The sequence below is a fragment of the Vibrio sp. 11986-1-5 genome, from assembly GCF_963878025.1.
In the GTDB taxonomy this organism is placed as follows: Bacteria; Pseudomonadota; Gammaproteobacteria; order Enterobacterales; family Vibrionaceae; genus Vibrio; species Vibrio injensis.
This window is the reverse complement of sequence record NZ_CAWNVW010000005.1, coordinates 1-57,671: the sequence shown is the minus strand read 5'-3', so window position 1 is coordinate 57,671 and position 57,671 is coordinate 1. Positions and strand designations below refer to the sequence as shown.

The window sequence follows — 57,671 nt, the reverse complement described above, 5'->3', positions numbered from 1 at the left end:
GTGTTGTAGTGCGATGTTATTGATAAGCTCCATCATGTTAACGGTCTTACCTACACCAGCACCACCAAAGAGACCGATTTTACCGCCTTTAGCAAACGGACAAATCAAATCAATTACTTTTACACCAGTTTCAAGTAGCTCTGTCGAGTTAGATTGCTCTTCATAGCTTGGCGCTAAACGGTGAATAGAGTAAGTCTCTTCTGCACCAATTTCTCCGCGCTCGTCAATCGCATCACCGAGTACGTTCATGATACGACCAAGGGTTTTCATCCCTACTGGTACTGATATTGGACCGCCAGTATTTTCAACTGTCATTCCACGACGTAAACCATCTGAGCTGCCCATTACAATACAGCGAATGATACCACCGCCTAACTGTTGTTGAACCTCAAGAACAAGACGCTCTTTTGAGTCTTGAACGTTAAGTGCATCATAAACGCTAGGCACTGAGCTCTGTGGAAACTCTACGTCGACTACCGCACCGATGATCTGTACGATCTTACCTGTAGCCATCGTTAATCCTCTAGTCTGTTAATTACCTTTGTTAAACCGCTGCTGCGCCGCTAACAATCTCTGACAATTCTTGGGTGATGGCTGCTTGGCGAGCCTTGTTATACACCAGTTGTAAATCATCAATCAGATTACCTGCGTTATCCGATGCTGCTCTCATCGCAACCATTCGGGCAGACATTTCACACGCTAAGTTTTCCACTACGGATTGATATACTTGTGCTTCGATATAACGAGTCATCAAAGTATTCAGTAGTTTGTTCTGATCAGATTCAAACATGTAACTCCAAGCATGCTTGCGACCTGAATCATCCTCTTGCGTTTTCGGCAAAGGTAACAATTGTTCCATCTTTGGTTGTTGAGTCATCGAGTTAACAAACTCGTTGTACACTAGGAACAAACGATCGATTTCACCTTCTTTGTACTTAGTCAGCATAACGCTGATAGAACCGATCAAATCATCTAACTGTGGCTCATCACCGATACCGGTTTTCTGAGCGACAATTTTTGCTCCTATGCCTCGGAAATAAGAACTACCTTTACTTCCAATCATCGCGATTTCAATCGCACTGCCACGGCTTGAATATTCATTCATATGCGCAACGGCTTTTTTAAACATATTGATGTTTAAACCACCACACAAACCGCGATCGGTGGATACGACGATATACCCAACACGTTTAGCTTCACGTTCTTCTAAGTAAGGATGAGTAAACTCCAAAGTACCGTTTGCTAAATGACCAATGACTTTACGAATTGTTTTTGAATATGGACGAGGCCCTTCCATCGCATCTTGAGTTCGACGCATTTTAGAAGCCGCAACCATTTCCATTGCTTTAGTAATTTTTTGAGTGCTTTTAACACTCCCAATCTTACTGCGAATCTCTTTTGTATTGGCCATCGTTACTCTCCGTTAATTACAATGTGGCTTGTAATTACCAAGTCTGAGTTGCTTTAAAATCTTCCACTAACTTTTTCAACTTAGCTTCAATTTCATCGTTGTAAGCACCCGTCTTGTCAATTTCCGTTTTAAAATCGGCATATTGAGAATGAGCATACGACAGAAGTGCAGATTCAAAATCCAACACTTTATTCAATTCGACATCGCTTAAGTAACCGCGCTCAGCAGCAAAAATAACCAACGCCTGATCAAAAACTGACATCGGCGCATATTGCTTTTGCTTCATCAATTCAGTCACTTTTTGACCATGATTAAGCTGACGTTTCGTCGCTTCATCCAGATCAGAAGCAAACTGAGCAAACGCTGCAAGTTCACGGTAGGCCGCTAGAGCAGTACGAATACCGCCAGAGAGCTTTTTGATAATTTTTGTCTGTGCAGCACCACCTACCCGAGAAACCGAGATACCGGGATCGACCGCAGGACGAACACCAGCATTAAACAACTCAGTTTGTAGGAAGATCTGACCATCGGTAATCGAGATTACGTTGGTTGGTACGAAAGCTGAAACGTCACCCGCTTGAGTTTCAATGATCGGTAATGCCGTTAAAGAACCAGTTTTACCTTTCACTTCACCATTAGTGAAACGTTCTACATAGACTTCACTCACTCGAGCAGCACGCTCTAGGAGACGAGAGTGGAGGTAAAAAACGTCACCAGGGAAAGCTTCACGACCCGGTGGACGACGTAACAATAGCGAGATTTGACGATAAGCCACCGCTTGCTTTGATAAGTCATCATAAACAATCAGGGCATCTTCACCACGGTCACGGAAGTATTCACCCATAGCACAGCCAGAATAAGGCGCTAGATATTGTAGTGCTGCTGATTCAGAAGCAGAAGCAACCACAACGATGGTGTTTTTCAATGCACCATGCTCTTCCAATTTACGCACCACGTTCGCGATAGTTGACGCTTTTTGGCCAATCGCTACGTAGATAGAATAGATACCTGAATCTTTCTGGTTAATGATCGCATCAATCGCCAACGCAGTTTTACCTGTCTGACGGTCACCGATAATTAGCTCACGCTGACCACGACCGATAGGAATCATCGCATCAACCGATTTATAGCCTGTTTGTACTGGTTGATCGACCGACTTACGATCGATAACTCCAGGAGCAATCACTTCTACTGGAGAAGTTAATTTTGCTTCAATCGGACCTTTACCATCAATTGGCACACCTAACGTGTTCACCACACGACCCAAAAGCTCAGGGCCGACTGGGACTTCAAGAATACGCCCAGTACTGGTCACTTTCATACCCTCACTGAGATCAGTGTAAGGGCCCATGACAACAGCACCTACCGAATCACGTTCGAGGTTAAGTGCGAGAGCAAAATTGCCGCCCGGCAGTTCAATCATTTCACCTTGCATCACGTCCGCTAGGCCGTGAATACGGATGATACCATCGCTTACTGATACGATAGTACCTTCATTGCGAGCATCAGAAACAACGTTGAAACCTTCAATTCGCTTTCTGATGATTTCGCTGATTTCCGTGGAATTAAGTTGCATTGCTCCAATTCCCCTAATTAAGACTTCATCACGTCTTTCAGACGATTAATACGACCCAGTAACGAGTTATCAAGGATATTATCCTCTACTCGAATAACGGCTCCGCCAATAAGATTGCTGTCAATTTGGCAATTCAGCTTTACTTTACAGTCATAGCGTTTTTCTAAGTTACTGGTTAAAGTTTCAACCTGTTCATCGCTTAACTCATAAGAGCTCACCACTTGAACTTCTTTAGTACCAGAAGATTCCGTAGCAAACTTTTGAAACTGCTGACATATATCACCGAGCGCCGCTATGCGACGATTTTCCATCAACACCAATAAAAAATTAAGCATGGGTTGATCAAACTGCTCACCCGCAACATCAGCGTACACCTGCAACAATTGTTGCGATTGTAAGCTAAAAGCGGCCGATGATAATTCAGGCACCAACGACATTGTTTTTGCCAATTCGAGCATAGTTGACCACTGTTCAACCATACTGTGTTCACTGGCGTAACTGAATGCAGCCTTAGCGTATGGACGAGCAATCGTTGTCAAATCCGACATACAAATGCACTCCTTTATAGCTTCGCAGAAATACTATCAAGTATGTCTTGGTTAGCTGCCTTATCGACAGTTCGTTGAACAATTTTCTCAGCAGCAAGTAAAGCAAGAGTAGAAACTTCTTTTTGCAGCTCATTACGAGCACGCAAAATTTGCGCTTCTAGCTCTGCTTGGCCTTGAGCCAAGATATGCTCACGCTCGTGCGCTGCTTCTTGACGAGCTTCGTCTAAAATTTGAGCTTTGCGTTTGTTCGCTTGCTCAATAATGACTAGCGCCTCTTTTTTAGCAATTTTAAGCTGGTCTGCAGCATTGCTTTTAGCCAGATTAAGGGCTTTATCAGCACGCTCAGCAGAAGCTAAACCATCAGCGATCGTTTTCTGACGCTCTTCTATGGCACTCATCAAAGGAGGCCATACATACTTCATGCAGAACCAAACAAAGATTAAAAATGCGATGGTTTGGCCCAACAGAGTTGCATTGATATTCACACTAACTCTCCTTTATTTTGCTTCTGTTTACCCAATCATCTGTGCGTTTGGGTGACACAAAAAGGACAAGTTATGCAAACAGCATGTACATAGAGATACCAACACCAATCATAGGAACCGCATCAAGCAGACCAGCAATAATGAACATGTTAGTTTGTAGTACAGGGGCCATTTCTGGTTGACGAGCAACAGATTCAAGGAATTTACCACCAAGGATAGCAAAGCCAAAAGCAGTCGCTAGAGCACACATACCTAGTAGTAGAGCAACAACGAAATAAGTTTCCATAATAAAAGTCTCCAGTTTTCTTGGGTTGTTTAAATTAAGAGTTTAATGAGAGTCATTACTTGCCATGCTGAGATAAACTATCGTCAACATCATAAAAATAAAGGCTTGCAGAGTAATAACCAGTACATGGAAGATGGCCCAAATGACATGCGCGACAACGCCTAAGCCACCGAGTACGAAACCAGCACCGTAGGTGATTGCGATCAAAACAAAGATCAGCTCACCCGCGTACATGTTACCGTACAGACGTAGCGAAAGGGATACCGGTTTTGCCAAAAATGACACCGTCTCAAGAACTAAGTTGAAAGGAATCAACGCCCAATGGTTAATTGGATGTAGGGTAAATGCCTTAACAAACCCCTTAAATCCTTGGTATTTGATGTAATAAGCAATTACCAATATCATGACCCCAATAGCCATTGCCAAGGTGATATTCAAGTTAACCGTAGGGAGAATCTTGAAATATTCGACACCAGCCAATGTCATTGCTGTAGGGACATAATCCACTGGCACTAAGTCCATTAAGTTCATCAAGAAAATCCAGACGAAAATGGTTAATGCTAATGGTGCGACCAACTTATCCTTGCCATGAAAAGTTCCTTTGACTAAGCCGTCAACCTGCTCAACGAGCATTTCAACAAAGCATTGCCATTTACCAGGAACTCCCGTGGTTGCATTTTTCCCAACACGATAAAACAACCACAAAAACAGCACGCCTAGACCCACTGAGAACAATAACGCATCCCAGTTTAACGTCCAAAATCCAGCATCCGCACAGCCGTAGTTTGTGGTGATGTTGCCATCAACCAAACAAACTTGAGCGCTTGTGAGGTGGTGCTGAATATATTCCTTCGGAGTATCAGCCATGGTGGTTCCCATTTTTTGCGGTAAGTAGTATAGGTGCAAACCAAAACATCAAGATGGTCAGTTTATAACCTGACATCATGGCACCAGGGTGATGCACATCAGTGAGATTAAAAATTAGCACAAACATGATAACGGTTAACACCAGCTTTAAAGCCCACCCCATCATAATAAACCCGAGCATAACCGTACCGTCAGCATCTGGCCTTGGGAGAAAGGCAAACAGTGTATAGACATAGTTACCGATGAGGGCAATCGCTCCACCTTTTAAGATAAAACGCGCTTCATCGGGTCCCCAGTACATATACGTCACGCCCCCGATCAGCAACAAAAAAACCAGCTGAAGGTGAACAACTCGAAATGCCGCCTTAGCTTGCTGACTCTGTGTTGCTATAAACATCAAAAGCACCTGTTTTCTGTATTATTCGCCAAGTTACAGTACGTTAATAAAACATTGCAACTCGGTGAAAAAAGCTTCGAAATTATATATAGGTATCGTAAAAACTCAACTGAAAGCGGGTGAGCCAAGCCGCAGAAAATATATTCTATAACCGATTTTTATGATGCAATCGTATCTAATTGTTTCAATAGCTCGATCAATTGTTCTTGATTTGTAAAATCAATAGTTAAACGCCCTTTACCATTGACTTGTAACTTTACTGCCATCTTTTTTTGTAATCGTTCAGCCAGTGCAGATAATTGCTGCTCAACCTCCGTCGCTAAGACGGGTGAAACGGGAGCTGTAGGAGTGTCACTAGACCAACGTTTAACTAAAGATTCAGCCTGACGTACCGTTAGTTGCTTGTCGACCATCACTTGTGCACAAGGCTGCTGTTGCTCTATAGGCAAAACCAGTAAACTGCGAGCATGACCCATTTCCAGTTGTTTACTTTCAACAAAACGCTTAACAGCATCATCCAACTGATTTAAACGCAATAAGTTACTTACTGTGGTGCGCGATTTGCCGATCACATCTGCCACTTGCTGATGGGTTAACTTAAATTCATCTTGTAACCGTTCTAACGCTTGAGCTTCTTCGATCGCGTTAAGATCTTCACGTTGAATATTTTCGATCAACGCCATGGCGATCGCGGCACGATCATCGACCCGTTTGATCAAACAGGGGACTTGCTTTAATCCCGCCTGTTTAGCCGCACGCCAACGACGCTCACCAGCGATGATCTCAAAGCCACCAAATTCAAGTGGCCTCACCACGATAGGTTGAATAATACCTTGCGACTGGATAGAAAGAGCAAGTTCTTCCAGTGCTTCAGATGACATATCTTTACGAGGCTGATAAATGCCAGGTTTCAGACTGGTAATCGATAACTCGATTAACTCGCCATCGCTTGACATCGCTTGGCTGTGTGAAGCGGTTTGTTGCTTTTCTCGCGCCATAGAGCTGGTTGCGAGTAAAGCGTCTAAGCCTTTTCCTAAACCACGTTTCGACATCTCAGAGCGTTCCTTTTCGGTATTATGCAGGGATTTCTTCACGACGCAGCATTTCGCCCGCTAAAGCAAGATAAGCCTTAGAGCCCGCAGAATGCTTATCATAATACATGGCAGGTTTACCATGACTGGGCGCTTCAGCAAGCCGAACGTTGCGCGGAATAACAGTACGGTACACTTTATTACCAAAATGCTTTTTCAGTTGATCAGAGACTTCATTCGCGAGTCGATTACGTGGATCATACATGGTGCGTAATAAGCCTTCGATCTTCAGATTCTCATTAACTACAGCGGCAAGTTTACTGATGGTATCCATCAGAGCTGTTAACCCTTCTAACGCAAAATACTCACACTGCATGGGCACTAACACCGAATCGGCGGCAGCCATCGCATTGATTGTAAGTAGGTTTAAAGAAGGGGGGCAATCAATAAAGATGAAATCATAGTTATCGCGAACTAATGCCAATGCATTTTTTAAACGCACTTCTCGAGCGAATACTTCCATCAGCTTAATTTCGGCCGCGGTGACATCGCCATTAGCGGCAATCAAGTCATAGTAACCCGATGTTTTTTTGCATACCACTTGTTCAAATGGCGCTTCTTCGACAAGTAATTCATAGGCGGTAGCATCGACTTGGTATTTATCCACGCCACTGGCCATCGTTGCGTTGCCTTGCGGGTCAAGATCAACCACCAAAACCTTACGTTTTGTAGCTGCCATTGAAGCCGCTAAATTAATGCACGTTGTTGTTTTACCTACGCCACCTTTCTGGTTGGCGATCGCTACGATTTTGCCCACGGTATGCCTCGCTATTATCCCTTGCGCGATAAGATTACAAGATGACGCTCACCTTCCAACTCAGGAACCTTCAAAGCTTTGATGTCGATCACACTGCACCATTCAGGAAGTGAGTTTAGCTCCTCTTGCGGACGTTGGCCCTTTAAAGCTAAAAACACCCCTTGTTTAGCACAAGGTAGGTGATGACACCACTCTACCATATCTAACATGGAAGCAAAGGCACGACTGAGTACGCCATCAAAACCGTGCTCTGGCTTAAACTCTTCTACTCGACTTTGCAGTGCGGTGACATTATCGATTCTCAGCTCATGCAAAACTTGCTTAATAAAGCGGATTCGCTTACCTAAACTATCGAGTAAAACAAACTCTCTATCCGGATTCATGATCGCCAGAGGAATACCGGGTAATCCAGGGCCTGTCCCGACATCAATAAAGCGTTGCCCCTGTAAATATGGGCTGACCACAATACTATCGAGAATATGCTTAACCAACATTTCCTGTGGATCGCGTACAGAAGTTAGATTATACGCTTTATTCCACTTATTGAGTAACTCTACGTAACCGACCAGTTGCTCACGCTGCTGATCGGTAACGACCAAATCCGTTTGTGCAATCAATGCATCGAGTTTACTTCGTAATGGGTTCATTACGCAGCCTCTCCTTTTTTCAAGAGACCTTGTTTTTTCAGATGCACTAATAAAATTGAGATCGCGGCAGGAGTTATTCCTGAAATACGCGATGCAATCCCCAATGTTTCAGGCTTCGCTGCGTTCAATTTGAGTACAACTTCATTCGATAAGCCTTTGACTTGCTTATAATCTAAATCTGCAGGCAATTTGGTGTGCTCATAGCGCAGTGATTTTTCGATCTCATCTCGCTGACGCTGGATATAACCTTCGTATTTAACTTGAATCTCAACTTGTTCCGCCGCTTCACTATCTTCAATCGCTGGCGAAAACGTCGCGATAGACGTCACCTGTTGATAGCTCATTTCTGGACGACGCAACAAGTCTTCTCCGTTAGCTTCACGGGAAATAGGGGTTTTCAATAATGCATTCAACGCCTCAGCATCTGCAGAGGTTGGATTAATCCAAGTCTCTTTTAGACGCTGGCGTTCCTGCTGCATATGCTCGACTTTTTGATTAAAACGAGCCCAACGTTGTTCGCAAACTAACCCAAGTTGATAAGCTTTTTCTGTCAAGCGGAGATCGGCGTTATCTTCACGTAGCAACAAACGGTATTCAGCACGCGAAGTAAACATACGATACGGCTCTTTAGTGCCCATTGTCGAAAGATCATCAATCAATACGCCCATGTAAGCTTGATCACGGCGCGGACTCCAACCTTCTTTGCCTTGACTGTACAAGCTGGCATTTAAACCAGCCATCAAGCCTTGAGCGGCCGCTTCTTCATAACCGGTAGTACCATTAATTTGTCCAGCAAAAAACAAGCCGTTGATAAACTTAGTTTCGTAAGTTTGTTTTAAATCCCGTGGATCAAAGAAATCGTATTCAATCGCATAGCCAGGTCGAACAATATGCGCATTTTCGAAGCCCTGCATTGAGCGGACTATTTGCACCTGAACATCAAACGGCAAACTGGTCGATATACCGTTAGGATAGAGCTCGGTTGTCGTCAATCCTTCAGGCTCAATAAAAATCTGATGGCTATTTTTGTCTGCAAAACGCATCACTTTATCTTCGATGGATGGGCAGTAACGCGGCCCAATCCCTTCGATCACTCCGGCATACATCGGACTGCGATCTAAGTTATTGCGAATCACATCATGAGTTTTTTCATTGGTATGGGTAATAAAACAAGGAATTTGACGCGGATGTTGCTCACGTTTACCCATAAATGAGAAAACAGGCGTTGGATTATCGCCGTGTTGTGCTTCTAACTGAGAAAAATCGACACTACGTGCATCAATGCGTGGAGGAGTGCCCGTTTTTAAACGATCCACCCGAAATGGCAGTTCACGTAAACGATGGGCTAAAGCGATCGACGGAGGATCCCCAGCTCGACCACCTGAAAAGTTCTCTAATCCTATGTGGATCTTACCACCAAGGAAAGTCCCTACCGTCAATACCACCGATTTGGCATGAAACTTTAGGCCCATTTGCGTGACCACACCACGCACATGATCTTGCTCAACGATCAAGTCGTCGGCTGCTTGCTGAAATAAGGCTAAATTCGGCGTATTTTCTAGTGCATGACGAACATAAGCTTTATAAAGCGCACGATCCGCCTGCGCCCGAGTAGCTCGAACTGCTGGGCCTTTAGAAGCGTTTAATGTTCTAAATTGAATACCTGCATGGTCAATAGCTTGTGCCATTAAACCACCCATCGCATCCACTTCTTTGACTAAGTGACCTTTACCTATTCCACCAATGGCGGGATTGCAAGACATCTGGCCTAAAGTATCGATATTATGCGTCAGAAGTAACGTACGCTGTCCTGTACGAGCGGCTGCGAGTGCGGCTTCCGTTCCTGCGTGACCGCCACCAACCACAATGACGTCAAATGTTTCGTGATAAAGCATGAACGACCTCAGGTATTTATTGAGATAGGGATAAACAAAAGAGACGTATTCTACCTTCTTTCCTAAGCAGAGAAAATCGCTTTTCTACTTTTTTAGCTTACGTGTTAATTAATAATATAAAGAAGATCTATAAAGAGATCTTTTATTAGATCTATTATTACGCAAGAGGATCTCTGTGGATAAGCAGGAAATGATCAACAAGATCATGATCATGTAAGCGATCGGATCATGTGTTCAGACACTGATCAAATCGCGTATTAGCTGGGATCAAAAAATAAACTTATGCACAGGCATAAAAAAGATCTTCGTTTATTAAATAATAACTACCGGTTAATCACCGTATAACGATTAACTTATCCACAGATGTTCGATGGAAAAACAGGGGTAAAATGAATAAGAGTCGATAGGATAAATGAGGAGAAACTAAAAAAGCGGCCGAAGCCGCTTTTTTATCATGTCTACGAACGAAAATCAGAGTTATTGATTTTCTAATAAATGAGGTTTATTGATGGCAATTTTACGTGGTTGCATTGCTTGAGGTATTTCTCGTTCTAAGTCGATGTGCAACAAACCGTTTTCAAGCCCAGCACCAATGACTTTTACATAATCAGCCAGTTGGAATTTTCGTTCAAAATTACGTTCAGCAATGCCTTGATAGATATAATTACGGCTCTCTTCTGGCTGACGTTCACCACGGACAATTAAGGTATTTTCTTGTTGAGTGATATCGAGTTCTTGCTCTGCGAAGCCAGCGACCGCCATTGTGATACGGTACTTATTGTCTTCTTGTTGCTCGATATTATAAGGAGGGTAACCCCCTTGAGTATTTTTATTGTTGTTAGCTTCCATCATATTCAATAGACGATCAAAGCCAATCGCGTTGCGGTATAAAGGAGTAAAATCGACAGTTCTCATAATGCTATCCTCTTAGTAAGCAATAGTCTTAACGAGTTTCGTTAAGGATGAAGCTTATTGTTAACAACTAAGCTCATCAAGGTTGATATTGAGTGACGGGCTTACCTCAGTCAGTGAGCATAACGCCAGTCCAAGTCGAGGTCCTTACGGCATCCTCTTCACTATTTTATATAAGGTCGGTGGTTGAACTTTCAAGTGTAGAAAATCAATTTTTTAAAAAAGCCTAATCAGGTGATTAGGCTTCTTGATAATCAATAAGTTAGAAAAAGGTTATCTGGCGCGACTTTTACGTGCTTTTTCTACTCCGTTCTCAGAGGCTTTTTCTTGTTTCAATTTACGCTTTTCCTTTAAGCTTAATTGAGGTTTTTTCAGGTCTTTTTTACTCATGAGTGAGATCTCCTTCATTTACTGACAAAGTAAGCAACCACATGGCACGGATGTGCGCTGAGGTTGGTATGACTGACGGGTAACTTGAGTGATAACAAAAGAGCGTCGTTGGCCGAGCAGTAGCAGATCAATGACTTCTTGCTCGGTTCGACCAAACAGTGCGGCACCTAAGTAAGAATCGACCGCAATATAGCCTACGGTATGATCACAACGATGATCAGCAACCAGCTTGATTTTAAAGGGACTATTGGTTTCTATATCCAATAGGTGCACGGTATCACCTAAACGAATGCTGGTGGTTCGCGGGCAGCATGGGACATTTTGTTGAGCTTGTCGCTCGAACAATTGAATAAGTAGCAAAGGGGATTGATAGGTGATAAACCCACTGGTTAACCACCACATACGCAACGTTTGTAACCATGATCGGTAAAAGCGGTAAAGCATAGTGATTTTCCTCACTCCTGATAACAAGACAGCCGTTAAGTGCCTCCCGAGAGCAAGTTTGCTCTCGGTCTAAACCAGAAATGCCATCACTATTCCTCCTGCAAACGTTATGTGATTCCCTGTCACCGCTAGTGGCGATTGGGCTATATCGATGAAGTCAGTTGACTATAGCGGGTTAAAAAAAGAAAGCAAAAGCGGTTAGCCAGAGAAAATGGCGTTTTTAAGCAGTAAAGGACAGAAAATGGTAAAGGTAAGATTAATACTAGGACTAAAGGCCAGTTTTATCGAAATAAGAGAATAAAATGGTTATTTTCGCTGTTTATATAAACAAAAACGCAGTGCCAAAGCACTGCGTTAGAGAACTAGGATGTTATGAAAAACTACACATCTAAGTTTGCTACTCTTAATGCGTTGTTCTCAATAAAGGCCCGACGAGGCTCAACTTGATCGCCCATCAATGTAGTAAATAACTCATCAGCCCCAACCGCATCTTCAATGGTGACTTGCATCATGCGGCGCGATTCAGGATCCATTGTGGTTTCCCAAAGTTGATCCGGGTTCATTTCTCCTAGACCTTTATAGCGCTGAATGGCTAAACCACGACGCGATTCTTTGATTAACCAGTCGAGGGCGGCGGTGAAACTGGAAACCATTTGTGTGCGTTCACCACGTTGAATGTATGCCCCTTCTTCTAGAAGCCCGTCGAGCGCCTCAAAAAGATCCGCCAACCGGTTGTATTCTTTAGAATTAAGCAAATCAACACTGAGTAGATAATCGTACGTTACCCCATGGGTACGGACGATTATTTTTGGAGAATAAACACCAAGAGCAGGATTATGTTCGATTGCAAAGTGATACTGACTTGCACCGACCTCTTTCGCGTTTAATTGAGCAACTAAACGTTCTGTCCACGCCTCTACTGCGTCGCTATCTTGGCATTGTTGCTCAGTTAAGCGTGGCATGTAGGTAAACTCATTGAGCATCGCCAGTGGATAACGACGACTCATGCGTTCAACCAGTTTCATGGCGGCATTATATTGAACGACAAGTTTCTCTAGTTGTTCACCTGCGAGAGCGGGAGCACTGGTGTTGACGTGTAAAGAGGCATTATCTAATGCTAAAGCGATTTGATACTGCATCATCGCTTCTTCATCTTTGATGTATTGCTCTTGTTTGCCTTTTTTGACTTTATACAATGGAGGCTGAGCAATATAGATGTAGCCACGTTCGATCAATTCTGGCATTTGACGATAGAAGAAGGTCAATAATAGCGTTCGGATGTGCGAACCATCGACGTCAGCATCGGTCATGATGATGATATTGTGATAACGCAGTTTGTCTGGGTTGTATTCATCGCGGCCAATACCACAGCCCAGTGCGGTGATCAGCGTGGCCACTTCCTGTGAAGAGAGCATTTTATCAAAACGCGCTTTCTCAACGTTAAGGATTTTGCCTTTTAGCGGTAAAATAGCTTGATTCTTACGGTTACGCCCTTGTTTAGCAGAGCCTCCGGCTGAATCACCCTCAACAATATACAGTTCAGACAGCGCTGGATCTTTCTCTTGGCAATCGGCTAGCTTACCTGGTAAGCCTGCTAGATCGAGTGCGCCTTTACGGCGCGTCATTTCACGCGCTTTACGTGCCGCTTCGCGAGCTCGAGCAGCATCAATAATTTTACTGCACACCATTTTTGCTTCAGAAGGATGCTCGGCTAAAAACTCATTAAGCTTTTCACCCATCGCCGATTCAACCGCCGATTTCACTTCAGAAGAGACCAATTTGTCTTTGGTTTGGCTGGAGAACTTAGGATCGGGAACTTTAACAGAAACAACCGCCGTTAAGCCTTCACGAGCATCATCGCCTGAGGTCGCGGTTTTGGCTTTCTTGCTGTAGCCTTCTTTTTCCATATAGGTGTTAAGCGTTCGAGTCAGTGCAGCGCGGAATCCGGCTAAGTGAGTCCCGCCATCACGCTGTGGGATGTTATTGGTAAAGCAGTAGATGTTTTCTTGGAAGCCATCATTCCACTGCATTGCTACTTCAACGCTGATCCCATCGTCACGTTCTTGGTTAAAATGGAAAACCTTTTCATGAATGGGGGTTTTGTTTCGATTCAAATGGGTAACAAATGCTTGAATTCCCCCTTCGTACATAAAGTGATCGTGTTTATCCGCTTCACGTTCATCTTGTAGACGAATAGAGACGCCAGAGTTTAAAAAAGACAGTTCACGCAGGCGTTTGGCTAGAATTTCATAATGAAATTCAATATTGGTAAATGTCTCAGCACTTGGCCAAAAACGCAGTGTAGTACCTGTACGTTCGGTATCACCAACCACCGCTAACGGGGCTTGAGGTACACCATGACGATAAGTTTGGGTATGAACTTTGCCACCACGATAGATGGTTAACACGACTTTTTCAGACAACGCGTTGACGACAGAAACCCCAACGCCGTGCAAGCCGCCAGATACTTTATAAGAGTTATCATCAAACTTGCCCCCAGCATGCAAGACGGTCATGATGACTTCCGCAGCAGAGACGTTTTCTTCAGAATGCAGTTCCGTTGGGATACCACGGCCATCATCGCTGACCGATACCGAGTTATCTTCATGAATTGTCACGACGATATCTTTACAGTGACCCGCTAACGCTTCATCTATTGAGTTATCCACCACCTCAAAAACCATGTGGTGAAGACCGGTGCCATCATCGGTGTCGCCGATGTACATTCCTGGACGCTTACGTACCGCGTCTAGACCCTTCAGTACCTTAATACTCGATGAATCGTAATTATTCGACATGAGTGACTCTCTCAGTAGTTATCCTTGCTCTATTGTGCCATGTTCGACATGAAACATCTTGCTATTCGGCTCGATCATGTCGGTGACTTGACTTTCAGTAATAGAACTTACAAAAACTTGAGCCCCCGTCGTTTTTAAGCAGTCTGCAAGACGCTGACGACGTTGGCTATCGAGTTCGGAAGCAAAATCATCAATCAGATAAATGCATTGCTTCCCGGTCAGCTCGGTTAAATGTTGACCTTGTGCTACGCGCAGGGCGCAAACCATCAACTTAAGCTGGCCGCGAGATAGAACATCTTCTACAGGTGTCCCATTAACTTTTATTTTCAAATCCGCTTTGTTTGGACCACTGAAGGTGTAACCTAACAATTGGTCACGGACAAAGTTGTTTTGTAATATCTCTTTATAAGGCGTTTGTTTATCCCAACCTCGATAATAGGTTAAGCTTATCGAAAATTCGGGTAAGAAGCTTTGACACAATGCTTCAGCCACTTTTTTCATTTGTTCAACATAGATCTGACGCCACTGATCTATCTGCTCGGCAAGTTGAGCTAACTCTTGATCCCAGTAGCTGATCTCACGATAGCTTTTGGCGGTTTTAAGTAATGCGTTGCGTTGTTTATTTAAGCGTTTAAATCGCCCCCAAGCATCAAAAAAAGCCGGTTGAGAATGAAAAACTCCCCAATCAATAAAGGCTCGACGTTGTTTCGGTCCATCGGTTAACAGTTCAAATCCTTCCGGATGAATTAACTGTAATGGTAAGACCTGCGCCAGTTGAGCTAACTTCTGTCCTGATTGACCGCCTATTTTAACCTCTGTAGAGCCATCTCGCTGCTTATTAATGCCAATCGGTAGCTCAAATTGATCCGAGTTCAAAAAACGGCCATGAACAAATAGCTCTGAGCACTCATTTTGAATCACTCTTCCAGTTAATGAGCTCTTAAATGAGCGACCATGGCCCAATAAATAGATAGCTTCTAGTACACTGGTTTTACCGCTGCCATTGGGCCCAATGAGAAAGTTAAAGCCTGATGACAGGGTTATATCACAGGCTTTAATGTTACGAAATTGCTGAACGACTAAGCGAGTCAATGGCATGATATGCTCTTTATCGGTCAATTAAAGACGGATAGGCATGACCACGTACATAGCACTGTCGTCCTCAACGTTTTCGATGAGCGCACTGGCATTGGCATCTGACATTGAGATGCGAACCTGGTCACAGCGTAAGGTATTGAGCACATCAATCACATAACTGACGTTAAAACCAATTTCTATCGCTTCACCGCTAAAGTTCACATCGAGCATCTCTTCTGCTTCTTCTTGCTCTGGGTTATTAGCGGTAATGCGCATCGTACCTTGAGCAAGATTCACGCGCACACCACGAAATTTTTCATTGGATAAGATAGCCGCACGTGAGAAAGCTTGACGTAATTCATCACAGCCGGTGAGCAATATTTTATTGGTATTTTGTGGTAAAACTCGGCGATAATCTGGAAAACGGCCATCAACGAGCTTCGATGTGAAGACAAAATTATTGACTTCAGCACGGAGGTTGGAGGCACCAATTTGCAACACAACGGGTTGTTCTGGCGCATCAAGCAATTTTACGAGCTCTAAAATACCCTTACGAGGAACGATGATTTGTTTGTTTGCCAACGCCTGAGTGATGGTTGTTTGAGCGACAGCCATACGGTGACCATCTGTCGCTACGGCACGTAAGGTTGTCCCATCGATTTCAAACAGCATACCATTGAGATAATAACGTACGTCTTGGTTGGCCATAGAAAACTGAGTCTTCTCAATCAGCCCACGCAATTCAGCTTGGGTGACAGTAATATCGATATCGCTCTGCCAGTCTTCAATGTTTGGGAAATCATTGGCTGGTAAGGTGGCTAAAGAAAAACGGCTACGACCAGAGCGAATCGAAATGCGGTCCCCTTCAAGTAGTACGGTAATCACCGCACTGTCTGGTAAACCACGGCAGATATCCAAAAACTTACGCGCTGGAACGGTAATACTACCGGCTTCAAAATCGCCTTCCAACGTCACTCGACTGATTAACTCTACTTCTAAGTCGGTTGCGGTGATCGAGAGTTGGTCATTCTCAATTTTTAATAATAAATTACTTAAAATGGGTAATGTTGCTCGCCCACCTAATGTACCGGAGACCTGTTGCAGGGGTTTAATAAAGTGACTACGTTCAATGGTAAATTTCATAGTGAGATCTTAACCTAACGATATGGAATAAAACGGTACCAAGTGAGCCTTCAATATAGCGCAAAAACTTATGAAGAAAGGGTACGAATTAAATTGGAATAATCTTCTTTTATGTCGTGACTTTCTTCACGCAATTGTTCGATTTTTCGGCAAGCATGCAGGACCGTCGTATGATCTCTACCACCGAACGCATCGCCGATTTCTGGTAGGCTATGGTTGGTCAGTTCCTTCGACAGTGCCATCGCCAGTTGGCGAGGACGAGCCACAGAGCGAGAGCGACGCTTAGATAACAAATCAGCGACTTTGATTTTGTAGTATTCAGCGACGGTCTTTTGAATGTTATCAATAGTGACCAGTTTCTCTTGTAAAGCGAGCAGATCGCGCAACGCTTCACGGACAAAATCAATGGTGATCGGTCGACCGGTAAAATTGGCATTGGCGATCACTCGGTTAAGTGCCCCTTCCAATTCACGAACATTAGAACGTAAGCGTTTGGCAATAAAGAACGCGACTTCATCAGGAAGATGAATTTGATGATCTTCCGCTTTGGTCATTAATATGGCTACGCGAGTTTCTAATTCCGGAGGCTCAATCGCAACGGTTAATCCCCAGCCAAAACGAGATTTCAGGCGATCTTCTACCCCATTGATCTCTTTAGGATAACGATCCGATGTTAAAATGATCTGTTGATTACCTTCAAGTAATGCGTTGAAGGTATGGAAAAACTCTTCTTGTGAACGTTCTTTGTTGGCAAAAAATTGAATGTCATCGATCAATAAAGCATCGACGCTACGATAGTAACGTTTAAATTCTTCAATCGCGTTATTTTGTAGTGCTTTAACCATATCTTGCACAAAACGCTCAGAGTGCATGTAGACCACTTTCGCATTGGGTTTGTTATCGACAATCGCATTGCCCACCGCGTGCAGTAGGTGAGTTTTACCCAAGCCAGTTCCCCCATATAAAAACAATGGGTTATAAGCTGCACCTGGGTTATCGGCCACTTGACGCGCGGCAGCAAGGCCGAGTTGGTTCGACTTACCTTCAACAAAATTATTAAACTTATGTTTAGGGTTTACGTTAGAGCGATGATTAATATCGCTAGCGGCAGAATCGTCGTCCCATGTTTTATTTACTGGTCTGCGCTGAGCTAATTGCGCTGGTGCTGAGGATTCAGCCGCGACATCTGCCGCGGTTCTCACTGGCGTGGCAGCGACTGGCACCGAGGCTGTTACTCGTCGGCTACCGACTTCAAAGCGTAAACTCGGCGCATTGTGACCACAATGCTCTCTAAGCAACCGGTTGATGTTATTTATGTATTTATCACGTACCCAATCGAGAACAAAGCGGTTTGGGGCGAACAAAGTGAGAGTATTGTCATTGAGCTCCGCTTGTAACGGACGAACCCACATGCTGAATTCTGTGGCTGGTAGCTCTTCTTGAAGCTGTTGCAAACACTGCAACCAAAGCGAAGATGACACGGTTCCCTCACTCTAAAATTAATGGCTGATAAAGAAGGTGATTCTACCTGTTGATAACTTAGATCGCCAGTGATTGATCGATAAACTCTTGAATAAGATCGAAGTTATACACAAGCTTCTGGGGGTATTTACGAGGATCCTCACAGGGATCGGGGTAATTACCCCCATTATGATCCACATATACTAAGATCTTGTTAAGTTATCCCCAATAGCGATTTTTACTATCTTACTTTGTATTAATCGCCAATAAGCTATGGCTAACTCGGTATAAGATGTGCATCAGATGCAGTGGGATCCGTAAATTAAGAGTATGGAGAAAAAGTAGATTGAGTAAAAAAGCGTGAAGATCTACCGAGGATCCTTGAGATTTCATCGATACTCCGTATAATCGCCCGACCGGAAAGAATGGGGAGGTAAAGGACTTATTGAAAAATGAGTAACACTTCGCCACCCCAAGTCATTGACACTTTTTGTGACTGTGATTACAATTCCGCCTCTTTGTTGAGAGGCGTCGGCGTCTTTACGAAGACACATATCCCACGCCGGGTTAACTTAAGAACCTAACACTACTGATCAGTAAAGGTAATAATAATGTCTAAACGCACTTTTCAACCTTCAGTTCTAAAGCGCAAGCGTACTCACGGCTTCCGTGCACGCATGGCGACTGCGAACGGTCGTAAAGTAATCAATGCACGTCGTGCAAAAGGCCGTAAGCGCCTGTCAAAATAATCACTGAATTATTTTGAATACGTACGCGTTCAATCGGGAGTTACGTCTGTTAACTCCCGAGCATTATCAAAAAGTCTTCCAGCAAGCGCATCGTGCTGGCTCTCCTCACTTTACCATCATTGCTCGCGATAATAACCTTTCTCATCCTCGTTTAGGATTAGCTGTCCCAAAGAAGCAAATTAAAACGGCTGTGGGTCGTAATCGCTTTAAACGCATTGCTCGTGAAAGTTTTCGTCTCCATCAACATAAACTTGCTAACAAAGATTTTGTTGTGATCGCGAAGAAAACCGCGCAAGATTTAAGCAATGAAGAACTGTTTACTTTATTCGACAAGTTATGGCATCGCCTATCTCGCCCTTCACGTGGTTGACTATTGGTTTAGTTAAACTTTACCAATGGATCATCAGTCCGCTCATCGGCCCTCGTTGCCGGTTTACGCCGACTTGCTCAAATTATGCGATAGAAGCATTGAGAGCTCACGGTTTTATAAAAGGGTGTTGGTTATCTGGCAAACGTCTATTAAAATGCCACCCTTTGAACGAAGGGGGATATGACCCCATTCCACCAGTCAAAAAACCAGACAGAGACAAATAACGATGGATTCTCAACGTAATATCCTGTTAATTGCTTTGGCGCTTGTTTCTTTTTTACTTTTCCAGCAATGGCAAGCAGCAAAGAACCCAGCCCCACAAGTGATTGAGCAGGCTCAAACCAGCACCACGGCCCCAGCACCTTCATTTGCAGATGAATTTGATCCTGCTCCTGAGCAACATCGTGCTGCTGCACAAACCGTGACGGTCACCACGGATGTTTTGACTCTGTCAATTGATACCGTTGGTGGGGATATTATTCATGCTCAGCTCAATCAGTACGCTGATGAACTTAATTCATCAACCCCATTTACTTTGCTAAGAAATGACCCGAATCACTTGTTTATCGCTCAAAGTGGTTTGATTGGTCCGCAAGGTATCGATTTGAGTAGTAATCATCGTCCGGTTTATCACGTTGATAGTGATCATTTTGTTTTGGCGGATGGTGAGCAGGAACTGCGTATTCCGATGACCTATCAAGCGAATGGCATTGAGTACGTGAAAACCTTTATTGTCAAACGCGGTGATTATGCAATTGATGTTACTTTTGATGTGATCAACCGTTCTGGTAATAACGCGACACTGGGCATGTATGCGCATTTACGCCAAACCTTGCTTGATTCAGGCGGCAGTTTAGCGATGCCTACTTATCGTGGTGGCGCTTACTCTACCGAAGATACGCGTTATAAAAAATTTAGCTTCAAAGATATGCAAGATCGTAACTTGTCACTTCCTTTACCCAATGGTCAGGGATGGGCAGCGATGATCCAGCATTACTTTGCTAGCGCATGGATCCCTCGCAATGAACCTGGTACTAATCTGTATTCTCGCGTGATTGGTAACGTTGGTGATATTGGGGTTCGCATGCCGAACAAAACTATTGCTGATGGTGATGCGACTCAGTTTACCGCGACCTTATGGGTTGGCCCTAAATTGCAAAATGAAATGGCCGCTACCGCTCCGAATCTAGATTTGGTGGTCGACTATGGTTGGTTATGGTTTATTGCTAAACCGCTGCATACTTTGCTGTCATTTATTCAGAGCTTTGTCGGCAACTGGGGTGTCGCGATCATCTGTTTGACCTTTATCGTCCGTGGCGCCATGTACCCACTGACCAAAGCGCAATACACTTCGATGGCTAAAATGCGTATGCTGCAGCCTAAGTTGCAAGCTATGCGTGAGCGTATTGGTGATGATCGCCAGCGCATGAGTCAAGAAATGATGGAATTGTACAAGAAAGAGAAAGTGAACCCTCTGGGTGGCTGTCTGCCTATCTTGTTACAGATGCCAATCTTCATTGCGCTTTACTGGGCACTGATGGAATCGGTTGAATTACGTCATTCACCGTTCTTTGGTTGGATTCATGACTTATCGGCGCAAGACCCATACTACATCTTGCCACTCTTGATGGGTGCCAGTATGTTCCTGATTCAGAAAATGAGTCCGAACACCATTACTGACCCTATGCAGCAGAAGATCATGACCTTCATGCCGGTGATGTTTACCTTCTTCTTCCTGTTCTTCCCATCAGGCTTAGTGCTTTACTGGTTGGTATCGAACATCGTAACGTTAATTCAACAAACGTTGATTTACCGTTCACTTGAGAAGCGCGGTTTGCATTCTAAGTAAGGCTAAATCTCGTGAATGAAGGCGACCTTTTGGTCGCCTTTTTGTTCGCCGCTGATTACAATAATCACTCATCGATCGTTAAGTAGGTAATAGTATGACCACCGATACCATTGTCGCGCAAGCTACCGCTCCTGGGCGAGGCGGCGTTGGCATCATTCGTGTTTCTGGCCCACAAGCCGCTTTTGTGGCCAAACAAGTAACTGGGATGGACCTTAAGCCTCGTTATGCGCAGTATCTGTCTTTCAAGGATACTGATGGTACTGAACTAGACCAAGGCATCGCGCTGTATTTTCCAAACCCCCACTCCTTTACTGGTGAAGATGTACTAGAACTACAAGGTCATGGCGGACCTGTGGTGATGGACATGTTGATCAAGTGTATCTTAGCGATTCCAGGTCTTCGTCCAGCACGCCCTGGAGAGTTTTCCGAGCGCGCGTTTTTAAACGATAAGTTAGATTTAACTCAAGCCGAAGCGATAGCGGACTTAATTGACGCCAGTTCAGAGCAGGCGGCAAAATCCGCTCTTCAATCGCTGCAAGGACAGTTTTCTAAACGCATTAATACTCTAGTCGAGTCGTTGATTCATTTACGCATTTACGTCGAAGCAGCGATCGATTTCCCGGAAGAAGAAATTGATTTTCTGGCGGATGGTAAAGTTTCTGCCGATTTACAAGCCATCATTGATAATCTGGCCGCGGTTCGCCAAGAAGCCAACCAAGGCGCGATTATGCGTGAAGGGATGAAAGTGGTGATAGCTGGGCGTCCTAATGCCGGTAAATCGAGTCTGTTAAATGCGTTATCAGGTAAAGACTCGGCAATTGTCACCGATATTGCTGGTACCACGCGTGATGTATTGCGTGAACACATTCATATTGATGGTATGCCGCTGCATATTATTGATACTGCCGGTTTACGTGAAGCATCGGACGAAGTGGAAAAAATTGGTATTGAACGCGCGTGGGAAGAAATTAAACAAGCCGATCGCGTTTTATTTATGGTTGATGGCACAACGACTGAGGCAACCGATCCGAAAGAGATTTGGCCTGATTTTGTCGACCGTTTACCGGATCATATGGGTATGACAGTGATCCGTAATAAAGTCGATCAGACCGGTGAAACTCTTGGTGTATGTCAGACAAGCCAACCAACCTTGATCCGTCTTTCGGCCAAAACAGGTCAAGGTGTCGAAGCGCTACGCACGCATTTGAAACAGTGCATGGGCTTTACCGGTAATCAAGAAGGTGGTTTTATGGCTCGTCGTCGCCATCTTGATGCGTTAGAGCGTGCTGCTGAACACTTAGCGATTGGCCAGCAGCAACTGGAAGGTTACATGGCTGGTGAGATTCTTGCCGAAGAGTTACGCATTGCTCAGCAGCACTTAAATGAGATCACCGGCGAGTTCAGTTCTGATGATCTCCTTGGTCGTATTTTTTCTTCGTTTTGTATCGGTAAATAGATTAGTCAGTTGTTGTCTGCCATTATGAACTGTAGGGGTATTCGTCCTAATTCAGACCATCTTAAGGCAAACAACCTCTTTTTATATTCGTTAATCGAGTAATGCACATGATTCATATTATTACCGGAAGTACCTTGGGTGGGGCTGAGTATGTAGGCGACCACATTAGTGACGTACTGCAGCAAGCGGGGTTGGATACTCAGATTCATAACCAGCCCGTGTTGGCGGATATTCCAGCACAAGGCACATGGCTGATTGTGACCTCAACCCACGGTGCTGGGGATTATCCTGATAATATTCAGCCTTTTATTCATGATCTGCAGCAAACGCCACCGAATACTCAGCTGTTATCTTACGCGGTGGTTGCGATTGGTGATTCAAGTTATGACACCTTTTGTGCGGCGGGAAAACACGCTGATGATTTATTGGAAGACATTGGCGCAACACCGATTGTAGATTGCTTAACCATTGATATTCAGCACCATCCTGTCCCTGAAGATGCGGTTGAAGAGTGGTTAAGTGAATTTATTCAGCGTGTGGAGAAGTAACTTGAATATGATGCAGTAAGTTAGTCGGCGGATTGAACCTGGGCGCATTTACGATTCGCGCATAAGTGTTTAGTGCCGCTGGCAAATTTTTTCTCTACCAGTAATGGGAATCCACAAACTTGGCATTGTCCTGCTAGTGGCGGCTGATTGACGGCAAATTTGCATTTTGGGAAGGCATCACAAGCATAAAAGGTTTTACCAAAGCGTGATTGACGCTCCACTAGATGGCCTTGATGACATTCAGGACAAACTAGGTTCGTCGTATGGTTTTCGTTCGGTGTTGTCGCGGTTGGTGACTCGATATGGTGACAGATTGGGTAGTGACTACAACCGATAAACATGCCGTAGCGACCTTGGCGTAGCACCAGTTCATGTTGACATTCAGGGCAAGCGACTCCGAGTTGTTTGACAATTTGTCCATCGTTGTGATGTAAGGGTTTAATATAGTCACAGTCGGGGTAGTGCTCACAGCCTAAAAATGGACCAAGCTTAGCACGACGAAGCTGCAACGCTCCGCCGCACTTAGGGCATGGTTGATGGCTGAGTGCCTGTTCATGAGCCGAAAACAGCGCAGGATCTATAGAGTTACTCATAGCTGTCTAATGCAAAATACCTTGTTCTTTGCTGTATAGCAGCTCTTCCATCATGGTATAGGCATTTTCATTGCCTGGAACATTAAACAGCACCATTAAGATAATCCATTTCAAGTCATCGAGTTCGAATTCATTGGTTTCTAAGCCCATGACTCGATCAATAACCATTTCTCTAGTATCAGAGGTTAATACTTTGATTTGTTCTAAAAACAATAAGAATCCACGCGCTTCAATATCCAAACGTTCCATTTCTTGGCCAGTGAATATTCGCATTGACGTGGTTGCACTGCTGGCAATGGCGGAGTGAGTATCGGTTTGTTGCAACGCCGCCAGCTCTTCGAGCCAATGTAGTGCCTTGTATATGTCTGGTTGATGAAAGCCTGCTCTTAACAATTCATCTTCGAGTTCGTCTTGATCCACTTGCAATTCAGCATCGCTATGGATATACGTCTCAAATAGATACATCAAAATATCCATCATCATAGCTTGCCTCTCCCCTTACGAATATAGCCACCGGAAACGGCAACAACATGGCCTAAAAGCTCTAACTCTAGTAGCTGCATCATGACTTCTTGCACGGGGATATGGGTCCGTTGTGCCAAAATATCAACTGGTGTCGCTTCTACTCCTACGTTAGCTAACAGCTCGGGAAATGGCAATTGTTCTTCATCATTTGGGCAAGAAAAAAGTTCACCTTGTGTAGTCGAGGATGAATCTTTGCACCAATTGAGCACGTTTTCTACTTCTGCCAAAATATCTTTAACATTTTGTACGAGGCAGGCTCCTTGACGGATCAGTTGATTACTGCCTTGGCTATTGGCGCTGGTGATTGGACCGGGAATCACAAAAACGTCTCGCCCTTGCTCTATTGCATAGCGGGCGGTGATTAATGAGCCACTTTTTTCAGCCGCCTCTACGATCAACACCCCAAGTGATAAGCCACTGATAATGCGATTACGCCGAGGAAAATGCTCGGCGCGCGGTGGCGTATTCGGGCGAAATTCGGAGATTAATGCTCCATTGGCTTTGATCCGCTCAGCAAGAGTCTTATGTCGGGCAGGATAAAGATAATCAAGCCCTGAGCCTAATACGGCTAAGGTTGCGCCCCCCGCTTTCAGGGCTCCATCATGCGCATAACCATCAATACCTAAAGCCAGTCCACTGGTGATCACGACATCGTGTGCGACTAATTCACCAGCAAATTGTTGGGCGATGTGTTGATTATCAATCGTCGCATTGCGGCTGCCAACAATGGCGATTTGAGGTTGTTTTAACCAGTGTCGTTGCCCTTCAACAAACAATACTTTGGGGGGCGAGGGAATTTCACGCAATAAGGGAGGATAATTGACCTCATCATAGAGAGGGATGATATGACGCTGTGTGGCTTGTTGCTGCCAGATTAAACACTGTTCAACGTCCTTCTTACTTTGGTTAAGCAGATAATCCACTTGTTGAGCGGTTAATCCCAAGGCTAGCCATTGTTCGGCACTGTAACCAGCAAGGTTGGTCAGTCCATCACGACTCAGTAATCGGCTTAAGTTTTTTTGGCTTAACTTAGGCGTAAAACAGAGCGCGAGCCACATGGCTAAATCGCGTTGGTCGGTTGGCATCATGGCTCTATTGGAGAAGTGAACTGAATGTCGATGTTGCGGTATCCGATACTTCGGGAGACAGGAGCAATGTCTGATTATCAATCGCAGCTTGGCTACTGGTGATCAGCGCTAGACTCATGGTTGGATAAGGACGAATGACCATGAGAGTACCGATTTTTTTCGCTGGTAACGTAATTGCTTTGCTAGCACGCTGTGCTATATCGCTATATTGCCCTCCTTTTTGGTAAACCGTTCGGCCGACTTGATAAAGTTCAAACATACTGCCTTGCTCTAGACCTTCTTGCTGTCCATGGTCGATGACCACCACATGGTGTTTTGCTGCATATTGACTGCCTTCCAACGTGCCGAGTAATCTAGGGCGTGCATCATGTGGTGCTGGGTGAGGGGAAAAAGTCGTGCTTAGTAACGACGCTAGATTGATTTCTGGCAAAGCGATATCGTTGGTTCGGATCTCTTGGTTCATTTCGTCAATGGTTAAGGCTGTGATTGAGTCCGTACTGCTAACTCGATGTGCAGTTGCCAAGCGCCGTAGAGCCCACATCGAGTGATCAGCGTGATGAAACTCATTCATCGCTCGATAGATACCCCAATGTTGCGCCTCATGTTGACCTTCAAGGTATAGCGTATCTTGTTGACTCAGGTATTGTTTGCCTTGATTCGATCCAAGAATGCGTAACTGGTCGTTCAACTCTTGGGAGGGAATCAGTCTATCAACCTGTAAATAAGGCAATAGTAATTGTTCTTTGATGGTGGTGACGGGGGACTTTTCGAGTATCCGAGCCTGTGGGCTGAGTTTGATCATCGGCTTGAGAGTTAGAGCCGGTTGACCGCCGCGCCAGATTAACGTCAGTTGATCGCCAGGGTAAATTAAATGTGGATTTTTGATCTCAGGGTTTGCTTGCCACAGGCGTGGCCAGAGCCACGGACTGTCTAAATACAGTGCAGAAATATCCCACAGTGTGTCGCCTTTGACCACGGTATAAGTTCGTGGTGCAGAGTCTTTAATGGTTAAGGGGGATGCATAAGCTAACGTATTGATGGATAAACTGAGAACAACGAAACCGAGCGATCTGAACAATAACCACAGAGAGCGATGTCGAGTCATTAATACGGCCATCATCTGACTTCCTTGCTGGATGAATGAGAAAAAGGTTTGTGAGAAATATGGCAGGATGCTGTCATTTAGGTCATAAAATGTCTAGAATTGACCCAACCAGCATTAAGCTGTTTCGGCACAGTTCAATTTTTCGAGTGTATATGTCTGTATTACAAGTATTAACATTCCCTGATGATCGTCTTCGCACCGTTGCCAAGCCGGTTGAAAAGGTCACGCCTGAGATCCAAAAAATCGTTGATGACATGTTAGAAACCATGTACGACGAAGAGGGCATCGGGCTTGCAGCGACTCAAGTCGATATTCATCAACGTATCGTAGTGATTGATGTCTCGGATAGCCGAGATCAACCTATGGTGTTGATTAACCCGCAAATTATTGAAAAGCGTGGTGAAGATGGTATCGAAGAAGGTTGTTTATCGGTACCGGGTTCGCGAGCTTTAGTGCCTCGTGCTGCTGAAGTGACCGTAAAAGCGCTTAATCGCGATGGCGAAGAATATACCTTTGAGGCTGATGAACTATTGGCTATCTGTGTTCAGCATGAGTTGGATCACTTAGAAGGTAAGCTATTTGTCGATTACCTATCGCCATTAAAGCGTAAGCGTATCAAAGAGAAGTTAGAAAAGATTAAGCGTTTCAACGAGAAACGCGCTTAATACAAGAGAGGTCAGCGTGAACCAATCATTACGTATTGTGTTTGCAGGAACTCCGGACTTCGCCGCCCGTCACTTGGCGGCGTTGTTGTCTTCGGAGCATGAGGTTATCGCGGTGTATACTCAGCCCGATCGACCAGCCGGGCGCGGTAAAAAACTCACTGCCAGCCCAGTTAAACAGATGGCGCTTGAGCACTCCATTCCTGTGTATCAGCCTGAGAATTTCAAAAGTGATGAAGCCAAACAAACCTTAGCCGATCTTAATGCCGATGTGATGGTGGTGGTGGCTTACGGTTTGTTATTACCGAAAGCTGTGCTCGATATCCCTAAATGGGGTTGTATTAATGTCCATGGCTCAATTTTACCTCGCTGGCGTGGTGCAGCGCCAATTCAGCGCTCGATTTGGGCCGGTGACAGTGAAACGGGCGTGACCATCATGCAGATGGACGTTGGTCTTGATACCGGTGATATGCTGAGTATTGTTCGCTTGCCAATATTAGCCAGTGACACCAGCGCCTCAATGTATGACAAATTGGCTGAGCTTGGCCCGCAGGCCTTGGTTGCTTGCCTTGATAAGTTAGCTTTAGGCCAACTTAGCCCAGAAAAGCAAGACGATGCTTTGGCAAATTACGCCCAAAAGCTGAGTAAAGAAGAAGCGAAAATCGATTGGACCCAAGAGGCAACGTTCATTGAGCGCTGCGTGCGAGCCTTTAACCCTTGGCCAATCAGCCATTTTGATGTCGCTGATAACACGATTAAAGTGTGGCAAAGCCGTGTCGATGAGCGCGAGTCTACTCATGCGCCCGGTACTATTATTCAAGCAGATAAATCGGGTATTTATGTGGCGACAGGCCGTGGTGTGTTAGTACTAGAGCAGATCCAAGTGCCAGGTAAAAAAGCCATGCCAGTACAAGATATTCTTAATGCTCGTGCCAGTTGGTTTACGGTGGGTACCCAACTTAGCTAAACCTTTACGAGGGCAGAGATGCCCTAATTGATTTTCTTTTTAATGTGGTATTACTCATGAATGTTCGCGCAGCTGCGGCCAATGTTTTATTCCAAGTGGTAGATAAAGGCCACTCTCTGTCACACGCTTTGCCTGCGGCGCAAAAAACCATCCGTCCCCGCGATCATGCTTTATTACAAGAGATTTGCTACGGAGCATTACGTTATTTGCCTCGTTTAGAGTCGATAGCCGGCCAGTTAATGGATAATCCATTAAAAGGTAAAAAACGCGTCTTTCATCATCTGATCTTAGTCGGTTTGTATCAGTTGAGCTTTATGCGTATTCCTTCGCATGCCGCGGTGGCGGAAACGGTAGAAGGCACCAAAACCTTGCGTGGCCCAAGTTTAAGCGGTCTGATTAATGCCGTATTGCGTAGCTACTTGCGCGATCAAGAAGCCCTTGATGCTTTTGCGGTTAGCCATAATGCAGGATTATATGCCCATCCAAGTTGGTTATTGAAACTACTGCAAGAGGCTTATCCTCAACAATGGCAAGCGATCATTGAAGCCAACAACAGTAAAGCTCCGATGTGGCTACGGGTTAATCGCCAGCATCATAGTCGTGAAGCATACCTTGCGCTGCTTGATAATGAGCAGATCGAATATACTGTACATCCACAGGCGGCAGATGCGATTAAATTGGCAACTCCTTGTGATGTGACGCTATTGCCCGGTTTTGAGCGTGGCTGGGTATCAGTACAAGATGCCGCTGCTCAGTTGGCGGTGGATTACTTACAACCGCAAGATGGTGAGCTGATTTTAGATTGCTGCGCGGCACCTGGTGGTAAAACCGCGCATATTTTAGAGCATACCCAAGATACTGAAGTGGTGGCGATTGACAGCGATGCGACACGTTTGGAGCGAGTCTACGATAATTTAGAGCGTCTACAACTGCGCGCAGATGTGATTTGCGGCGATGCGCGTTACCCCGAAGAGTGGTGGCAAGGTGAGCAGTTTGATCGTATTTTGCTGGATGCGCCATGTTCAGCCACGGGAGTGATTCGTCGTCATCCTGATATAAAATGGCTACGTCGCGCCAGTGATATTGAGGCTTTGGCTGAGCTACAGAGTGAAATTCTCGATGCGATGTGGAAGCAACTCAAAGTCGGTGGCACTTTAGTCTACGCAACGTGCTCGATTACTCCGCAAGAAAACAGCGAGCAAATCAAAGCCTTTTTGGCGCGCACGTCTAAGGCACAGCTGATCGACTCTGATCCCGAGCAGCCGGGGAGACAAATTTTGCCGGGTGAGCAAGATATGGATGGCTTCTACTACGCCGTTTTACGCAAACAAGCCTGATCACAGAAGACTGTTTTTAGTGAAGGCTCAAGGTAATCAGAGCGCAAGGTACATCCGTTGGATTACGTGAAGACAAGAGAGTAAGGTATGAAAATCATCATTCTTGGTGCTGGGCAGGTCGGTGGCACGCTAGCAGAAAACTTGGTCGGCGAAAATAATGATATTACCGTTGTTGATCGTAATCCTGAACGGCTGCGTGAGCTACAAGATAAATACGATCTACGAGTCATCAATGGTCATGCTAGTCATCCGAGTGTGCTACGTGAAGCGGGTGCACAAGATGCTGACATGTTAGTGGCCGTGACCAATACTGATGAAACCAATATGGCTGCTTGCCAAGTGGCGTTCACTTTGTTTAATACCCCAAATCGAGTGGCGCGCATTCGTTCACCTGAGTACTTGTTGGAGAAAGAGGCACTGTTTCAATCGGGCGCGGTGCCCGTTGACCATTTGATTGCTCCAGAAGAGCTGGTAACCAGTTATATTGAGCGTTTGGTTCAGTATCCGGGGGCATTGCAGGTGGTGAGTTTTGCCGAAGAAAAAGTCAGCTTAGTGGCGGTAAAAGCCTATTATGGCGGCCCGTTAGTGGGCAATGCATTATCGGCATTACGTGAGCATATGCCGCATATCGATACGCGCGTGGCGGCGATTTTTCGACAAGGTAGACCGATTCGACCGCAAGGTACGACGATCATTGAAGCTGACGATGAGGTCTTTTTCGTCGCGGCAAGCAATCACATTCGTGCCGTCATGAGTGAGCTACAACGGTTAGAAAAGCCTTATCGACGGATCATGATCGTTGGCGGCGGTAATATCGGCGCGAGCTTAGCCAAACGTTTAGAGCATACCTATAGCGTGAAACTTATCGAGCGTAATTATCAACGGGCGGAGCAGTTGTCGGAAGAGCTCGAAAACACCATTGTATTTTGTGGTGATGCAGCGGACCAAGAGCTATTGTCGGAAGAAAACATCGATCAAGTGGATGTATTTATTGCTCTGACCAACGAAGATGAAACCAATATTATGTCCGCCATGCTAGCAAAACGTATGGGCGCGAAAAAAGTCATGGTGTTGATTCAGCGTGGCGCTTACGTTGATTTAGTGCAAGGTGGGGTGATTGATGTGGCCATCTCTCCTCAACAAGCGACCATCTCGGCGTTATTGACCCATGTGCGTCGTGCCGACATTGTTAACGTTTCATCTTTACGACGCGGTGCCGCGGAAGCGATTGAAGCGATTGCTCACGGTGATGAAACCACCTCTAAAGTGGTTGGACGCACTGTGGGAGAAATACGCTTGCCACCGGGAACGACCATTGGAGCGATTGTCCGTGGTGAAGAGGTGCTGATCGCTCATGATCGCACCGTAATTGAGCAAGATGATCACGTCGTCATGTTCTTAGTCGATAAAAAATACGTGCCTGACGTGGAAAGCTTATTCCAGCCAAGCCCTTTCTTCTTATAGTTATAGGTAATTGGCGTTATGTTGAATATACGCCCGATTTTATTCGTGGTAGGGCTGGTGCTGTCAAAGCTAGCGCTATTTATGTATGTCCCGACATTGGTGGCCTTTTTTACTGGCACTGAAGGGTTTATCGATTTTGCGCAAGCGTTAGTGATCACCCATCTTGTGGCATTTGTTTGCTTGAGTGTAGGTCGCACAGCCGTATTTCGTCTTAATGTCCGGGATATGTTTTTGATCACCAGCTTGGTTTGGACGATTGCCAGTGCCTTTGCGGCATTACCGTTTGTGTTCATCAACCACATCAGTTTTACCGATGCTTATTTTGAAACCATGTCCGGTTTGACCACCACAGGCTCTACTGTGCTCAGTGGCTTGGATTCCATGGCTCCGAGCATTCTACTCTGGCGCTCCATTTTACAATGGCTAGGCGGCGTTGGGTTTATCGTTATGGCGGTGGCGGTGTTGCCGATGTTGAACGTTGGTGGGATGCGTCTGTTCCAGACTGAATCATCGGATTGGTCTGATAAAAGTAGTCCGCGCGCTAAAACGGTAGCAAAAAATATTGTCGGGGTTTACTTGGTATTAACTGGCCTGTGTATCCTCGGTTACTTATTGACGGGCATGGGATGGTTTGATGCGGTTAACCATGCGTTTACCACCTTATCCACCGGAGGTTATTCAACCTCTGATGGCTCAATGAACCATTTTTCCTATGGCGCTCATTGGGTGGCGATTTTGTTTATGTTTTTGGGTGGTTTACCTTTCCTATTATTTATTGCCGCTCTGCGTAAACGCAGCCTACAAACCATCATTCAAGACGCTCAAGTTCGCGGTTTTTTCCTATTATTCATCATTACCAGTTTGGTGATTGCACTGTGGCTAACCATACATAATGGTTACTCGTTATTAGATGCACTGCGTGTGGCGATGTTCAATATTGTCTCGGTGGTGACTACCACAGGGTTTGGACTGGATGACTTCACCGCATGGGGGGCCTTGCCTGCAACGTTGTTTGCTTTTTTGATGGTGTCAGGGGCATGCTCGGGATCCACCTCCGGTGGGATCAAAGTCTTTCGTTTTCAAATCGGTTTTGCTTTGCTCAATAAACAAATGTTGAAACTGGTTCATCCGTCGGGTGTGTTTGTGCAGCGCTATAATCAGCGACCAGTTAACGAAGATATTGTGCGTTCCGTTGTCGCCTTTGGTTTGGCATTTTTCATTACCATTATCTTGCTTGCTGGTGCTTTATCGGCCATGGGGTTGGATACCGTAACCAGTATTTCTGGAGCGATCACGGCCGTTGCGAATGTGGGTCCAGGCATGGGCAATGTGATTGGCCCAAGTGGCAATTTTGCCCCGTTACCCGATGCGGCGAAGTGGCTGCTCAGTATTGGTATGCTGATGGGGCGATTGGAAATATTGACGATTTTAGTGCTATTTTTTCCGGCTTTTTGGCGACGGTAGAGGGTTGAGTCTATCCTTCGCTGTGTTTTTATGATGCTGGCACATAAAAATAAATCGCTAAAAAGTGGCAAGCGCAGCCGACCAAAACAAACACATGCCAAATCGCATGATGATAAGGGATGCGCTTAGCAACATAAAAAATAACGCCCAATGAATAAATCAACCCGCCTAATGCCAATAGCAATAAGCCCCCGAAAGGTAAATTAGCGGTTAGTTGATAAATCACGATCAACGATAACCAGCCCATACTTAAATAACTAAACAATGAAAAGCGTTTAAAGCGCTGCATAAACGCGACCTTCATGATGATTCCTACCACAGCAATCGACCAAATGATCACCATTAAGCCTATCGCTAAAGGCGTACGTAAGCTGACCAATAAAAAAGGCGTATAGCTGCCAGCGATCAACAGATAAATCGCGCAGTGGTCAAATACTTTCAAGCCTTGTTTGATTTTTTGATCAGAAACCGCATGGTACAAGGTCGAGGCAAGAAACAGCACTATCATGCTACTGCCATACAGCGCCATACTGGTAATAGTGAGTGGATCAGCCTCATAAGCGAGAGCTTTATTGATCAGCAAAATCAAACCAATAATTCCCATCAATAGGCCAATCGCGTGACTGATGGTGTTGGCGATCTCTTCTTTATAAGGATAAGTGTGTGTGGCCATGCTCTTTTTACCGATGAGTGTATTTGTTTTTTGAGTATCGCACATTAAGCTTACACGTGTAAGTTGATTTTTTGTTAGCAAAAATGTTGGTTAACTATCGATCAATGGTTGAGTTGGTGCTAATCTATTATTGATATGCAAACATATCGTCATTCCTAAATAGTTATTTGGATTGGCACTGCCAGAATGAGCCACTTTTTAGCCATAATTGGATAAAAATTAACTCATAATTATTTAGGCTATACCATTGGCAATGGATATGCCTGACCGTTAGGTAAGTTAATGCGCCCAACAGCTGTCAGGTTTTCGCACACTAACCGTAGTGCAATGCGCCGCCGTAGTGGTTTTACTACTGCATTGGTTGCAAAAAAAATCGCGTCTGCACCGACTCTTGTCGAACAACGTGCGTTTATCGCATCGAATGAAACAAAAGTGGTTCAGGCCGCTTAAGTTAAAAAGCGCAGCTTATTTTCTGCGCTTTTTTTTGTCTTTTGCTCTCGACTTTCGAGTTTTCCACTCTGGCTATCTCCATAGATAGGACTATGGCTGATTGATTTTGCGTTGATGGCGCTTTATCTCTCTAGTTAACTCGCTTACGCTTCCCTTGCTGATTGTTTGCTCGAAAGCAATTTGCTACTTTAGTGAAAAACCATCACAACCATGTGGAGACGAGCATGAAATGCCATCGTGTTGAAGAGCTATTGGCCTTATTGGAGCCAGAGTGGCATAAGCAATCAGAGCTAAATTTAGTCCAGTTTATTGGTGTGTTAGCTCAAGAAGCTGGCTATCAAGGTGAGCTGAGTGAGTTAACTGATGATGTACTGATTTATCATTTAAAAATGCGCAATAGCAGTAAAGATGAAGTGATCCCTGGCCTTAAAAAAGACTACGAAGATGATTTTAAAACAGCGATCTTACGTGCGCGTGGGATTTTGTCAGAATAAAAATAAATGAATGATGAGCAATGGTTACCTTGAGTTTTCCTTGGTATAAGCTGACCAATATGTTTTCACTATGGCAAGGGGCTCAGTAATGATCCCTTTTATGCAATGACGCAAGCGACTTTCCATTTTGATGCTCTGACACCGGATTTAATTTGGTATGCGCTAGAAAGTATCGGTATTCGTGCTGAATCAGGCTTTTTAGCCCTTAATAGTTATGAAAACCGAGTCTATCAATTTACCGATGAAGAGAACCGACGCTTTGTCGTTAAGTTCTATCGGCCCCAACGTTGGACGGAGCAACAAATCCAAGAAGAGCACGATTTCGCTTTAGAACTCGCTGCGGCAGAAATTCCATTAGCTCCCCCTTTGGTGATCAATGGCAGTAGTTTACATCGCTATCAAGGTTACTACTTTGCATTGTTTACTAGCATGGGTGGACGTCAGTTTGAAGTAGATAATCCGCAGCAATTAGAGTGGGTGGGGCGTTTTTTAGGGCGAATTCATAAAATAGGGGAGAGTAAAACTTTTATTCATCGCCCAAACTTAGGATTAGATGAGTATTTATATCAACCGAAACGGATCTTAGAGCAAGCGTCGTTTATTCCATCACATTTACAAAATACTTTTTTTAATGATCTCAATTTGTTAATAGAGCGCATTGAACAGTATTGGCAACCAACGCAGAGCGCTATTCGCTTGCATGGTGACTGTCATCCCGGCAATATTTTATGGCGAGATGGGCCAATGTTTGTTGATTTAGATGATGCGCGTAATGGGCCTGCGGTGCAAGATTTATGGATGTTGCTCAGTGGCGACCGCCAAGAGAAGCTCGTTCAACTGGATATTTTATTGGAAGGTTATCAAGAGTTTTGTGATTTTAATCCACAGCAATTGAAACTTATTGAGCCATTACGTGGTCTACGCATGGTGCATTATATGGCTTGGTTGGCTAAACGCTGGCATGATCCAGCGTTTCCACTCGCCTTCCCGTGGTTCAATGATCCAAAATATTGGGAAGGTCAAGTGCTTGCGTTTAAAGAGCAGCTAGCTGCCTTAGAAGAACCTTCTCTATCACTGATGCCAAATTGGTAACTTGCCTCATCAAAGGAATAATGGAGTTTAATCATGAAAAAGCTGTTTGCACTGGTTGCAACCCTAATATTAAGCCTTTCAGTTCACGCTGCTCAGTTTAAAGAGGGAGTGCACTACAAAGTGCTTGATTTACCCAAGGCTAGCCAGCCTAGTGTCAGTGAATATTTTTCGTTTTACTGCCCGCATTGCTATTCGTTTGAGCCGATAATTAAACAGCTTAAAGAACAATTACCTGCAGAAGTACGTCTACAAAAGAATCATGTATCTTTTATGGGCGGTAATATGGGTAAGTCGATGAGTAAAGCGTATGCGACGATGCTGGCTTTAAACGTTGAAGAGCAAATGTTGCCAGTGATGTTTAATCGTATTCATAATCAACGTAAAGCACCGAAAAACGATCAAGAGTTGCGTCAAATATTCACCGATGAAGGGATCGATGGCGCAAAATTTGATGCGGCGTTTAATGGTTTTGCGGTCGATTCTATGGTACGCCGTTTTGATAAACAGTTCCAAGATAGCGGTTTAACTGGTGTACCTGCTGTGGTGGTGAACAACCGTTACCTAGTGCAAGCTCAGGGTATCAAAACCGTTGATGAGTATTTTGAGCTAGTCAATTATTTGTTAACACAGTAATTATTTATTAACGCAATAGTTTTTCAGGCATCTCACATTGTCGTTGGTTAATCGAATCATGCATTGCTGAGTAGAGCAATGCATGATTTTTTATACACAACTCCACGGTGTCATTTAGCCATATTTTCCGATTATTGAGTGATGCTTACACGGCCTGCGCAACCAATTGTTTGAGCAGCCTATCCATTGCACGGTAACCGAGCGCTTCCGCCAGATGTGATCGCTGAATATCGGCTACGCCCTCTAAATCTGCGATAGTCCGTGCCACTTTAATGATCCGGTGATAAGCGCGGACGGATAAGCCTAAGCGATGCAATGCGGCTTCTAAGAACTCTGCATCCGAACGAGCTAATGGGCAAAAAATATCAATCTCACGACTTTGTAGCAGCCCGTTAACCTTGCCGCTGCGTGCCAGCATCCGCTCGCGCGCTATCTGTACTCGTTGCCGTACGACTTCTGTTGTTTCTCCTCGATCACCGCCTTGAGATAGCGTCCCTTTTGGTAGCGCGGGAATTTCAATCGACATATCAAATCGGTCTAGCAAAGGGCCAGAAAGTCGACTTAAATAGCGCAGGATCACTTGCGGGTTGACCCTTGCTTGATTGCCTTCATAGTAGCCGGTAGGACTGGGATTGAGTGCGCCCACCAGTTGAAAGCGGGCCGGAAAGCGAGTCTTACCTTGGGCGCGTGAAATAATGATCTCTCCTGATTCAAGGGGCTCACGGAGTGAATCAAGCACTTTTCGTTCAAATTCAGGCATCTCGTCGAGAAATAATAGGCCGTTATGGGCTAAGGAGATTTCTCCTGGCCGTGGAATCGTACCGCCGCCCACCAAGGCCGCCATCGAGCTTGAGTGGTGTGGTGATCGAAAAGGACGACGTTTCCAGTTGTACTGATTGATCTCCTGTTGGGTCAGTGAGGCGACAGAGGCGGTTTCCATCGCTTCCTCTTCACTCATTTCTGGTAGTAAATCACACAGCCGCGAAGCAAGCATGGTTTTGCCTGTACCGGGAGGACCTAAAAACAGTAGGTTATGATTACCTGCTGCGGCAATTTCCAGCGCTCGCTTGCCTTGTTGCTGACCAATAATATCTTGTAGATCTCGAGAGTGATCGGGTGGTTGTACAATCGGTTCGCTTTGAAACAGGATTAAACTTTTTTGGCCACATAAATCCGCGCAAACTTCTAACAGGGTTTGTGCTGATTTATGGTTGCTTTCACCGACCAACGCCGCTTGATCGCCGTTATCTTGTGGTACCACCAAACTGCGTTGAGCATGATTCGCTGCCAATGCCGCGGGCAAAACTCCCTTCACGCGCCGTATTTCTCCCGACAATGCCAACTCACCAATAAACTCATAACTGGCTAAATGGGTGTGAGGTATTTGTTCTGAAGCCGCTAAAATTCCCAGTGCGATGGGTAAATCAAACCGCCCCCCTTCTTTGGGGAGATCGGCAGGTGCCAAGTTAACCGTGATTCGTTTAGCGGGAAACTCGAAGCGTGAGTTAATAATCGCACTGCGTACTCGGTCTTTGGATTCTTTGACCGTGGTTTCGGGGAGACCGACTAAGGTGAAGCCTGGCATGCCGTTACTGATGTGCACTTCCACCGTAACTTCTGGTGCTTGGACGCCAATGCTGGCTCGGCTATGAATAATCGCAAGGCCCATTTTTTCTCTTTATCGTTAGGTTGACTTCTAGTGGCAATGTGCCTGAAAAACGTTTGAATAATCAGCATGCTGAGGATAAAAATGGTGATATTTCGATAGAAGCCGCACAAATAAGCTTAAGAGAATGTGAAAAAATAATCAGTTTTTGCTTGTCATGTAACAGATATGTGTGTTACCACTAGAACCGCAAACAATTACGTACTCAGTACGGCAACATATAGAACGATTATTATGAATTTTAACGCTCGCATTAACGCACTAATTAACCTGCTGATCGTGGTCATTATTATGACGGCGCGGGGGCTTGTGGGCGCAAAATAACACACAAATTTAAAAAGACCCCCGCACTGAAAAGTTCGGGGGTTTTTTTTCAACTATCTAACGACATCGTGCAATCTGATCGGTGATTATCCAACCAGATATGGACAGGAAGAATGGGAGCGGCACATGAAGTGCAAACACAACAACGTTAATGGCGCAACGCGCGCTTCAGGAGGGGTACAATGACGGGAGCACAACTTGTCGTTGCCGCCTTACAGCAACAGGGCATCAAAACCGTTTTTGGTTACCCTGGTGGTGCCATCATGCCTATTTATGATGCACTCTATGATGGTGGGGTAGAACATATCCTTTGTCGCCATGAACAAGGAGCGGCGATGGCGGCCATTGGTATGGCTCGCTCAACCCAAAGCGTGGCGGTCTGTATGGCAACCTCGGGACCTGGAGCGACCAATTTAGTCACCGGCCTTGCGGATGCTTTTCTTGACTCGGTGCCTCTAGTGGCGATTACTGGCCAAGTGGCGAGCTCGCACATTGGTACGGATGCTTTCCAAGAGATGGATGTGATAGGGATGTCGCTTTCTTGTACCAAACACAGTTATCTGGTGACCGATATTGGTGAATTGGCGGCGACATTGGCGGAAGCGTTTGAGGTGGCAAAAACCGGTCGTCCGGGGCCGGTTATCGTTGATATCGCGAAAGATGTTCAGTTAGCCCAAGCGCCAAGTTTTACCTTGCCTGTATTTACACCACCAGCGATGCCTGAAGCTTGCCCTGAGCAATTGCACACGGCGCAGCAGCTATTGTCTGCCAGTCAGCGTCCAGTGTTGTATGTGGGTGGTGGTGTGCAATTGGCGAAAGCGACTGCTACGGTGCGCGAGTTCTTGCGTTTAAATCCCATGCCTTCAGTGAGTACCTTAAAAGGGCTCGGTACGATAGAACGGCATGACCCGCATTATCTGGGTATGTTGGGTATGCATGGTACCAAAGCCGCTAATTTAGTGGTGCAAGAGAGTGATTTATTGATTGTGGTGGGCGCGCGTTTTGATGACCGAGTCACTGGCAAGCTGGATACTTTTGCACCGCATGCGAAAGTGATTCATATCGATATTGATGCCGCTGAATTTAATAAATTACGCCGAGCCAACGCCGCTTTGCGTGGCGATATTAATCGCATTCTTCCACAACTGGAGTTAAACCATGATATTTCCTCATGGGCCGATTACAGTGAGAACTTACGCCGTGATTTCACTTGGCGTTACGATCATCCCGGAGAGCTGATTTTTGCGCCACTGCTACTTAAACAACTCTCCGATATGATGCCCGACAGTGCGATGGTTTCCACCGATGTTGGTCAGCACCAAATGTGGGCCGCGCAGCATATTCAGCCCCGAGCGCCAGAAAACTTTATTACCTCTGCGGGTCTTGGCACCATGGGCTTTGGTTTACCTGCTGCCATGGGTGCCGCGGTTGCTCGTCCAGAAGACCAATCAATCCTAATCTCAGGCGATGGCTCTTTTATGATGAATGTTCAGGAGCTAGGCACACTTAAGCGGCGTCAGATCCCAGTAAAAATGGTGTTACTTGATAACCAGCGCTTAGGCATGGTTCGCCAATGGCAATCGTTGTTTTTTGATGGCCGTCATAGTGAAACGATTTTGGATGATAATCCCGACTTCGTGATGCTAGCCCAAGCCTTCGGTATCCCGGGTAAGACCATCACTAAAAAAGAGCAAGTGGAGCCGGCATTGCAAGAGATGCTTGCCAGTAAAACCGCTTATCTATTGCATGTTTTGATCGATGAAGAAGAAAATGTTTGGCCGTTGGTACCACCCGGCGCCTCAAATAGTGATATGTTGGAGAACACCTAATGGAAAGATATTTATTAGACATCAAAGCCGATGATAAACCGGTTCTATTAGAACGTGTTCTGCGGGTAGTGCGTCATCGCGGCTTCATTATCAGACAAGTGGCGGCAACGCAAAACCATATTAGTCAAGTCGCCAGTGTTGAAATCATTGTCGATAGCGATCGGCCGATCAGTACCTTGGTTAACCAAATTGAAAAATTATGGGATATTCGTAGTGTCGACGTTACCCCTTTAAATCTCGATGAACTCCCCAACAACAATTTACAACAAAAGATTTGTGCATAAGGAAGGCAAGCAATGGCAACAAAAACAGCAGATTACATTTGGTTCAACGGTGAAATGGTGCCATGGGCCAATGCCAATGTCCATGTACTGACTCACGCAATGCATTACGGTACCTCAGTCTTTGAAGGCGTGCGTTGCTATAACACCCCGAAAGGTCCAATCGTTTTCCGTCATCGCGAGCATGCTCAGCGTCTGAAAGATTCGGCAAAAATTTATCGTTTTCCAATTCCCTATACAATTGACGAAATCATGGAAGCAACACGGGAAACGTTGCGAATTAATAAGCTCGACTCCGCTTATATTCGCCCGTTGGGCTTTGTGGGCAATGTCGGCCTTGGGGTTTGCCCGCCGGTGAATACTGAGATGGAGTTGATCATCGCCGCTTTCCCTTGGGGCGCTTATTTAGGTGATGAAGCATTAGAAAATGGTGTCGATGCGATGATTTCTAGCTGGCACCGCGCTGCGCCGAATACTATCCCAACCGCTGCCAAAGCGGGGGGTAACTATTTATCCTCTCTGCTTGTTGGTGGTGAAGCCCGCCGTCATGGTTATGCTGAGGGGATTGCACTGAGTGTGGATGGTTACCTGTCTGAAGGGGCCGGCGAAAATATTTTTGTGATTAAAGATGGCGTATTACTCACACCACCAACCACCAGTTCTATTTTGCCGGGCATTACCCGCGATTCGATCATGACCCTGGCTAAAGACATGGGCTATTCGGTGCGTGAAGTGAATATTGCCCGTGAAGCGCTGTATTTGGCGGATGAAATATTCATGACCGGAACGGCGGCGGAAATCGTTCCGGTACGCAGTGTCGATCAAATCACGGTTGGCGAAGGCAAGCGCGGGCCGATCACCAAAGTGATGCAAGAGGCGTACTTTGGCCTATTCAACGGCACCACAGAAGATAAGTGGAGTTGGTTGGATTATGTCTACCCAGAGAAGCAATCATAGAGGATAACGGACAATGGCAAAGTATCGTTCAGCAACGACCACTCATGGTCGTAATATGGCCGGAGCACGCGCCCTATGGCGTGCAACCGGTGTTAAAGAAGAAGATTTTGGAAAACCGATCATTGCGGTGGTCAACTCATTTACCCAGTTTGTACCGGGTCATGTGCATCTTAAAGACATGGGACAATTGGTGGCGGGGGAAATAGAGAAAGCTGGCGGCATCGCCAAAGAATTTAATACCATTGCGGTGGATGATGGTATTGCCATGGGCCACGGTGGCATGCTGTATTCCTTGCCATCACGGGAGCTGATTGCCGATTCGGTGGAGTATATGGTTAATGCGCATTGTGCTGATGCCATGGTCTGTATCTCGAACTGTGACAAAATCACTCCAGGAATGATGATGGCGGCGCTGCGCTTAAATATTCCGGTGATTTTTGTCTCTGGCGGTCCGATGGAAGCGGGCAAAACCAAATTGTCCGATCAAATTATCAAGCTTGATTTGGTTGATGCCATGATTCAAGGAGCCGATCCTACGGTTTCTGATCAGCAAAGCCAGCAAATTGAGCGCTCGGCTTGTCCGACTTGCGGCTCTTGCTCGGGGATGTTTACCGCTAACTCAATGAACTGTTTAACTGAAGCATTAGGGCTTTCCCAGCCTGGTAATGGTTCGATGCTGGCGACTCATGCCGATCGCGAAGGGTTATTTATCAATGCCGGTAAACGGATTGTTGAATTGACCAAGCGTTACTATGAGCAAGACGATCACTCGGCGCTGCCACGTAATATCGCCAATAAAGCGGCGTTTGAAAATGCCATGGCGCTGGATATCGCTATGGGCGGCTCCACCAATACGGTTTTGCATCTCTTAGCGGCGGCGCAAGAGGGAGAGATTGATTTCGATATGACGGATATTGACCGCATGTCACGTCAAGTGCCGCATCTCTGTAAAGTGGCGCCATCGACCCAGAAATATCACATGGAAGATGTCCATCGCGCTGGAGGCGTTATGGCAATTTTGGGCGAGTTAGATCGCGCAGGATTGATCAATAACCAAACCCATACTGTGTTGGGGATGACCTTGCAACAGCAATTGGCCCAATACGACATCATGCAAACGGACGATCAAGCGGTGCTCGACTTTTTCCGTGCTGGTCCGGCTGGCATTCGTACCACCAAAGCATTTTCACAATCTTGCCGTTGGGATCGATTAGACGATGATCGCGCCTCAGGTTGCATTCGCAGTAAAGCCCATGCCTTTAGTCAAGATGGTGGTTTGGCGGTGCTTCGTGGCAACATTGCCCTTGACGGTTGTATTGTTAAAACTGCGGGCGTCGATGAAGACAATCTCACTTTCACGGGACCAGCGATTGTGTTTGAAAGCCAAGATACGGCGGTAGAAGGTATTTTAGGTGGCCAAGTTAAAGCTGGGGATGTAGTCGTGATTCGCTACGAAGGCCCTAAAGGCGGCCCGGGTATGCAAGAGATGCTTTACCCAACCACTTATCTTAAATCAATGGGGCTTGGTAAGGCTTGTGCCTTATTAACCGATGGCCGTTTTTCTGGTGGTACTTCTGGCTTATCGATTGGTCATGTCTCTCCTGAAGCCGCTAATGGTGGCACGATAGGTTTGGTCAATAATGGCGATAAGATCGCGATTGATATTCCTAATCGTTCGATTCGCCTACTGGTTTCAGAAGATGAGTTGGCTGAGCGTCGAGCCGCGCAAGATAAGCAAGGCTGGAAACCGGTTAATCGTCAGCGTGAAGTCTCTTTAGCGCTCAAAGCTTACGCGAGTCTGGCAACCAGTGCTGATAAAGGCGCAGTGCGAGATAAATCGAAACTTGAGGGGTAGTGGATGAGTGCAAGCAAGCAAACCGGCGCGGAGTATTTACGGCAAATTTTGCGTGCACCTGTTTACGACGTGGCGTTAGTGACGCCACTGCAAGCAATGCCGCGCCTATCAGCGCGCATTCAAAACCGAGTGCAATTAAAACGAGAAGATCGCCAGCCAGTACATTCTTTCAAATTACGTGGTGCTTACACCATGTTATCCAGTCTATCTGATGCGCAGAAACAAGCCGGGGTGATTGCCGCCTCCGCCGGTAATCATGCGCAAGGAATGGCATTATCCGGTACCAAGCTAGGCATCAAAACCACCATCGTCATGCCCAAAACTACCCCTGATATTAAAGTGGAGGCGGTTCGTGGATTTGGCGGTGTCGTGATGTTACATGGCAATAATTTTGATGAAGCGAAAGCAGAAGCTGAACGTTTGGCAGCGCAGCATGGCTATACTTTTGTGCCGCCCTTTGATCATCCATTAGTCATTGCTGGGCAAGGAACCATAGGCATGGAGATGCTGCAGCAAAATGGTCATCTCGATTATATTTTTCTGCCCGTGGGCGGCGGCGGACTTGCGGCCGGAGTGGCGGTGCTGATCAAGCAATTGATGCCGGATATCAAAGTCATTGCCGTTGAACCAGAGGATTCAGCATGTCTGAAAGCTGCGTTAGATGCTGGTGAACCTGTGGTACTTGAACAAGTGAGTTTGTTTGCTGATGGGGTAGCAGTGAAGCGGATTGGTGATGAAACCTTCCGTTTGTGCCAACAATACCTCGATGGCCATATCACCGTTTCTAGCGATGAAATTTGCTCGGCAGTGAAAGATATTTTTGAAGACACGCGCGCGATTGCCGAGCCTTCAGGGGCACTGGCTTTAGCTGGGTTGAAGAAATTTGCCGAGCGTCACCAACTGGTGGATAAACAACTGGCTACGGTGTTATCTGGTGCCAATACCAACTTCCATGGTTTACGCTATGTCTCTGAACGGTGTGAACTCGGTGAGAAGCGTGAAGGTTTGCTGGCGGTGACCATTCCTGAACGTCCTGGGGCATTTTTTGAGTTTTGCCATATTATCGGTGGTCGAGCGGTTACTGAGTTCAACTATCGCTATAACGATGACCAACTGGCTAATATCTTTGTTGGTGTTCGTTTATTAGGAGGGCAAGAAGAATTACAGCATATCGTCCATGATTTGCGACAGGGTGGTTATCCGGTGGTCGATCTGTCTGACGATGAAATGGCTAAGCTGCATGTGCGTTACATGATAGGCGGTAAACCTTCGAAGCCACTCAAAGAGCGTTTATATAGCTTTGAATTTCCAGAGTATCCGGGAGCCTTACTCAAGTTTTTGAGTACCTTAGGCACTCATTGGAACATTAGCTTATTTAATTATCGTAACCATGGTGCGGATTACGGACGAGTATTGTGTGGCTTCGAGTTAGCAGAAAGTGATTTAGTGCGATTTTCTGCTCATCTCTATGAGCTTGGCTATCAGTATAAGGATGAGACTAATAATCCGGCTTATCAATTCTTCTTATCCTAAGTCCATTTTACTTTCACATGCCAGTCATACGACTGGCATTTTTTATCCGTTCGCTTTGTGATCATGGTAGCGGTAATCTAATTGTACATAACAACATTTCATTATGGGTTTGCGTATACTGAAGCCATTGTGTGGTGATTATCCCCTTTATACTTGAAGCTGCAGGATGTTGGCTAGGTTCGTTTATGCCAATCACAGGCTATTGCACTTTCACTCGTTATATTCAGCCCGGAGACCAATATGTTTAAAGCGCTAATCCTCAACCAGCAAGAAAAAAACACAACCGCGACCATCGAATCACTCGATGAGATTCAATTGCCTGATGGCGACGTTTTGGTTGCCGTGGAGTACTCTTCACTCAATTATAAAGACGGTTTAGCCATTACTGGTAAAGGTAAGATCATTCGTCACTTTCCCATGGTGCCTGGGATCGACCTCGCGGGCCAAGTGATTGAGTCTAAGGATGCTCGTTACCAAAGCGGCGACCAAGTGGTATTAACCGGATGGGGAGTCGGCGAAAACCATTGGGGGGGGATGGCTGAAAAGGCTCGTCTGCAAGCTGATTGGTTGGTGCCTTTAGTGTCTGGATTGGACAGCAAACAAGCGATGATGATTGGTACTGCTGGCTTTACCGCGATGCTCTGTGTTCAAGCTCTGTTAGATGCAGGCATTAAAGCAGAACAAGGTGAAATCCTAGTGACTGGTGCCAGCGGCGGCGTTGGTTCCGTTGCGGTAACACTATTAGCTAACCTAGGTTATAAAGTTGCGGCGGTAACCGGTCGTGTTGAACAAAATGGTCCACTACTAGAAAAACTCGGTGCCAGCCGAATTATTGATCGCAGCGAGTTTGAACAGCCCGCTCGGCCATTAGAAAAGCAGCTTTGGGCTGGGGCGATTGATACCGTAGGCAGCAAAATATTAGCTAAAGTGCTCGCTCAAATGGACTATAACAGTACCGTTGCGGCATGCGGTTTAGCCGGCGGCTTTGATTTACCGACGACAGTGATGCCATTTATTTTACGTAATGTACGTTTGCAAGGGGTCGATTCAGTCTCTTGCCCAGCAGAAAAGCGCCTTGCGGCATGGCAAAGTCTCGCGCAATATTTACCTGCCAGTTATTTTGAGCAAGCGTGTCACGAGATCTCTCTTGAGCAGGTACCTGAATTTGCACAAGCGATTACGCAAGGCCAAGTGACAGGCCGCGTAGTGATTAAACTCTAACAGAAAGGAGACGTGGTTAATGACAACCAAGACGCTGCACGGTTTGCTGCGTCTTCGTTTTGCGCTTAGGGTCTGTTTATCTTTCACGGTTAAATTTTGTTCGAGATAAAAGTGTTTTAATCGCGGCGAGAGGGTTTTGCCTAGCTATTCTAGGCAAAACCCTAAATAAATAGCAAAAAAAAATCCCGCCATACAGCGGGGAAGCCCAAGAAAAATGGAGAGTTATTATATTGGAGCGCTTGTTAAATGTATGTTAATAAAGGTAGTGGTTAAAATGAGTTTTGCCAAGTGATTATTGAATATTTTTCTTTCAGTCGTATTATCTACGCCTTATTTTGCTACTCGATTAGGTTTTTGCATGACATTTGACTCAACATTAGCGACCCATTCCCTTGATGCGCAAGGACTGCGTTGCCCTGAACCAGTAATGATGGTGCGCAAGACCATTCGTACCATGCAAGCTGGCGATGTGTTATTGGTGATGGCGGATGATCCTTCCACGACTCGAGATATCCCCAGTTTTTGCCGCTTTATGGATCATCAATTGTTGGCGCAGCAAACCGAGCAACTACCTTATCAGTATTTGATCAAAAAAGGCTTAGCTTAATCTTGCAGTCTTTGGCAGCCATGGTTGATTGCTGGGGATTTAGCCGATGAAAGAAAGTAAGGCTAGATAATTCGCCTTACTTTATTATCTTTAGAGTAATCAGCATGCATATTGATGATATGTGCTGATTGCGGGTTAAGTTTATTCTTGGTACTCAATCGCTCGGATTTCTGCTTGTAGTTTATTCACTTGTTGTTGCAGTGCTCTTAACTCATTGTGCATTGGAATAATGTAAGCGACTCGGATCCAAGCCTCGACCGTTAAGGCCGCCATAATAATCGCTCCTGCCACCATAGGTAGCCACATGTTAGTCAGCATCATCCCCAATAATGTGAGTATAAATCCGAAAGTAAATAGGTAGCTTTGGCTTTTGGCGGTCATTCCCGTATAACGTGTTAGCATAAGCAAATCCTCTTGCAACGCTACGATATTGTTAACCTAGCACGGCAATCATGACACGAATATGGCCGATATCACGCTCTTGGTGGCTTTTGGCCAAGAGCGTGATCCAGTACTAACAATTTTTATCGAAAGATAGCCATTCGTTTAAAACAGTGCAGCAGTAATTGCTAAACCGATAAATAAAATGGCGGTGATTTTACGGATCAAACCAAGTGGCAGTTTATTAGCTGACAACTTGCCGATCATCACCACAGGAACATTAGCCAGCAGCATACCAATCGTGGTACCTAAAATGACCCACAATAAGGCATCGGCAAATTGAGCCGCGAGAATTGAGGTAGCAATTTGGGTTTTATCACCAATTTCGGCAATAAAAAAGGCAATAAAGCTGGCAATAAAAGGCCCACGGGTAGAGATAGATTCCTTTTCATCCAATTTATCAGGGATCAATACCCATCCGGCCATGATTAAAAAGCTCACCACTAAAACCCACTTTAAAATGTCGGGTGACAAATAGTCGGCCACCACCACACCAAGCCAAGCGGCTAAGGCATGATTCGCTAAGGTGGCAAGAAATATTGCCGCGATAATAGGGACAGGTTTTCGGTATCGACTGGCTAACAATAAAGAAAGCAGCTGGGTTTTATCACCAATTTCAGCTAAGGCGACGGTAGTAATTGAAATAGCTAATGCGCTCACGACAGGCTCACAGTGGGGCGGGATAATTATAATAACCATAGACAAACGCCACGCCCCACCCCGGTTCGCTTTGTTTGTCTAAGGTCTTGCTAAGCTAAAAAGATTTTTAGCCTCGAACGCCATGGTGGTTGGGCCACCAATTATGTTGACGAACGAATCGTTAAGATCAGGTCTCTTACGATAAGCTACTCCCCAAAGACGGCGCAATTCTAATCAGGCTGTCAATAAATCTCAAGTCACAAATGACCTCAAGGTTTAGTTTTGGGATAATTTGCCATAATCGATGGGCAAAATTGCTTTAAAAGGGATTTTTGACCATTAATTAAGCAAGATTACCCCTACTCGCTGAGCGAATATCTCGGTATACTTGTGCGCTATTTCTTATCAATTCAGACAGAAGAATCGCGCGAACCTGACTATGCAAAAATACGACATCAAAACCTTTCAGGGTATGATCCTCGCGCTGCAGGATTATTGGGCCCAACAAGGCTGTACCATTGTTCAACCATTAGATATGGAAGTTGGTGCAGGTACCTCTCACCCAATGACATGCCTGCGAGCTATCGGCCCAGAGCCTATCGCTACGGCGTATGTTCAACCTTCTCGTCGTCCAACCGACGGCCGTTATGGTGAAAACCCGAACCGCCTACAGCACTACTATCAATTTCAAGTCATCATCAAACCATCGCCGGATAACATTCAAGAGTTATACCTTGGATCACTGGAGGTATTAGGTGTTGACCCGCTGGTTCACGACATTCGTTTTGTTGAAGACAACTGGGAAAACCCAACCTTAGGTGCATGGGGATTGGGCTGGGAAGTGTGGCTGAACGGCATGGAAGTGACTCAGTTCACTTACTTCCAACAAGTCGGTGGTCTTGAATGTAAACCCGTAACCGGTGAAATCACTTACGGTATCGAGCGTTTGGCGATGTACATTCAAGGTGTTGATTCTGTTTATGATTTAGTCTGGACAGATGGCCCATTAGGTAAAGTAACCTATGGCGATATTTTCCACCAAAATGAAGTAGAGCAGTCAACCTACAACTTTGAACATGCGGATGTGGATTTTCTTTTCACCTTCTTCGATCAGTGTGAGAAAGAGTGCCAGTATCTGCTTGAACTCGAAAAACCATTACCATTACCGGCCTATGAGCGGATTTTAAAAGCGGGTCATGCCTTTAACCTGCTTGATGCTCGTAAGGCGATTTCGGTGACTGAGCGCCAACGTTATATCCTGCGTATCCGCAACCTCACTAAAGCGGTTGCTGAAGCGTATTACGCCTCTCGCGAAGCGCTAGGCTTCCCAATGTGTAAAAAGGGTGAGGAGCAATAACATGGCCAAAGAATTTTTAATTGAACTGGGTACGGAAGAGTTACCACCAAAGCAGCTTCGCACTTTAGCTGAAGCGTTTGCCGCCAATTTTAGTACAGAACTTGCCGCGGCAGAGCTAACTCATGACGGCGTAAAATGGTTTGCCACTCCCCGTCGTTTGGCGCTGAAAGTCGCTAATCTTGCCGAAAAACAAGCGGATAAGGTACTTGAAAAGCGTGGCCCTGCGGTGTCAGTGGCTTTTGATGCAGAAGGTAATCCGACTAAAGCAGCACAAGGTTGGGCACGTGGTAATGGGATCACCGTTGAGCAAGCTGATCGTCTTAAAACCGAGCAAGGTGAGTGGTTGCTGTTTAAAAAAGAAGTAAAAGGCCAAGCAGCGAAAGCCATTGTGGTTGAGCTGGCTGCGAAAGCATTGGCCAACTTACCTATCGCTAAGCCAATGCGTTGGGGCGATAAAGAGACCCAATTTATCCGCCCAGTAAAAACTTTAACCATGCTGCTTGGTGATGAGTTGATCGAAGGCGAAATTTTAGGCGTGGCATCAGCACGTACCATTCGTGGTCACCGTTTTATGGGTGAGAAAGAATTTACTATCGATTCTGCCCAGCAGTACCCAGACATTTTAGAGCAACGCGGCAAAGTGATTGCTGATTATGAGACGCGTAAAGCGACGATCATTGCTGGTGCTCAGCAAGCGGCCCAACAAGTGGGTGGTATTGCAGAACTCGATGACGATTTAGTGGAAGAAGTCACCGCGTTAGTCGAATGGCCGGTGGTTTTAACGGCAAAATTTGAAGAGAAATTCCTCAATGTACCGTCGGAAGCCTTGGTGTACACCATGAAAGGTGACCAAAAATACTTCCCAGTGTATGACGCCAATAAGCAATTATTACCTAACTTTATCTTTGTGACCAACATTGAGTCTAAAGAGCCACGCCACGTTATCGAAGGTAACGAAAAGGTGGTACGTCCACGTCTGGCTGATGCTGAATTCTTCTTTAATACCGATCTCAAGAGCAAGCTGATTGATCGCTTGCCACAGCTTGAAACGGCTATTTTCCAGCAGAAATTGGGCACAATTAAAGATAAGACTGACCGCATCACAGAGTTAGCCGGTTATATTGCAGAGCAAATTGGCGCTGACGTTACACAAGCTAAACGTGCAGGTTTGCTCGCTAAATGTGATTTAATGACCTCAATGGTGTTTGAGTTTACCGATACTCAAGGTGTGATGGGCATGCATTATGCTCGCCATGATGGTGAGCCAGAAGCGGTAGCATTGGCGATGAACGAGCAGTATATGCCGCGCTTTGCTGGTGATCAGTTGCCGAGTGACGGGGTTTCTTCTGCGCTAGCGATGGCAGATAAACTGGATACCATCGTCGGCATTTTCGGGATTGGCCAAGCGCCAAAAGGTTCTGATCCTTTTGCTTTGCGCCGCGCTTCTTTAGGTGTGCTGCGGATCATCGTTGAATACGGCTACAAGCTTGACTTAGTGGATTTGGTCGCGAAAGCGAAATCTCTCTTTGGTGATCGTTTGACTAATGAAGCGGTTGAACACGATGTGATTGAATTCATGCTGGGTCGCTTCCGCGCTTGGTATCAAGACGAAGGCTTTAGTGTTGATGTTATTCAAGCGGTGTTGGCGCGTCGCCCAACCAAGCCGGCTGATTTCGATCAGCGGGTAAAAGCCGTGTCGCACTTCCGTGAATTAGAGGCGGCAGAAGCGTTGGCTGCGGCCAATAAACGGGTTGGGAATATTCTCGCGAAATTTGCTGGTCAGTTGCCTGCTGAGGTTGATCTCGCGTTATTGCAAGAACCCGCAGAGAAAGCCTTGGCACAAGACGTGGCCGTGATGAGCGAAGCCCTTGAGCCAGTCTTTGCGTCAGGTGATTATCAGCAAGCACTGAGTCAATTGGCCTCACTACGTGAACCCGTTGATGCGTTCTTTGATAACGTGATGGTGATGGCTGATGATGAAGCGCTAAAGCAAAACCGTTTAACTTTGCTTAACGACTTGCGTAACTTATTCCTGCAAATTGCTGACATTTCTCTGTTACAAAAGTAATCATTAGCAATAAACCATACGGTTTGTGATTGAAGCCCAACTCTAATCAGTTGGGCTTTTTTTCAACTGAATACTCTGATGTTCAAAAATAGTACTTTGATAGGTAAAAGCATTACGGTATGTTCAAGGATTAATCGATGAGCATGGCATCGTTTCATGCTCCTTTAGGCAAGTTAATACAATTATGAATTAGGCAGTCAGCAATGCAGTTTTCAAAATTTGGTGAAAAATTTAACCAGTATTCCGGTATTACCCAATTAATGGATGATTTAAACGATGGTCTGCGCACACCCGGAGCTATTATGCTCGGTGGCGGAAATCCTGCCGCTATACCAGCGATGATCGACTATTTTCATCAAACCAGCGCTGAGATGCTGAGCAACGGTGAGCTGATCGCTGCGCTGAGTAATTACGATGGTCCGCAAGGGAAAGATCGTTTCGTTAAATCGCTCGCTGCGCTGCTAAAAACGACTTATGGCTGGGAAATTAGTGAGAAAAACATCAGCTTAACCAATGGTAGCCAAAGTGGTTTTTTCTATTTATTTAACTTATTCGCCGGTCAGCAGCCCGATGGCTCTCATAAGAAGGTTTTACTACCGTTGGCTCCGGAATACATTGGTTATGGCGACGCAGGGATTGATGACGATCTGTTTATCTCTTATCGACCCGAGATTGAAATGCTTGATGATGGGTTATTCAAATACCATGTCGACTTTAACCAGTTAAAGGTGGATTCTTCAATTGCAGCAATCTGTGCCTCTCGACCGACCAATCCAACCGGTAATGTCTTGACCGAAGATGAGATCCATAAGCTCGATCAGTTAGCGCGGGATAATGGTATTCCGTTGATCATAGACAATGCTTATGGTGTGCCATTTCCTAATATCATTTTTGAACAGGTTGAACCGTTTTGGAATGACAATACCATTTTATGCATGAGCTTATCCAAACTTGGATTACCAGGCGTACGTTGCGGCATTGTCATCGCCAATGAAATGGTGACTCAAGCTTTAACCAATATGAATGGCATTATTAGTTTAGCCCCCGGCAGTGTTGGCCCCGCGATAGCTCAGCATATGATTGAGCGAGGGGATTTACTGCGCTTGAGTGATGAAGTTATTCGCCCATTTTATCAACAAAAATCACAAACCGCGGTGAAGTTACTTCAGCAGGCGATACCTGACCCGCGCTTTCGGATCCACAAACCTGAAGGGGCGATTTTCCTATGGCTGTGGTTTGATGAATTGCCGATCAGCACTATGGCGCTGTATCAGCGTCTTAAAGATCGAGGAGTATTGGTTGTTCCTGGTGAATATTTCTTTATTGGCCAACAGGAAGACTGGCCACATACTCATCAATGTCTACGGATGAACTATGTGCAAGATGATCAGGAAATGCAAAAAGGTATTCAGATTATCGCCGAAGAAGTCGCTAAGGCTTATCAGCAAGCTGAGCAGTCATCGATCTGCTGAAGGTGTTAGGGGCTGTTATCACCACCGCCAGCCTAATGTGTGGCTGGGGTGGTTTTAGGCGATGAGTCAGCGTTTAATCATGTTTGTGCAGCGCTGGAAAATTCTCTTTATCTAATAGCTGGCTAAGGCGCGCAAGGCGTCTTTGCAGTTCACCGCTATAATCGGCACTGATATTAATATGGCCCATCTTACGCCCCGGGCGTTTTTGTTTGCCATACCAATGGACATGACACCCTTCCATAGCAAGCAACGCGTCCGGTAGGCTATCAAGGCCTAAGATGTTAATCATCGCTGTCGGGCGGATCAGTTGCGTGCTGCCTAATGGTAAACCACATACGGCGCGCAAATGATTTTCAAATTGACACGTTTCGGCACCTTGTTGTGTCCAGTGGCCGGAGTTATGTACTCGAGGTGCAATTTCATTGACCAGCAGCTGACCATTGACATCAAAAAATTCTAAAGCCAGCACACCCACATACTCTAATTTCTCCGCCACCGCGCGAAAGATGCTTTCGGCTTGTTGTTGTAGCGCGAGATCATCCAACGAGGTGGATAAACTCAACACGCCATTGGTGTGCACATTTTCCGTCAGGGGATAGGTCACTATGCTGCCATCTTGTCCTCTCGCGCCAATTAACGAGACTTCGCGATCAAAAGCGATAAATTGCTCGGCAATGATGGTTTGTTGCGCTGAGCTTGCTAAGCAGTCTTGTAGCTCAGGCAAAATGTTATCAATATCTTGCGCTTGTTTGAGACGCCATTGCCCCTTGCCATCATAACCACCAAGCGCGCTTTTTAAAACCATCGGTAGTCCAATGGTTTCGATAGCAGTGAGCAAATCGTCACGAGAGTGTACGATGGCGTATTGAGCACTATTGACGCCAGCTTGCTGAAGTAATGCTTTTTCACGTTGTCGATTGCCACCAGCTTTAATCGCGGTTTGATTGGGAAGCAGCTTGCCACTATGCGCACACTGCTCAAGCACCTCATCAGGGATATGTTCAAATTCAGCGGTAATTACATCTGCTTGCTCAATGGCCAGAGCCAGCCCTTGGCCGATGACTTGCCCTGTGATCGGCTGCACGATATTACCGGTTGTTACATCAAACGCATGGATCTCAATATTCAGCGGAGTGCCTGCTAGCGCCATCATGCGGGCTAATTGCCCAGCCCCTAAGACTAAAACTTGCATCTGATTAGTCCTCTGCTGGATTCGGGTTGGCGAGCACGGTTTCGGTTTGTGTTAAACGAAAGGCATCGATTTTCGCCATGATCTCTTGATCATGGGTGGCGAGGATTTGAGCGGCTAATAAGCCGGCATTAGCGGCCCCCGCTTCACCGATAGCCAGCGTTCCTACCGCAATGCCTTTTGGCATCTGCACGATGGAGAGAAGTGAGTCCATCCCGTTAAGGGCTTTTGATTGTACTGGCACGCCAAGCACAGGCAAGCTAGTAAAGGCAGCCGTCATGCCCGGCAAATGTGCCGCGCCGCCGGCGCCAGCGATGATAACTTTAATACCTCGTTGCTGAGCGCTGCTAGCGTAATCAGCCAGTAGTTGAGGAGTTCGGTGAGCAGACACCACCTTGGTTTCATAATCGATCCCAAATTGCTCCAACATCTCTGCGGCTAGCTTCATGGTTGGCCAATCGGATTTCGAACCCATAATAATCGCCACTTTCATTTCCAACTCCTTCAAACATCATCACATTAGGGTGAATGGGTTACTTGCGCGCATTATACGAGTATTTTTTTCTTGGGAAAACGTTTGCGTCATGGTTATTTTGCCAAAGATACCATTTGTCATTAAATAGCTTTAGCCTGTTTTAACCAGAATTTGTAAACTCAGTGAGTCGATTAAATGTCACAAGAGAAAGGTATCGTGGATAATTTTCAACTCTGTTTACAGGCATTACGTGATGGTGATGTTATTGCCTATCCAACCGAAGGGGTATTTGGTGTCGGATGCGATCCGGATAACCCGCAAGCCATTGAAAAACTACTCACGCTGAAACAGCGACCGGTAGAAAAAGGCTTGATTTTGATTGCGGCCTCTTATCAGCAATTGTTGCCGTATATTGATGAAAGCCAGCTAAGTGCCGAACAATTGGCGACGATTCATGCGACTTGGCCGGGACCCGTTACATGGGTGATGCCTGCTAGTCAGAAAGTCTCGTCATGGGTCAGCGGTCAGTTTGACTCGATTGCGGTGCGAGTGACGGATCATCCACTAGTACAACAGTTATGTAATGCGTTCGGTAAACCGCTTACCTCGACCAGTGCTAATTTAACAGGGCTGCCGCCGTGTATGACCACTGAGCAAGTTGAGCAGCAACTGGGTGAGCACCTGCCAGCTATTTTACGTGGTGAAACTGGTGGTAGAAATAAACCGAGTGAAATTCGTGACGCGAAAACGGGTCAAATTTTAAGACAAGGTTAAGCAAGGAAATCGACGATGCCAGACATTGATAAGCAAGCGGTAAAGCAGTTTTTGCTTGAGTTACAAGACAGTATTTGCCAGCAATTAGAACAGGCCGATGGCAAGGCTAAGTTTGTCGAAGAAATCTGGCATCGTGAGCCGAGCGAACGCTTAGGTGGCGGTGGGCGAACACGAGTCATGACCGACGGTTTGGTTTTTGAACAAGGCGGCGTTAATTTTTCTCATGTTACTGGTCAACAAATGCCAGCATCCGCCACCGCACACCGTCCTGAGTTAGCTGGTCGGCGTTTTGAAGCGATGGGGGTGTCGTTAGTGATGCATCCGCATAATCCTTATGTGCCTACCTCTCATGCTAATGTGCGCTTTTTTATTGCTGAAAAAGAGGGAGAAACGCCCATTTGGTGGTTTGGCGGTGGTTTTGACTTAACGCCGTTTTACCCATTTTTAGAGGATGTGCAAGCATGGCACGCGACGGCGCGGACCTTATGTGCGCCTTTTGGTGATCAGGTTTATGCTGAACATAAGGCTTGGTGTGATGATTATTTCTTCTTACCGCACCGTAATGAAACTCGCGGTGTGGGTGGGCTCTTTTTCGATGACTTAAATCAATGGCCATTTGCTCAGTGTTTTGCCTACATGAAAGCGGTTGGTAAAGGTTACACAGAGGCTTACTTGCCTATTGTTGCGCGGCGTAAAGACACAGCTTATGGTGAAGTACAGCGACATTTTCAGTTATATCGGCGCGGGCGCTATGTTGAATTTAACTTAGTCTATGACCGAGGGACGTTATTTGGTTTACAAACCGGGGGCCGAACAGAGTCGATTTTAATGTCGATGCCTCCGTTAGCGCGTTGGCAATATAACTACCAGCCAGAGCCTAATAGCGCTGAAGCGCATTTGGCCGAATTTTTAGTGCCAAGAGAGTGGTGACAGTCAAGCATGGCAGTGATAGGGTCAAGTCAGACCCTTTTTGTTAATTAGGTTAATGATATGGAATTTCAATACGATCGTTATGCGGTCTTCGGTAACCCTATTGGCCACAGTAAATCGCCTTTTATTCATACCTTATTTGCGCGTCAAACCAATCAAAACATGACTTACACTGCTCAATTGGCAGCGGTCGATGGTTTTGAGCAGGCAATGAATGATTTTTTTGCGCATGGTGGTAGAGGGTGCAACATCACCGTACCATTTAAAGAACAGGCTTTTCAGTTAGCGGATCGCTTAACAGAACGCGCCCAGTTAGCCGGCGCGGTCAATACCTTGAAAAAACTGGATGATGGTGTGCTACTTGGTGATAACACCGATGGTGAAGGGCTGGTTCAAGACTTACTGCAGCATCAAGTTGCGTTGACGGGGGTGAAAATCTTATTGATTGGTGCCGGCGGCGCAGCGCGAGGCGTCATCAAACCTTTGTTAGATCAGCATCCTGCTGATTTGGTGATCACTAATCGCACTTTCTCTAAAGCGGAAGTGTTGAGTCAACAGTTCGCTGCCTATGGTTCAGTGGTGGCTCAGCCGATGGAGACACTGGCAACCTCATTTGATGTTGTGATTAACTCCACCTCTGCCAGTTTAGAGGGGGAGATCCCTCAGATATCGCCACTGATTTTTGCTAACCATAGCGTCGCTTACGATATGATGTATGGCAATCAGCTTACGGTGTTTAATCAATGGGCAAAGGACAATGGCTGCTACTCAGTTTATGATGGTTTAGGTATGTTGGTTGCCCAAGCGGCAGAAAGCTTTATGTTGTGGCGTGGCCTGCGCCCTGGAACTAAGCAAGTCTTACGTGAATTAAGAAAAAATTTATCTGGTGGCGTATGAACCAAGCGATTTTATTTACCGATGATCAAAAATGGAATGAGCAGCTACAAGCGGTTGATTTTTCCGCGCAGCAGAGTGGCGCGCTCATCGGCTGTTTTATTTCGTTATCTGAGCTGCAATCTTGGTCTGGGGTGACGATTACCAGCCCACAGCAGGCACTGACGGTGTTTAGTGAGTGGCGCTTTGATATTGAAGAACAAGCGGAGCAGCTAATTGAAGAAGAGTGCTTCACTTCAGCCGGTATGATTGAGGTGCTAAAACCGTAAACACCTCATGGGCGGGCTCGAAAGGTCAATAGACCTAGAACAATGATGTAGCTAGAGTTGCGATGGTTCAGCTAAGTACTCATTTTTAGTTTGTACATAGTTACTTGCTGATTGCAGTAAAAATTGTCGCTCTGCTTCAGTTAGCTTACGGGCTTGTTTCACCGGACTTCCGACGTACAGATAGCCGCTGACCAAGGTTTTTCCGGGCGGCACTAAGCTACCCGCACCTATCATTACCTCACTTTCAATGATGGCACCATCAAGAATAATCGATCCCATCCCCACCAGAACTCGATCGTGAATGGTGCAGCCATGCAGCATGACTTTATGGCCAATAGTGACATCATTACCGATCAAGAGCGGATAGCCATTAGGATTGTGGCTATTTTTATGGGTGACGTGTAAAACGCTACCGTCTTGTATATTGGTGCGTGAACCGATACGGATGTGGTTAACGTCACCGCGTGCAGCAACTAAAGGCCAAATACTGGAATCACTCTCGATAGTGATATCGCCCACTAAAACCGAACTGTTATCTATATAGACACGTTCATTTAGCGTCGGTAATACCCCTTTATAACTTCGGATAGAACTCATCAAACCATCCTCAATAGGCTTAAATTGCGGTAAATAAGCTAAGAATAGCACTAGAAATGGCATTTTTGAGCAATAATCGCTCTGTTGAGCGAGAAATCATAAAAAAAGTAAAAAAGCACTTGCCAAGTTAAACAAACTCCCTATAATGCGCCCTCACTGACACGGCAGATGCCACAAGGCTTCAAGCAATGTTAGTTGAGAGAAAGCTTCTAAAAAAGAAAATTTGAAAAAGTGTTTGACTCTTCAAATTAACTCGCTAGAATGCACCTCCGCTTCGAAGCTCAGTGAGCCTTCCAAGCAAAGCTCTTTAACAATTTAAACCAATCAATCTGTGTGGGCACTCGTTGATGATAATCAAAATGCTTAGCAATAAGCACTTCGGTATCAATGAACTGAGTGACCAATTGATAGCGCTTTTAGCACTATCGGCACAGTCAATTCATTATCGTTCTGTTGGAACGATAATAGCTTTGAATTACTTATGGTAGTTTAAAGTCAGTATTCATTGAGCCACAAAAAACTTAAATTGAAGAGTTTGATCATGGCTCAGATTGAACGCTGGCGGCAGGCCTAACACATGCAAGTCGAG

General features: G+C 45.6%; 59 protein-coding genes, 1 rRNA gene and 1 riboswitch (1 of these 61 running past the window's edge). Of the genes, 30 read left to right on the top strand and 30 right to left on the bottom strand.

From position 1 onward, the window contains the following. The 19 genes from atpD to AACS00_RS02080 all read right to left on the bottom strand — a co-directional run. Positions 1–513: the 5' portion of a F0F1 ATP synthase subunit beta gene (gene atpD / locus AACS00_RS02170; protein ID WP_072670271.1), read on the bottom strand. Its footprint begins 891 nt before the window's first position; 513 of the gene's 1,404 nt are visible here — the first part of the coding sequence; its start codon is at positions 511–513; its stop codon lies beyond the left edge, outside the window. A 31-nt stretch (positions 514–544) separates the two neighbouring features. Beyond that, on the bottom strand, positions 545–1,411 hold the full coding sequence (gene atpG, locus AACS00_RS02165; RefSeq protein ID WP_072670270.1) for a F0F1 ATP synthase subunit gamma: 867 nt from the start codon (positions 1,409–1,411) through the stop codon (positions 545–547). Between the two features lie 34 nt (positions 1,412–1,445). Continuing rightward, a complete protein-coding gene (gene atpA, locus AACS00_RS02160) occupies positions 1,446–2,987 on the bottom strand; it encodes a F0F1 ATP synthase subunit alpha (protein ID WP_072670269.1) in 1,542 nt (513 codons plus the stop codon). Between the two features lie 17 nt (positions 2,988–3,004). Then, the gene (locus AACS00_RS02155) at positions 3,005–3,535 is read right to left on the bottom strand and encodes a F0F1 ATP synthase subunit delta (RefSeq protein ID WP_072670268.1); all 531 of its coding nucleotides are present in this window, start codon (positions 3,533–3,535) and stop codon (positions 3,005–3,007) included. A gap of 14 nt (positions 3,536–3,549) precedes the next feature. Next, a complete protein-coding gene (atpF, locus tag AACS00_RS02150; protein ID WP_004397535.1) occupies positions 3,550–4,020 on the bottom strand; it encodes a F0F1 ATP synthase subunit B in 471 nt (156 codons plus the stop codon). Positions 4,021–4,090: 70 nt separating this feature from the next. Beyond that, a complete protein-coding gene (atpE, locus tag AACS00_RS02145) occupies positions 4,091–4,321 on the bottom strand; it encodes a F0F1 ATP synthase subunit C (protein ID WP_040905771.1) in 231 nt (76 codons plus the stop codon). A 27-nt stretch (positions 4,322–4,348) separates the two neighbouring features. Continuing rightward, positions 4,349–5,173, bottom strand: coding sequence for a F0F1 ATP synthase subunit A (atpB, locus tag AACS00_RS02140; RefSeq protein WP_004397537.1), 825 nt, complete (start codon positions 5,171–5,173; stop codon positions 4,349–4,351). Further along, positions 5,166–5,570, bottom strand: coding sequence for an ATP synthase subunit I (locus tag AACS00_RS02135; protein WP_110168344.1), 405 nt, complete (start codon positions 5,568–5,570; stop codon positions 5,166–5,168). The genes atpB and AACS00_RS02135 overlap by 8 nt, the downstream gene beginning before the upstream one ends. A 158-nt stretch (positions 5,571–5,728) precedes the next feature. Beyond that, the gene (locus tag AACS00_RS02130; protein ID WP_110168343.1) at positions 5,729–6,622 is read right to left on the bottom strand and encodes a ParB/RepB/Spo0J family partition protein; all 894 of its coding nucleotides are present in this window, start codon (positions 6,620–6,622) and stop codon (positions 5,729–5,731) included. 22 nt (positions 6,623–6,644) lie between these two features. Next, positions 6,645–7,418: a ParA family protein gene (locus AACS00_RS02125; RefSeq protein WP_072670265.1), complete on the bottom strand. Its 774-nt coding sequence runs from the start codon at positions 7,416–7,418 to the stop codon at positions 6,645–6,647. A 14-nt stretch (positions 7,419–7,432) separates the two neighbouring features. Next, positions 7,433–8,065 carry a 16S rRNA (guanine(527)-N(7))-methyltransferase RsmG gene (gene rsmG, locus AACS00_RS02120; RefSeq protein ID WP_072670264.1) on the bottom strand — a complete coding sequence of 211 codons (633 nt, stop codon included), beginning with the start codon at positions 8,063–8,065 and terminating at the stop codon, positions 7,433–7,435. Continuing rightward, entirely contained in the window at positions 8,065–9,960 is a 1,896-nt protein-coding gene (gene mnmG / locus AACS00_RS02115) for a tRNA uridine-5-carboxymethylaminomethyl(34) synthesis enzyme MnmG (RefSeq protein WP_110168342.1), read from the bottom strand. The genes rsmG and mnmG overlap by 1 nt, the downstream gene beginning before the upstream one ends. Before the next feature lie 477 nt (positions 9,961–10,437). Then, positions 10,438–10,875 (bottom strand): Hsp20 family protein, encoded by a 438-nt coding sequence (locus tag AACS00_RS02110; protein WP_072670262.1) that lies wholly within the window; start codon positions 10,873–10,875, stop codon positions 10,438–10,440. A gap of 405 nt (positions 10,876–11,280) precedes the next feature. Next, the gene (locus AACS00_RS02105; protein ID WP_072670261.1) at positions 11,281–11,706 is read right to left on the bottom strand and encodes a GreA/GreB family elongation factor; all 426 of its coding nucleotides are present in this window, start codon (positions 11,704–11,706) and stop codon (positions 11,281–11,283) included. Between the two features lie 380 nt (positions 11,707–12,086). Then, complete coding sequence (gene gyrB / locus AACS00_RS02100) at positions 12,087–14,504, bottom strand: DNA topoisomerase (ATP-hydrolyzing) subunit B (RefSeq protein WP_072670260.1); 2,418 nt, start codon at positions 14,502–14,504, stop codon at positions 12,087–12,089. 18 nt (positions 14,505–14,522) lie between these two features. Next, a complete protein-coding gene (gene recF, locus AACS00_RS02095) occupies positions 14,523–15,602 on the bottom strand; it encodes a DNA replication/repair protein RecF (RefSeq protein ID WP_110168341.1) in 1,080 nt (359 codons plus the stop codon). A 21-nt stretch (positions 15,603–15,623) separates the two neighbouring features. After that, positions 15,624–16,724 carry a DNA polymerase III subunit beta gene (dnaN, locus tag AACS00_RS02090; protein WP_110168340.1) on the bottom strand — a complete coding sequence of 367 codons (1,101 nt, stop codon included), beginning with the start codon at positions 16,722–16,724 and terminating at the stop codon, positions 15,624–15,626. A gap of 68 nt (positions 16,725–16,792) precedes the next feature. Then, on the bottom strand, positions 16,793–18,205 hold the full coding sequence (gene dnaA / locus AACS00_RS02085) for a chromosomal replication initiator protein DnaA (RefSeq protein WP_072670257.1): 1,413 nt from the start codon (positions 18,203–18,205) through the stop codon (positions 16,793–16,795). Between the two features lie 226 nt (positions 18,206–18,431). Continuing rightward, positions 18,432–18,578, bottom strand: a complete 147-nt coding sequence (locus AACS00_RS02080) for a hypothetical protein (protein ID WP_167363657.1) — start codon at positions 18,576–18,578, stop codon at positions 18,432–18,434. A gap of 218 nt (positions 18,579–18,796) precedes the next feature. Here AACS00_RS02080 and rpmH point away from each other — a divergent pair, with 218 nt between their 5' ends. The 6 genes from rpmH to mioC all read left to right on the top strand — a co-directional run bounded on the left by rpmH (position 18,797) and on the right by mioC (position 23,157). Beyond that, positions 18,797–18,934, top strand: coding sequence for a 50S ribosomal protein L34 (gene rpmH / locus AACS00_RS02075; RefSeq protein ID WP_072670256.1), 138 nt, complete (start codon positions 18,797–18,799; stop codon positions 18,932–18,934). 46 nt (positions 18,935–18,980) lie between these two features. Continuing rightward, entirely contained in the window at positions 18,981–19,304 is a 324-nt protein-coding gene (rnpA, locus tag AACS00_RS02070) for a ribonuclease P protein component (protein WP_233268204.1), read from the top strand. Continuing rightward, complete coding sequence (gene yidD, locus AACS00_RS02065) at positions 19,271–19,528, top strand: membrane protein insertion efficiency factor YidD (RefSeq protein ID WP_072670255.1); 258 nt, start codon at positions 19,271–19,273, stop codon at positions 19,526–19,528. The genes rnpA and yidD overlap by 34 nt, the downstream gene beginning before the upstream one ends. 2 nt (positions 19,529–19,530) lie before the next feature. Then, positions 19,531–21,153 carry a membrane protein insertase YidC gene (yidC, locus tag AACS00_RS02060; protein ID WP_072670254.1) on the top strand — a complete coding sequence of 541 codons (1,623 nt, stop codon included), beginning with the start codon at positions 19,531–19,533 and terminating at the stop codon, positions 21,151–21,153. Between the two features lie 94 nt (positions 21,154–21,247). Then, a complete protein-coding gene (mnmE, locus tag AACS00_RS02055; protein WP_110168339.1) occupies positions 21,248–22,609 on the top strand; it encodes a tRNA uridine-5-carboxymethylaminomethyl(34) synthesis GTPase MnmE in 1,362 nt (453 codons plus the stop codon). Between the two features lie 107 nt (positions 22,610–22,716). Next, entirely contained in the window at positions 22,717–23,157 is a 441-nt protein-coding gene (gene mioC / locus AACS00_RS02050; RefSeq protein WP_110168338.1) for an FMN-binding protein MioC, read from the top strand. A 20-nt stretch (positions 23,158–23,177) separates the two neighbouring features. Here the strand turns inward: mioC and AACS00_RS02045 are convergent, their stop codons facing one another. The 4 genes from AACS00_RS02045 to AACS00_RS02030 are packed head-to-tail and all read right to left on the bottom strand — an operon-like array spanning position 23,178 to position 26,483. Beyond that, positions 23,178–23,750: a DNA topoisomerase family protein gene (locus AACS00_RS02045; RefSeq protein WP_110168337.1), complete on the bottom strand. Its 573-nt coding sequence runs from the start codon at positions 23,748–23,750 to the stop codon at positions 23,178–23,180. Between the two features lie 6 nt (positions 23,751–23,756). Continuing rightward, complete coding sequence (locus tag AACS00_RS02040) at positions 23,757–24,233, bottom strand: DUF494 family protein (protein WP_072670250.1); 477 nt, start codon at positions 24,231–24,233, stop codon at positions 23,757–23,759. Then, complete coding sequence (gene dprA / locus AACS00_RS02035) at positions 24,230–25,363, bottom strand: DNA-processing protein DprA (protein WP_181397648.1); 1,134 nt, start codon at positions 25,361–25,363, stop codon at positions 24,230–24,232. The genes AACS00_RS02040 and dprA overlap by 4 nt, the downstream gene beginning before the upstream one ends. A gap of 4 nt (positions 25,364–25,367) precedes the next feature. Next, positions 25,368–26,483 carry a LysM peptidoglycan-binding domain-containing protein gene (locus AACS00_RS02030; protein WP_258306895.1) on the bottom strand — a complete coding sequence of 372 codons (1,116 nt, stop codon included), beginning with the start codon at positions 26,481–26,483 and terminating at the stop codon, positions 25,368–25,370. 137 nt (positions 26,484–26,620) lie between these two features. Between AACS00_RS02030 and def the strand changes: the two genes are divergently transcribed. The 5 genes from def (at position 26,621) to AACS00_RS02005 (ending at position 32,362) form a co-directional block, all read left to right on the top strand. After that, a complete protein-coding gene (gene def, locus AACS00_RS02025; RefSeq protein WP_219968446.1) occupies positions 26,621–27,133 on the top strand; it encodes a peptide deformylase in 513 nt (170 codons plus the stop codon). Between the two features lie 16 nt (positions 27,134–27,149). After that, positions 27,150–28,097 (top strand): methionyl-tRNA formyltransferase, encoded by a 948-nt coding sequence (gene fmt, locus AACS00_RS02020; RefSeq protein ID WP_110168335.1) that lies wholly within the window; start codon positions 27,150–27,152, stop codon positions 28,095–28,097. A gap of 56 nt (positions 28,098–28,153) precedes the next feature. Continuing rightward, positions 28,154–29,434 carry a 16S rRNA (cytosine(967)-C(5))-methyltransferase RsmB gene (gene rsmB, locus AACS00_RS02015; protein WP_110168334.1) on the top strand — a complete coding sequence of 427 codons (1,281 nt, stop codon included), beginning with the start codon at positions 28,154–28,156 and terminating at the stop codon, positions 29,432–29,434. 87 nt (positions 29,435–29,521) lie between these two features. Then, entirely contained in the window at positions 29,522–30,898 is a 1,377-nt protein-coding gene (gene trkA / locus AACS00_RS02010; protein ID WP_004397573.1) for a Trk system potassium transporter TrkA, read from the top strand. 18 nt (positions 30,899–30,916) lie between these two features. Continuing rightward, positions 30,917–32,362, top strand: coding sequence for a TrkH family potassium uptake protein (locus tag AACS00_RS02005; RefSeq protein WP_110168333.1), 1,446 nt, complete (start codon positions 30,917–30,919; stop codon positions 32,360–32,362). 28 nt (positions 32,363–32,390) lie between these two features. Here the strand turns inward: AACS00_RS02005 and trhA are convergent, their stop codons facing one another. After that, positions 32,391–33,035 (bottom strand): PAQR family membrane homeostasis protein TrhA, encoded by a 645-nt coding sequence (gene trhA / locus AACS00_RS02000; protein ID WP_072670244.1) that lies wholly within the window; start codon positions 33,033–33,035, stop codon positions 32,391–32,393. Positions 33,036–33,317: 282 nt separating this feature from the next. Here trhA and AACS00_RS01995 point away from each other — a divergent pair, with 282 nt between their 5' ends. From AACS00_RS01995 to AACS00_RS01980, 4 genes are all read left to right on the top strand, one after another. Continuing rightward, on the top strand, positions 33,318–33,485 hold the full coding sequence (locus AACS00_RS01995) for a hypothetical protein (RefSeq protein ID WP_110168332.1): 168 nt from the start codon (positions 33,318–33,320) through the stop codon (positions 33,483–33,485). A 224-nt stretch (positions 33,486–33,709) separates the two neighbouring features. Next, the gene (locus AACS00_RS01990) at positions 33,710–33,979 is read left to right on the top strand and encodes a YihD family protein (protein WP_110168331.1); all 270 of its coding nucleotides are present in this window, start codon (positions 33,710–33,712) and stop codon (positions 33,977–33,979) included. A 105-nt stretch (positions 33,980–34,084) separates the two neighbouring features. Next, positions 34,085–35,071, top strand: a complete 987-nt coding sequence (locus AACS00_RS01985) for a serine/threonine protein kinase (RefSeq protein ID WP_110168330.1) — start codon at positions 34,085–34,087, stop codon at positions 35,069–35,071. Positions 35,072–35,104: 33 nt separating this feature from the next. Continuing rightward, positions 35,105–35,704 (top strand): thiol:disulfide interchange protein DsbA/DsbL, encoded by a 600-nt coding sequence (locus AACS00_RS01980; RefSeq protein WP_110168329.1) that lies wholly within the window; start codon positions 35,105–35,107, stop codon positions 35,702–35,704. A gap of 145 nt (positions 35,705–35,849) precedes the next feature. Here the strand turns inward: AACS00_RS01980 and AACS00_RS01975 are convergent, their stop codons facing one another. Beyond that, a complete protein-coding gene (locus AACS00_RS01975; RefSeq protein WP_110168328.1) occupies positions 35,850–37,373 on the bottom strand; it encodes a YifB family Mg chelatase-like AAA ATPase in 1,524 nt (507 codons plus the stop codon). Positions 37,374–37,876: 503 nt separating this feature from the next. Between AACS00_RS01975 and ilvG the strand changes: the two genes are divergently transcribed. From ilvG to tusA, 7 genes are all read left to right on the top strand, one after another. Next, positions 37,877–39,523 (top strand): acetolactate synthase 2 catalytic subunit, encoded by a 1,647-nt coding sequence (gene ilvG, locus AACS00_RS01970; protein WP_072670239.1) that lies wholly within the window; start codon positions 37,877–37,879, stop codon positions 39,521–39,523. Beyond that, positions 39,523–39,807, top strand: coding sequence for an acetolactate synthase 2 small subunit (gene ilvM / locus AACS00_RS01965; RefSeq protein WP_072670238.1), 285 nt, complete (start codon positions 39,523–39,525; stop codon positions 39,805–39,807). Before ilvG ends, ilvM begins: the two co-directional genes overlap by 1 nt. Positions 39,808–39,819: 12 nt before the next feature. Then, positions 39,820–40,761, top strand: a complete 942-nt coding sequence (gene ilvE, locus AACS00_RS01960; RefSeq protein ID WP_110168327.1) for a branched-chain-amino-acid transaminase — start codon at positions 39,820–39,822, stop codon at positions 40,759–40,761. A 13-nt stretch (positions 40,762–40,774) separates the two neighbouring features. Further along, positions 40,775–42,616 carry a dihydroxy-acid dehydratase gene (gene ilvD, locus AACS00_RS01955; protein ID WP_110168326.1) on the top strand — a complete coding sequence of 614 codons (1,842 nt, stop codon included), beginning with the start codon at positions 40,775–40,777 and terminating at the stop codon, positions 42,614–42,616. A gap of 3 nt (positions 42,617–42,619) precedes the next feature. Beyond that, positions 42,620–44,149, top strand: coding sequence for a threonine ammonia-lyase, biosynthetic (gene ilvA / locus AACS00_RS01950; RefSeq protein ID WP_072670235.1), 1,530 nt, complete (start codon positions 42,620–42,622; stop codon positions 44,147–44,149). Positions 44,150–44,389: 240 nt separating this feature from the next. Beyond that, positions 44,390–45,370 carry an acrylyl-CoA reductase (NADPH) gene (gene acuI / locus AACS00_RS01945; protein WP_110168325.1) on the top strand — a complete coding sequence of 327 codons (981 nt, stop codon included), beginning with the start codon at positions 44,390–44,392 and terminating at the stop codon, positions 45,368–45,370. Positions 45,371–45,728: 358 nt separating this feature from the next. Then, a complete protein-coding gene (gene tusA, locus AACS00_RS01940; RefSeq protein WP_072670233.1) occupies positions 45,729–45,977 on the top strand; it encodes a sulfurtransferase TusA in 249 nt (82 codons plus the stop codon). Positions 45,978–46,118: 141 nt separating this feature from the next. Here the strand turns inward: tusA and AACS00_RS01935 are convergent, their stop codons facing one another. Together AACS00_RS01935 and AACS00_RS01930 are read right to left on the bottom strand one after the other, a co-directional pair. Beyond that, positions 46,119–46,379, bottom strand: a complete 261-nt coding sequence (locus tag AACS00_RS01935) for a hypothetical protein (protein WP_110168324.1) — start codon at positions 46,377–46,379, stop codon at positions 46,119–46,121. A gap of 144 nt (positions 46,380–46,523) precedes the next feature. Continuing rightward, on the bottom strand, positions 46,524–47,078 hold the full coding sequence (locus tag AACS00_RS01930; RefSeq protein ID WP_110168323.1) for a TMEM165/GDT1 family protein: 555 nt from the start codon (positions 47,076–47,078) through the stop codon (positions 46,524–46,526). Positions 47,079–47,169: 91 nt separating this feature from the next. Next, a riboswitch (yybP-ykoY riboswitch) is annotated at positions 47,170–47,284 on the bottom strand. A 212-nt stretch (positions 47,285–47,496) separates the two neighbouring features. Between AACS00_RS01930 and glyQ the strand changes: the two genes are divergently transcribed. The 3 genes from glyQ to AACS00_RS01915 all read left to right on the top strand — a co-directional run bounded on the left by glyQ (position 47,497) and on the right by AACS00_RS01915 (position 51,954). Beyond that, on the top strand, positions 47,497–48,414 hold the full coding sequence (glyQ, locus tag AACS00_RS01925; RefSeq protein WP_072670230.1) for a glycine--tRNA ligase subunit alpha: 918 nt from the start codon (positions 47,497–47,499) through the stop codon (positions 48,412–48,414). Position 48,415: 1 nt separating this feature from the next. Continuing rightward, positions 48,416–50,482, top strand: coding sequence for a glycine--tRNA ligase subunit beta (gene glyS / locus AACS00_RS01920; protein WP_110168322.1), 2,067 nt, complete (start codon positions 48,416–48,418; stop codon positions 50,480–50,482). Between the two features lie 203 nt (positions 50,483–50,685). After that, positions 50,686–51,954 carry a valine--pyruvate transaminase gene (locus tag AACS00_RS01915; protein WP_110168321.1) on the top strand — a complete coding sequence of 423 codons (1,269 nt, stop codon included), beginning with the start codon at positions 50,686–50,688 and terminating at the stop codon, positions 51,952–51,954. A 73-nt stretch (positions 51,955–52,027) separates the two neighbouring features. On the opposite strand, the gene AACS00_RS01910 is transcribed toward AACS00_RS01915, so the two are convergent. Together AACS00_RS01910 and purE are read right to left on the bottom strand one after the other, a co-directional pair. Next, a complete protein-coding gene (locus AACS00_RS01910) occupies positions 52,028–53,146 on the bottom strand; it encodes a 5-(carboxyamino)imidazole ribonucleotide synthase (RefSeq protein WP_110168320.1) in 1,119 nt (372 codons plus the stop codon). Between the two features lie 4 nt (positions 53,147–53,150). Beyond that, a complete protein-coding gene (gene purE / locus AACS00_RS01905; protein WP_110168319.1) occupies positions 53,151–53,636 on the bottom strand; it encodes a 5-(carboxyamino)imidazole ribonucleotide mutase in 486 nt (161 codons plus the stop codon). Between the two features lie 198 nt (positions 53,637–53,834). Here purE and AACS00_RS01900 point away from each other — a divergent pair, with 198 nt between their 5' ends. The 4 genes from AACS00_RS01900 to AACS00_RS01885 are packed head-to-tail and all read left to right on the top strand — an operon-like array spanning position 53,835 to position 56,485. After that, positions 53,835–54,392 (top strand): L-threonylcarbamoyladenylate synthase, encoded by a 558-nt coding sequence (locus AACS00_RS01900; RefSeq protein ID WP_110168350.1) that lies wholly within the window; start codon positions 53,835–53,837, stop codon positions 54,390–54,392. Between the two features lie 15 nt (positions 54,393–54,407). Beyond that, a complete protein-coding gene (gene hemF / locus AACS00_RS01895) occupies positions 54,408–55,322 on the top strand; it encodes an oxygen-dependent coproporphyrinogen oxidase (protein ID WP_110168318.1) in 915 nt (304 codons plus the stop codon). A gap of 60 nt (positions 55,323–55,382) precedes the next feature. Next, positions 55,383–56,219 carry a shikimate dehydrogenase gene (aroE, locus tag AACS00_RS01890; RefSeq protein WP_072670223.1) on the top strand — a complete coding sequence of 279 codons (837 nt, stop codon included), beginning with the start codon at positions 55,383–55,385 and terminating at the stop codon, positions 56,217–56,219. Then, positions 56,216–56,485 carry a DUF1488 family protein gene (locus AACS00_RS01885; protein ID WP_072670222.1) on the top strand — a complete coding sequence of 90 codons (270 nt, stop codon included), beginning with the start codon at positions 56,216–56,218 and terminating at the stop codon, positions 56,483–56,485. The genes aroE and AACS00_RS01885 overlap by 4 nt, the downstream gene beginning before the upstream one ends. A 51-nt stretch (positions 56,486–56,536) precedes the next feature. Here AACS00_RS01885 and AACS00_RS01880 read toward each other — a convergent pair whose 3' ends face one another. After that, on the bottom strand, positions 56,537–57,082 hold the full coding sequence (locus AACS00_RS01880; RefSeq protein ID WP_072670278.1) for a gamma carbonic anhydrase family protein: 546 nt from the start codon (positions 57,080–57,082) through the stop codon (positions 56,537–56,539). A gap of 523 nt (positions 57,083–57,605) precedes the next feature. On the opposite strand from AACS00_RS01880, the gene AACS00_RS01875 reads away from it, so the two are divergent. Beyond that, a 16S ribosomal RNA gene (locus AACS00_RS01875) occupies positions 57,606–57,671 on the top strand; the annotation flags it as partial.

Bases quoted from the DNA above. Each gene is read 5' to 3' on its own strand.
- AACS00_RS02130 (WP_110168343.1), bottom strand. From the start codon at position 6,622: ATGTCGAAACGTGGTTTAGGAAAAGGCTTAGACGCTTTACTCGCAACC.
- mnmG (WP_110168342.1), bottom strand. From the start codon at position 9,960: ATGCTTTATCACGAAACATTTGACGTCATTGTGGTTGGTGGCGGTCAC.
- acuI (WP_110168325.1), top strand. From the start codon at position 44,390: ATGTTTAAAGCGCTAATCCTCAACCAGCAAGAAAAAAACACAACCGCG.
- ilvA (WP_072670235.1), top strand. From the start codon at position 42,620: ATGAGTGCAAGCAAGCAAACCGGCGCGGAGTATTTACGGCAAATTTTG.
- AACS00_RS01985 (WP_110168330.1), top strand. From the start codon at position 34,085: ATGACGCAAGCGACTTTCCATTTTGATGCTCTGACACCGGATTTAATT.
- yidC (WP_072670254.1), top strand. From the start codon at position 19,531: ATGGATTCTCAACGTAATATCCTGTTAATTGCTTTGGCGCTTGTTTCT.
- AACS00_RS02135 (WP_110168344.1), bottom strand. From the start codon at position 5,570: ATGTTTATAGCAACACAGAGTCAGCAAGCTAAGGCGGCATTTCGAGTT.
- dprA (WP_181397648.1), bottom strand. From the start codon at position 25,363: ATGATGCCAACCGACCAACGCGATTTAGCCATGTGGCTCGCGCTCTGT.
- atpB (WP_004397537.1), bottom strand. From the start codon at position 5,173: ATGGCTGATACTCCGAAGGAATATATTCAGCACCACCTCACAAGCGCT.
- aroE (WP_072670223.1), top strand. From the start codon at position 55,383: ATGGAATTTCAATACGATCGTTATGCGGTCTTCGGTAACCCTATTGGC.
- AACS00_RS02040 (WP_072670250.1), bottom strand. From the start codon at position 24,233: ATGATGATGGATATTTTGATGTATCTATTTGAGACGTATATCCATAGC.
- ilvD (WP_110168326.1), top strand. From the start codon at position 40,775: ATGGCAAAGTATCGTTCAGCAACGACCACTCATGGTCGTAATATGGCC.
- atpA (WP_072670269.1), bottom strand. From the start codon at position 2,987: ATGCAACTTAATTCCACGGAAATCAGCGAAATCATCAGAAAGCGAATT.
- AACS00_RS01885 (WP_072670222.1), top strand. From the start codon at position 56,216: ATGAACCAAGCGATTTTATTTACCGATGATCAAAAATGGAATGAGCAG.
- AACS00_RS01980 (WP_110168329.1), top strand. From the start codon at position 35,105: ATGAAAAAGCTGTTTGCACTGGTTGCAACCCTAATATTAAGCCTTTCA.
- AACS00_RS01935 (WP_110168324.1), bottom strand. From the start codon at position 46,379: ATGCTAACACGTTATACGGGAATGACCGCCAAAAGCCAAAGCTACCTA.
- AACS00_RS01910 (WP_110168320.1), bottom strand. From the start codon at position 53,146: ATGCAAGTTTTAGTCTTAGGGGCTGGGCAATTAGCCCGCATGATGGCG.
- glyQ (WP_072670230.1), top strand. From the start codon at position 47,497: ATGCAAAAATACGACATCAAAACCTTTCAGGGTATGATCCTCGCGCTG.
- mioC (WP_110168338.1), top strand. From the start codon at position 22,717: ATGATTCATATTATTACCGGAAGTACCTTGGGTGGGGCTGAGTATGTA.
- AACS00_RS02045 (WP_110168337.1), bottom strand. From the start codon at position 23,750: ATGAGTAACTCTATAGATCCTGCGCTGTTTTCGGCTCATGAACAGGCA.
- trhA (WP_072670244.1), bottom strand. From the start codon at position 33,035: ATGGCCACACACACTTATCCTTATAAAGAAGAGATCGCCAACACCATC.
- atpG (WP_072670270.1), bottom strand. From the start codon at position 1,411: ATGGCCAATACAAAAGAGATTCGCAGTAAGATTGGGAGTGTTAAAAGC.
- AACS00_RS02005 (WP_110168333.1), top strand. From the start codon at position 30,917: ATGTTGAATATACGCCCGATTTTATTCGTGGTAGGGCTGGTGCTGTCA.
- rsmB (WP_110168334.1), top strand. From the start codon at position 28,154: ATGAATGTTCGCGCAGCTGCGGCCAATGTTTTATTCCAAGTGGTAGAT.
- AACS00_RS01990 (WP_110168331.1), top strand. From the start codon at position 33,710: ATGAAATGCCATCGTGTTGAAGAGCTATTGGCCTTATTGGAGCCAGAG.
- yidD (WP_072670255.1), top strand. From the start codon at position 19,271: ATGGCATCGCCTATCTCGCCCTTCACGTGGTTGACTATTGGTTTAGTT.
- AACS00_RS01975 (WP_110168328.1), bottom strand. From the start codon at position 37,373: ATGGGCCTTGCGATTATTCATAGCCGAGCCAGCATTGGCGTCCAAGCA.
- AACS00_RS02030 (WP_258306895.1), bottom strand. From the start codon at position 26,483: ATGATGGCCGTATTAATGACTCGACATCGCTCTCTGTGGTTATTGTTC.
- rsmG (WP_072670264.1), bottom strand. From the start codon at position 8,065: ATGAACCCATTACGAAGTAAACTCGATGCATTGATTGCACAAACGGAT.
- ilvM (WP_072670238.1), top strand. From the start codon at position 39,523: ATGGAAAGATATTTATTAGACATCAAAGCCGATGATAAACCGGTTCTA.
- AACS00_RS02105 (WP_072670261.1), bottom strand. From the start codon at position 11,706: ATGCTTTACCGCTTTTACCGATCATGGTTACAAACGTTGCGTATGTGG.
- tusA (WP_072670233.1), top strand. From the start codon at position 45,729: ATGACATTTGACTCAACATTAGCGACCCATTCCCTTGATGCGCAAGGA.
- def (WP_219968446.1), top strand. From the start codon at position 26,621: ATGTCTGTATTACAAGTATTAACATTCCCTGATGATCGTCTTCGCACC.
- AACS00_RS02155 (WP_072670268.1), bottom strand. From the start codon at position 3,535: ATGTCGGATTTGACAACGATTGCTCGTCCATACGCTAAGGCTGCATTC.
- recF (WP_110168341.1), bottom strand. From the start codon at position 15,602: ATGCCATTGACTCGCTTAGTCGTTCAGCAATTTCGTAACATTAAAGCC.
- trkA (WP_004397573.1), top strand. From the start codon at position 29,522: ATGAAAATCATCATTCTTGGTGCTGGGCAGGTCGGTGGCACGCTAGCA.
- AACS00_RS01915 (WP_110168321.1), top strand. From the start codon at position 50,686: ATGCAGTTTTCAAAATTTGGTGAAAAATTTAACCAGTATTCCGGTATT.
- hemF (WP_110168318.1), top strand. From the start codon at position 54,408: ATGCCAGACATTGATAAGCAAGCGGTAAAGCAGTTTTTGCTTGAGTTA.
- glyS (WP_110168322.1), top strand. From the start codon at position 48,416: ATGGCCAAAGAATTTTTAATTGAACTGGGTACGGAAGAGTTACCACCA.
- AACS00_RS01995 (WP_110168332.1), top strand. From the start codon at position 33,318: ATGCGCCCAACAGCTGTCAGGTTTTCGCACACTAACCGTAGTGCAATG.
- ilvG (WP_072670239.1), top strand. From the start codon at position 37,877: ATGACGGGAGCACAACTTGTCGTTGCCGCCTTACAGCAACAGGGCATC.
- ilvE (WP_110168327.1), top strand. From the start codon at position 39,820: ATGGCAACAAAAACAGCAGATTACATTTGGTTCAACGGTGAAATGGTG.
- mnmE (WP_110168339.1), top strand. From the start codon at position 21,248: ATGACCACCGATACCATTGTCGCGCAAGCTACCGCTCCTGGGCGAGGC.
- purE (WP_110168319.1), bottom strand. From the start codon at position 53,636: ATGAAAGTGGCGATTATTATGGGTTCGAAATCCGATTGGCCAACCATG.
- AACS00_RS02080 (WP_167363657.1), bottom strand. From the start codon at position 18,578: ATGAAATCTCAAGGATCCTCGGTAGATCTTCACGCTTTTTTACTCAAT.
- AACS00_RS02110 (WP_072670262.1), bottom strand. From the start codon at position 10,875: ATGAGAACTGTCGATTTTACTCCTTTATACCGCAACGCGATTGGCTTT.
- AACS00_RS01880 (WP_072670278.1), bottom strand. From the start codon at position 57,082: ATGAGTTCTATCCGAAGTTATAAAGGGGTATTACCGACGCTAAATGAA.
- dnaN (WP_110168340.1), bottom strand. From the start codon at position 16,724: ATGAAATTTACCATTGAACGTAGTCACTTTATTAAACCCCTGCAACAG.
- rpmH (WP_072670256.1), top strand. From the start codon at position 18,797: ATGTCTAAACGCACTTTTCAACCTTCAGTTCTAAAGCGCAAGCGTACT.
- gyrB (WP_072670260.1), bottom strand. From the start codon at position 14,504: ATGTCGAATAATTACGATTCATCGAGTATTAAGGTACTGAAGGGTCTA.